The sequence below is a fragment of the Vreelandella hamiltonii genome, assembly GCF_014651775.1.
In the GTDB taxonomy this organism is placed as follows: domain Bacteria; phylum Pseudomonadota; class Gammaproteobacteria; order Pseudomonadales; family Halomonadaceae; genus Vreelandella; species Vreelandella hamiltonii.
Map to the genome: position 1 here is coordinate 1 of NZ_BMXN01000019.1, position 56,842 is coordinate 56,842.

A 56,842-nucleotide genomic window follows, 5' to 3' on the forward strand; every position below is an offset into this window, starting at 1 on the left:
ATGTTGGGCATGGCACTGTCTGGGTGAATGGCGATAATGGCTATATTGCCATGCAGGTCAGTGGGTTAGAAGTGCTTCCGGGGGCCGGTCTCACGGATTCAGGTAGTATGAAAGCATCAATATCAATATCACGACACTTTATCGACATCACGCAACTTTCAAGGCAACGAACAACACTTTCCAGCAGGGCGCCAACCCACGACTTTCCATTACCGCTTTATATAAAAAACCACATTATCAAAAGCAAAAAAGAAGTACTTGGCGCCCACTACATAACGTAAGTTATCAAATCAGCCTTTCAACTTGGCCGTCATGGTAATATCAGCATTCAATACCTTTGAAACAGGGCAGTTAGCTTTCGCTGTTTCTGCTGCTTCTTTAAAAGCCGCTTCGTCCGCTCCGCTCACCTGGGCTTCTACTTCGAGATGTATTTTCGAAATATCGAAACCGCTTGAGCCCTGTGACAGCGTTACGCGTGCTTGTGTATCGATGGACTCGGCCGTGTAGCCCTTTTCGCCAAGAATCATGGAGAGCGCCATGGAGAAGCATCCGGCATGGGCAGCACCGATCAGCTCTTCTGGATTGGTGCCCGGCGCACCTTCAAAGCGCTGTTTGAACGAGTAGTTGGCGTCCAGCGCTCCACTCTCGGTGGATACATGGCCTTGGCCGTCTTTCAGGCCACCTTCCCAACGTGCGCTTGCTTTACTATCCATTCTGTTCTCCTTTCCCAGGGTAGTTCGCTAATGGCGAACTGAGCGCAAGATAGCGCTCAGCCTTTTCAGGGTAGCTGATTTCTCCGGGGCTTGCCGAATGTCACGGCGTGATATCACCCGAGGACTCGCTGGTCATCGCCGCCAACTCGACAGGCGCACTGGCATCGATGAGCAGTTCCACACGCCGGTTGGCAGCCCGACCATCTACCGTCGTATTACTGGCTACCGGTCGTGTTTCGGCAAACCCCTGGATGATCAGACGCTCAGGCGCCATATTGCCGTCTTCGATCAATACATTGGCCACGGAGGCAGCACGCATGGCGGAAAGATCCCAGTTGCTGCGAAACTGCGCCGTGCGGATAGGCACGTTATCGGTGTGCCCATGAACCGATAGCGTACCGGTCAACCCGCTGATGAGGCTGGCGAGCTCCACCAGGAGGGAAGCAAATGCGGGCGTCACGTTGGCCGTCCCCGAGCCAAAGGTGCCATTTTCGGCGATTCTGACGATGACTCGCGCCTCCTCCACTTCAATCTCCACGACCCCTTCGGGTAGCGCAGTCGCCAGCAGCGCCTCGATGCTGTTGGCGACTTGCAGGCTACGCTGTCGCTGCTGATTTTCCAGCACGGTGCGCATGGTTTCCAACTGGGGCTGCTGCTGTTGGGTGCGCTGGCGCACCTCTTCTATCAAGGTGCGGTCCGGTGTTGCCGGGGAGAAGTGCTGCATGACCGCACTGGTGCCCATGGGCACCTGCATCGCCTCGATATCCCGCTGCACCCCAAACGCCTGTGACAGCGACTCGGCCACGCGCCGAAACTTTTGCGCATCGATTTCAGCAAAGGAGAGCAGCAGCACGAAAAAGCACAACAGTAGCGACATCAAGTCCGCATAGGTCACCATCCAGGCGGGTATGTTGCTCTTTTTTTTAGCCACCGGCCTATCCCCGCTCGCCGGCTGTCTTGCGTTCGTCGGACTCTACACGATGCTCGGGCGGCAAATAGAGGGCCAGCATCTGCTCCAGCACGCGAGGGTTCTTGTCGCCCTTGATGGCCAGCAGCGCGTCGATCCATAGCTCCTGCATCTTGGCTTCCTGATTCATGCGTACCCACAGCTTGTCAGCGATAGGGTTGGCAAACATGGTGGCAATCATCGCGCCATACATGGTGGTCAGTAGCGCCACGGCCATGGCAGGCCCGATCAGTGACGGGTCGCCCATGTTGGAAAGCATCTGCACCAGCCCTACCAGGGTACCAATCATGCCCATGGCCGGAGACACCTCCCCCAGCGCTGAAAACACCTGGCCTCCGGCCTCGTTGCGCTCCAGTGTCAGCAGGCGCTCTTTTTCCATCATCTCCTTGATCATATCGGCGCTGAAGCCATCCGCCAGCATCTGCAAACCCTGTTTGAGAAAAGGCGAGCTGACTTCACGGCTTTCCAGCGCAATCATGCCCTCGCGGCGTGACACTTTGGCCAACTCCACGAGTTCGTCGATGCTGTCCTGAATGTTGGGGAGCTGAAACTTGAACGCCCGAGCCGCCGCCTTGAGCGCGAACTTGAACTCGGTAATGCTGAACTTGGCCAGCACCACGAACAGACTTCCCCCCACGACCAGCAGTAGCCCAGTAGGGTTCATGAATACCTCGGGCGAGGTACCCAGCATCACAGAAGCCCCTACCAGTACAGCAGCACCCACAAGACCAATCAGCGTCGCGAGATCCACGGTGTATCCTCAGTGTGTCAATATTAGCCACCAGCATTCGCTGAGACAGTAGAGTCCAAACTTCTAAGCGTCAACGCCAAAACCATGACGCCGCTGGTATTGACAAACCAGATTGCTAACCCCTAAGGCGTATTCGCATTTACTCATGTTATGGTTATGCTGAGCGGTTGCTCTCCACGCTGGTGCTCATTTCAAGGAACTACCATGTCAACAGCCGACGCGCTGCGCTTAATACTGCTCTCTTCGTTATGGGGGCTTTCATTTATTTTCATGCGCGTGGCGGCACCGGAGTTCGGCTCCGTCCCCTTGGTGTGGATACGCATGACCATTGGTGCCCTGCTGCTCGTGCCGCTGCTGCTGAGCCTGCACTACGCCCGGCTGATCTGGCAGCATAAAGGGCCGCTACTTCTGCTGGGCGTGGTCAGCCATGTGCTGCCCTTTTCCCTGCTGGCACTGGCAACCACGCGCCTGGAAGCAGGGTTCACCTCACTGCTCAACGCCACCACGCCTATTTTTACCGCGCTGCTGGGGGCGGCTTTTTTTGCCACGCCCGTGAAGCGCCAGCAATACCTGGGGCTGACGTTGGCACTGGTGGGAGTTTATGTGCTGTCGGCACATCGTCTGGACTTCAGTTTGGGGGGAGATGGCTGGTTCATCGTGGCCGTGCTGGGTGCCACCTTCTGCTATGGGGTCGCGGGCAATTATTCGAAAACCCGGCTGGGCCATTTGCCCACGCGGGTACTGGCCGCGGGCAGCAGCGCCATGTCGGCGCTCGTGCTGCTGATCCCCGGACTGCTGCTATGGCCCAGCGAGCCCATCAGCACGCTGGCCTGGGGTAACGCCTTGGCCCTGGCGGTGCTGAGCACCGCCGTGGCCTTTCTACTTTATTTCGGACTGCTGGCCAGCGCCGGGGCCACCGCCACGTCCACGGTCACCTTTCTGGTGCCGGTGAGCGCGCTGCTGTGGGGCTATCTGCTGCTGGAAGAAACGCTCTCGCTGCAGGTAGTGCTCGGCATGGTGATTACGTTGATGGGCACCGCCGTGGCCACGGGGCTACTGCGCTTCAAACCTCGCGTGGTAATGCCTCTACGGCGTCCCCCACACGAATAGTGGCGCCCTGCCCCTTGGTCAGCGTGGCATTCTGGCCAAAAAAAGCGCCTTTCAGATGCGGCTGGGTATTGAGTGACAGCAGCGTCTTGAGTGGCTCGCCTTGGGCAGGGACCGCACCGGTCTGCTGATCCACAGTGGTGATCTTGCAGCGCTGGCAAGGCTTGCGCAGGGTGAGTTCGATACCACCAGTGGGTACTCGCAGCCCGGCCCAGCGGTCTTCCGCCCAAGCGGTGGCAAACTCCACCACGATGTTGGGCCGAAACCGGTTCATGGGGATGGGAGATTGCCCAGCAGCCACCAGCGCCTGATTGAGCGCATCCAGCGAGCCGGTGGTGGTAACCAGGAAAGGGTAGCCGTCCGAGAAGAAAGTATCCGCGCTGTCGCCCGCCAGGAAGTCTGCTTCCACGGGCCGTGGAAAGTCGCTGGCAAAGCGCACCAGACTCAAGCCCCGGGCCGTATCCCCCAAGGCAGCCTCCAGCCATCGAGAGACTTCCTCGCCTTCCGGGTGCGCCTTGCAGTGATCGTTCCAGACAGTCACCTGGCGCAGATCACCTTGCGGCTCATCCAGTGAAATGGCGATAGGCGCCATCGAGGGGTGCGATAGCACCAGCGAGCGCTCATCGAGAGCCACGCCTATGGTGGCCAGGGCGGGCAGCTGACGCTGGGTGACGAAACGCTGCTGCGCATCGACCAGCATCCAGCGCCGATCCCAGGCCAACCCGTGGGTGTAGAGCTCGCTCTGTTGCAGGTCGATCCCCTTGAGCGACTTGACCGGATAGACCGTCAGTTGAGTGATGTTCACGGCAGCCTCATTTGAAGGATAAAAAAACAGCGGTGAATGGACACAGCCCACCTCACACAGACTATCTATAGCGTATCGCCTGCTTCGATACGGTAGCCCAAATCAATGACGGGCTGGTCCACTCCTTCGCCACGGATACGTGCCAGCAAGGCCTGAGCCGCCCTTTCGCCGATGGCTTCGCGGGGAGTCACGACGCTGGCCAGACGCGGCGTCATGGCCTGCCCCACATCATGACCGTGAAAACCGGCAATGGCCATCTGTTGGGGGACGGCAACTCCTTGGCGCAGGCATTCGAAGTACGCCCCCACCGCCACGTCATCATTGGTGCAGAACACCCCATCCGCCTGAGGGTAATCCTGCTGAATCTGCTGCATCAATGCAGCGCCCACGGTGTAAGAGGAGCGCTGGCTACGCTGCAAGGTGACGGGTGATAGCCCATGCGCCTGCATGGCCTGTCGATAGCCTTGCTCACGCTGGCGCGTCCGCTCATCGAGACGCACGGCCAGATAGAGAATGTGGCGGCGGCCACGCCGGATCATCTCGCTGACCATTTCGTAGGCGGCACTCACGTTGTCGTACCCGACGGCCTGCTGAAGCGGGGGGCGATGGGTATCCATGATCTCGACGATAGGAATACCCGCGGTTTCCAGCATGCGCAAGCTGCGCGGCGTATGGTCTCGATCCGAGAGAATCACGCCATCGACATTATAAGAGAGCAGCGAGGCCAGGCTACGCTCTTCGAGCTCGGGGCTGTAGCCGTAGTGGGAAAGCATCAGATGATAGCCCGCAGGCTCGGTATACGCTTCGATGCCCACGATCACATCGGCAAATACCTGGTTGGTCAAGGAAGGAACCAGCACGCCAATGGAGTGGCTCGTGGCCCGCGACAGCAGATCCGGCGCCCGGTTGGGAATGTAGCCAATCTGCTCCGCGGCACTGAAGATACGCTCGCGCAGCCCTTCCGAGACCGCTTCCGGGTCGCGCAGGCAGCGGCTCACGGTCATTTTGGTGGCGCCAACGCGGTCGGCGATGTCTTGCAAGGTGGGGCGTTTTTTCTTCAATGGCGTCACTGCCTGATATCGTGGATGGGCACGGGTCTTACCATAACGAATCCTGCGACCCGTCGCCTATCCCTTCCTTTAGCTTGACGAGCGCTGCGGCTGCGAGGATAGCGTGGCACAAAAGCGCTCGACAATCACGCGAGGCGGCAGCTCAATCGACAGCGTGACGGCCTCATCGGCCAGCGGCGGTTCCAGGTCCGCCAGCTGGCTGGCCAGCATGTCATCCCCCTTGAAGAAGTGGTCGGCACGAGTGGCCAGCCGCTCGCGCAGCACATCGGGCGTCCCCTCCAGGTAGAGGATACAGAGGTCATCATCGCCCTGCCGCAAGCGGTCGCGATAACGCCGTTTGAGCCCGGAACAGGCAACCACTACCGAGGCATCCCGGGTGCGATAGCTTTCCAGCAGGGCCGATAGCGTTGCCAGCCACGCCTGGCGGTCGTCGTCGTTGAGCGGCGTACCGCTGGCCATCTTGGCCACGTTCGCGGCACTGTGATGGTCATCTCCATCGATGAACGTGGCCCCCAGCGAAGACGCCAACTGCTGGCCAATATGAGTCTTGCCGGAGCCCGAAACCCCCATGACAAGAATACGCTGTGAAGTGCTCGTCACACTGCTCTCCTGTCAGTTGCCGCGCACGGCGGTCAAGTTGGGTAACCATGTCACGATCCCGGGGAAGGCAATCAACAGCACCAGCACCACCAGCAGCGCCGCGTAATACGGCAACATGGCCTTGACCAGCGATTCCATCGACACCTTGCCCACGCCACACCCCACGTACAGGCAGGTGCCTACCGGCGGTGTCAGCAACCCGATACCCAGAACGAAGGCCATCAGAACGCCAAAGTAAGCCGCGTCCACCCCCACCGAGGTCACGATGGGCGCCAGCATCGGTGCCATGATCACCATGGCGGGCGTGAGATCCATGACGAACCCGACCAGCAACAGCAGCGCCGCCACGATCAGCAGCAGCAGGAAAGGCTCCTGGGTAATCGCTTGAACCTGACGCACCAGCGTCTGGGGCACCATGTTGATGGTCAGGAACCACGCGATCACGGTGGCAAACGCCAGCAACATCATGACCATGCCGGTCAATCGAGCAGTGCGAATCAGCATGCCGCCAAGCGCTGCCAGCTTGAACTCCCGATAGACCAGCAGGGAGATGGCCAGCGAATAGAGCAGCGCCGCCACGGCCGCTTCCGTGGCCGTAAAGACCCCACCAATGATGCCGCCAATCACGATCACCGGCAGTACCAGTGCCAGCCAGGCCGCCTTGAACGCCTGCCACAGCACGTCCCAGCGGAACTGGCGCACGCCACCGCCCTGCCGAGAGGCCAGCAGGAACGTCGTCACCATCAGCGCACCGCCAATCAGCAGCCCCGGGACGATACCGGAAATGAACAGGCGACTGATCGAGGTTTCCGTGACGATACCGTAGAGAATCAAAGGGATGGAGGGCGGGATGATGATCCCGATCACCGACGAGACCGTATTGATCGCCGTGGCATCCGCTGCGCTGTAGCCCTGCTGCTTCATGGAAGGAATCATCATGGAGCCGGTCGCCGCCGTGTCCGCCACCGCCGAGCCACTGATTCCGCCGAAGAACATCGAGCCGGTGATGGCCACCTGGCCCAGCCCACCACGCATGAAGCCGACGAGCGCCCCTGCCAGCTCCATCAGGCGCCGCGCGATGCCTCCCTGGCTCATCACTTCGCCCACCAGAATGAAGAACGGAATGGCCAGCAGGGGAAAGCTGTTCACGCCCCGGATAGACTGCTCGATCATGATCGACAGCGGAATGTCCGACAGTATGGCCATGACCAGTGCCGCCACTCCCAGCCCAAAGGCAATAGGCAGGCCCATCACGATGGATGCGAACAGGATCGCCAGAAAAATCCATAACATAGTGGTTACTCCCCCACAGAATTGGTGGATGGGTCGCGCGGCGCGAGCACCAGGCGCAAACTGACCCATAGCCGCCACAGCGACACCGCGGCAATGAAGATCACGCACAGCACCAGAGACAGGCTGACCCAACTGAGCGGCACGCCCAGAATGGCAGAACGACCACTGGAGCGAGACAGCACCTGATACCCGCCCCACACCATCACCAGCATGAGCCCCGTGATGATCAGGTGCTGAAGCGCATACAGCAGATGCGCCAGGCGCAGCGGCAGGCGGCGCACCAATGCATCCACCGCAATATGCTCATAGCGCGCAAAGGCCGCCGCCGCACCAATGAAGACCAGCCAGATGAACAGCATGCGCGCCAGCTCATCGACCCAGGGAAGCGAGTGATTGAACAGTGAGCGCCCCACCACGTTGCTGGATACCGAGACGATCAGCGCAACCAGAATGGCGCCGATCAGATACTCCATGCCCAGCGTGATCCAGCGAAACAGGGCGGGCCCCTGAGCCGCATCGGTGTCGATTTCCAGGCACCGTCGGTTAGGGTCGTCCAGATAGGTAGAGGGGTCTGTCGGGTCAGGCGTTGCCAGCACAGGCTCGGCTTGGGGAGTATGCGAGGGGGATGTCATAAAAGCTCCTGGGGCACTATCGAATCGGGCAGGCCACTGGCCTGCCCGAAAACCCACGGCAATGGCTTACTGAGACGTATGGTCTGCCACGATCTGCTGAATTTCAGCAATCAGGTCTTCCCCGATACGCGGTGCCCACTGGGTGTAGACGGGCTGAACGGCTTCCTGGAAAGCGGCCAGCTGCTCATCGTCCAACCGAGTGATCTGCATGCCACGCGCTTCCAACTGCTCACGAGACCAGTCGTCGTATTCGGCAGAGAGCTGAATTTCATACTCGGCAGACTGGCGGGCAGCTTCCAGCACCAGTGCCTGATACTCCGGCGCCATGCGGTTCCAGGTGCGCTCGGAGAGCATCATGATGAATGGCGTATAGACGTGGCGCGTTTCCGTGCCGTAATCCTGCACTTCGTTGAAGTTCGAGGTCAGGATGGTGCTCCAGGGGTTCTCCTGGCCATCCACGACGCCCTGCTCCAGCGCCGAGAACAGTTCACCAAAGGCCATGGGCGTCGGGTTGGCGCCCAGCGCTTCCCAGATGGCCAGATGCACCGGGTTCTGCATGGTGCGCACGCTCAAACCGCGCACGTTGAGGCCCGCCACGTCGTCAGGGGTCGCGACCGGGCGGGCGCTGTTCGACAGCTGGCGGTAGCCATTCTCGGAAAACGTCAGCGCTTTCAAGCCAGTGCCTTCAAAAGCATCCAGCATGTTCTGGGCCGCATCGCTCTGCATGACGGCAATGGCGGCTTCACGGCTGGGCAACAGGAACGGCAAATCGAACACCGACAGCGCCTGCACGTAGCCGGTCGTGGCCGAGCTGGAAGGGTAAGTCATGTCCAGCGTTCCGGTCTGCAGCATCTCCATCATCTGCACGTCATCCCCCAATTGGCTATTGGGGAAGACATTGACGGTAATCCGACCATCGGTACGCTGCGCCAGAATCTCGCCGAAATATTGGCTGGACAAGAACTGCGGGGAGGTTTCGGACAACCCGATACCCATGCGCAGCGTATGGCTACCATGGTCTGCCAGAACCTCGCCCTCGATGGCGGGCGGCGCGGAAAGCTCCGGGCCTTGTGCATGCGCCATGCCAAAGGTCAGAGTGGTGGCGCCCAAAAGGGTCAATGTGCTACGCCAAATCGTTGTCATCGTTGTTTCTCCACGCAGAATTGTTGTTAGTGGCCGGGTTGTGCATGGCCAGTTTTTGAAGGACCAGTGCTTGAATGACCAGGCTGCCGAGCGATGCGGTAGCTCGATGGCTTGCCGATAACGTGTGTCAGGCCAGAGGCTGTTTGTTACCGGTAACATCGAGTGTATGAAGGCTAGCGGCGGCCTCTGAGCGTGTCAAAACAAATATGGTGATTTGCGACCAACGTCTAGGGTTTGTCTAAAAAGTCAGATAGTAAGTAGACGCTGGGCGCGATACATTACCTTTCACGTCAACACCTCGGAGAAGACATGACAGAACTTGAGCCCTGCAACGAACTGGAGCTGGACCAGCAGCTCTGCTTCGCGCTGTACTCAACGTCGCTGATGATGACCAAAACCTACAAGCCACTGCTCAAGGAGCTAGGGCTCACTTACCCGCAATACCTGGCCATGCTGGTGCTCTGGGAAAACGATGGGATTACCGTAGGTACATTGAGCAAGCGCTTGCTTACCGATCCGGGTTCGCTCACTCCGCTGCTCAAACGGCTGGAAAACGAGGCGTTGATCAAACGCCAGCGCAGCACCCAGGATGAGCGTGTGGTCGAGCTGTTGCTGACCGACAAGGGCCGCGCGCTACGCGCCCAGGCGCAGCATATTCCGGGCTGCATCATCAAGGCCAGCGAACACTCTGCCGACGCCTTGCGTGAGCTGAAAGACGACTTGATTGCGCTTCGTCAGCGCCTGCAGTCGGACCAGTAAACGCGAATGACACTGTCTTTTGAGTGACTCCATATTTATCTTGTGTGCAAATTAAAATGGCGCTAAATTAAAATCTCTTTTTCCAAACTCGCTCATACCCTTGGAGACGCCCATGTCTATCGAAACCATTGCTTATCGCGCCCATGCCCACGCTACTGGCGGCCGCGAAGGCCACGCCAAATCCTCTGACGGCGCTCTGGATGTCAAGCTGAGCACGCCGAAGGAACTGGGGGGCGCTGGCGGTGCTGGCACCAACCCGGAACAGCTGTTTGCCGCAGGCTACTCCGCCTGCTTCCTGGGTGCCTTGAAGCACGTTGCCAGCCAGGAGAAGGTAAAGCTGCCTGCAGACGCACAGGTCGATGGCAGCGTGGGTATTGGTGCCATTCCTACCGGGTTTGGCATCGAAGTGGAGCTCAAGATCAGCCTGCCGGGCCTGGAAAAAGATGTTGCGCAGTCGCTGGTCGATAAAGCCCACATCGTGTGCCCATACTCCAATGCCACCCGTGGCAACATCGACGTCACTCTGACATTGGTGTAAATGCTTGAAACGCCTCTGGCCTGTCTCTCGCAGGTCAGAGGCAGCCTGCCCCCCTTCTCCCAGCGTTGCCTTTGTTCTGCCCTTGCCATTTAATTAACTCGCTAACGACATACCCTTGTAGCCAGGCTCAAGCGCCCCAATAGATTCACTACGACAACGCATGACCGCTAAACGCGAGGACCTCATGAGCGATCCAACCTATACGCCGCCCAAGGTATGGCAATGGGAACCCGGCAACGGTGGCAAATTTGCCAATATCAACCGCCCCGTCGCAGGTGCCACCCACGATAAACACCTACCCGTCGGCAAGCATCCGCTGCAGCTTTACTCGCTGGCCACGCCTAACGGCGTCAAGGTCACCGTGATGCTCGAAGAGCTGCTGGAAAAAGGCATCACCGACGCCGAATACGATGCCCACCTGATTCAGATCGGTGAAGGCGACCAGTTTGGCAGCGGGTTCGTGGAGGTGAACCCCAACTCCAAAATCCCGGCACTGATGGACCATAGCGTCCAGCCGCCCCAGCGGGTGTTCGAGTCAGGGGCCATCCTGCTCTATCTGGCCGAAAAATTTGGTGCCTTTCTGCCCAGCGACCCAGCCAAGCGTACCGAATGCCTTTCCTGGCTGTTCTGGCAGATGGGCAGCGCCCCGCTGCTGGGCGGCGGCTTTGGGCATTTTTATGCCTATGCGCCGGAAAAGTATCAGTACCCTATCGACCGCTACACCATGGAAGTGAAGCGCCAACTGGACGTACTCGACCGCCACCTGGCAGACAACCGTTATATGGCGGGTGATGAATACACGATTGCCGACATGGCGATCCACCCCTGGTATGGCGCGCTGGTCAAGAATCGCGTGTATGAGGCGGCCGAATTTCTGGAGGCCCACACCTACACCCACGTGCTGCGCTGGACCGAAGAGATCGATGCCCGCCCCGCCGTGCAGCGCGGCCGCATGGTCAACCGCACCTGGGGTGAACCCCATGAGCAGCTTCATGAACGCCACGAGGCCAGCGACTTCACTGACAAAACCGCAGACAAGCGTTAATTCGCGTATCAGGAAAACGTGCGATGTTCGATCCGAAATACGCCCAGCTGCTATTTTCATGCCTGATGGCGCTGTTCATGTCGTGCATCATGTCGCTGGTGATTACGCTGTATAACGTGGGACTCGTTGAGGGGATCGTGATGATTTGGCTCAAAGCGTGGCTGTTTGCCTTTGCCGTCGCGCTGCCGGTGATCAACCTGGTCTCCCCTATCGTAAGGCGGTTGGTGAAGCTGCTGATCAAACAGCCACACTAAGCGTCGACTCACGAAGAGACCCAAGAAGGCAACGGAGCCTGCTCATCGCAGGCCCCGTTGTTCATGTAGCAAGCTCATGTAGCGAGTTCATGTGGCGACATGCCGCCGTACATCACGCAGCGCGTGTATCAAAACTGATAGCGCACGTTGGCCGTGACGCTGCGGCGGTCACCGTAGCCACAGTCGCCTCCGTCATAGCGGCACCAGGAGATGTACTCTTCGTCGGTGGCGTTTTTCAGGTCGACCGAGAAATCCCACTCGCCCAGGGTGTAACCCACCATCGCATCGTACAACGTGCTGGAAGGCACCAGCGGTGCTTCGGCAGCGCCCACGTTATCCCCCACATAGCGCACACCTGCGCCCACGCGCCAGTGATTGCCCAGGTACAAACGATTCCACCAGGAGACCTGCTCTTCAGCCACGTAGGGCAGCCTCGCGCCGGTAGCATCATTAGTGGCATTGAGATTGGTATAAGCCAGCTGCGTCTCGAACTGCTGCCAACGCTTGTTGACCTGCAGCTCCCAGCCATCCACCACGGCCCCCACCTGCTCGACGCCACCGGGCGTGGCGCCATCGCTGATCCGGTTCTGCTGGGTAATGTCGAAATACGCCGCACTGAGCGCCAACGACTGATCAGGCGACACATACTTGAAGCCAATCTCTTCCTGATCACCCGTGGTAGGCTTGAGCGGGCTCGGATTTGCCGTCCCGTCACTGCCCAGATTCATCGAGAACGCTTCAGAGTAGCTGACGTAAGGTGAAAAGCCGTTGTCAAAGCGATACATCAGCCCGATACGCCCGGTCGTCTGCGCTTCGTCGCTGACCGTATCGGGCCCCGAAAGCGCCAGCGTGCGGTTCTCGGCCCAGTCACGACGCAGGCCCGCAGAGATCACCACCGGTCCCACTTCGATGTGATCGGCCAGATAGACCCCGACCTGCTCGATCCGGTTATCGGGCCGATCGGTTGGCGTCAGCGAATCCAATTGCAGATTACCGTAACGTGGCTGGTAGACGTTGAAGCGACCGCCACCCCCCGTCACGGAGCTGTAGTTGTCTTGTGCCCAACGGGCATCCTGACGATCGATCCCTGCCACCAGGGTGTGTTCTGTCGCCCCCAGAGCAAATTCACCGGCAAGCCGAGCGTCCAGGTTCAAAATGCGGGTGTCGGCATCGGCCGTGAAGATCGTCCGGTTGACCTCACCGTTGGCATCCGGAACGCTGGGAATATCGACCCAGTGCTCGCGTGTCTCAGTGCTGGAGTTGGTGTAGCGCGCCGTGGCCGAGAAGGCCCATGCATCGTTGAGCTGCTGATCAACGAACAGCGTGGTCTCGGTTTTTTCGCTATCGTAACGGTCCCAGCCGGGCTCACCCACGAAACGCTCTGAGCCAATGAATCCCAAGGAGCCCGGCTGCAAAGTGCCCACCTGCGGCAGGAACTGCGCAGATACCTGGCTTCTGTCCTCCTGGCGATTCAGCAGCAGCGTCACGCGGGTATCGTCACTGGGGCGCCAGGTAAACGAAGGCGCCAGGACATACCCGTCATCCCTGACGTGGTCGACTTGGGTGTCACTGTCACGCACGAGCGCCACGATCCGGTAGAGAAATACGCCCTCCTCGTCGGCGGCCCCGGTAAAATCAAAGGCCAGCTGCTTGCGATCGAAGGTGCCGTATTGTGCCCATATCTCACCGCTGCGCTCTTCCTGGGGAAGCTTGGAAACACCGTTGATGATGCCACCCAGATCTGCCTGCCCGTACAGCATCGACGAGGGCCCGCGCAGAACCTCGACGCTCTCCAGTGCATAGACATTGGTGCGCACGGTGTTGTATGAACCATAGATCTGGCGTAACCCGTCCAGATAGCGGCCTGCGTCCAACCCTCGCACCTTGGCACTGTCACCACGGGTATCGAAGCCGAAATTCCCCGCATAGACGCCCGGGGTGTAGAGCAGCGTGTCCTGAATATTCTTCGCACCGCTGTCCTGGATGAATTCCTGGTCGATCACCGACATCGAAAAGGGTTGCTCGGCCATCGGCACGTCCAGCTTGCCGACGCCAGGCTGGCGTTCGGCTTCGATATAACCGAAGCGACCCGCCGTCTCTGCGGTGACTTCCACCGTTTCCAGATTCACATTGCCAACGGGGTTCTCTTGCGCCTGCAGCGACGTGGTGACCGCCGCCAGCGCAACGGCCACGCCTAAAGTGCGCAACCGAAAGGTAGGTAGATGGTTCATCTTGGATCCCAGAGCGAATAGTAATATTAATGAGAGTAATTTTTATTCGCGCAAAATATAGAATCCGAACGTTGGGTTGTCAACGTGAACCTGTGAAAGGGGGTGCCCGCTGACAGGCAGCGGGCGGAGGAACCGGCAGAACTACAGCACGCGTGAGTTGTTCAACGCGTAGTTCCAGACGCGGTAAAAGTAGAAGATATAGCCAATCCCCAAGGTGATAAACGAAATCACCATCCACAGGATGATATGGCCGATATTGCTGAAGATATTGATATCGCAGACCATTTTTCGCTCTACCCCACTGGCATGGTCGACCACGCTAGTACGATTGATGACAAAGCGAGCAAAGGAGTACGGAAAGAAAAACAGCGCGATCCCCAGCGTAAAAATCGTCAGTAACAGCCACACCAGCAGGTGGCCCACGATATCCAGAATGGACAGATTGGCTTTGATGGTCACAGGGTGCCTATCGATGCAGTAAGAGTGGTGTGCAGATTACCACACGCCGGGATTCAGGAGCGCGAAGCCCACCAGTCGGCATAGGAGCTGTTGTGGGGAGCGAGACCGCCTTCGTCCGGTGCTCCATCCTGCCACCAGACAGGCCCCCGCTCACCCAGTGCTTCCTTGGCTTCCTGCACGGCCTGACGTGCCTGGCGAAGCGCGTGCTCATCGTCATGCTGTTGGGCACTGCGCACCGCACGCCGCGCCTTCATCAACGCTTTGACATGAAGACGCCGGGTATCTTCCGAGAGACGCGGATCGGTGCAGCGCCACAGCCGGTTCTTGGCAACGAAGTAGCGTCCATCCGGTGTCTGTGGGTATTTGCTGCTCATGCTGCCCCTCTCGGTCGTTTGCGCGTCGGCCTACTGCACTAGAAACGCTTGGTCAGCGTCATGGCGCCAAACACATCCTGCTCATCCTGCCCTTCGAACTCGCGGGTGCGCTGTACGACGGCGTAGGTCACCTGCCAGTCTTCCCAGGCCAGCGCCAAGCCCGTGGAGGCATCGGCGACCCACTCCTTGCGGTCTACCGAATGGCTATCGCGCACGGTATTACCGTCCAGGGTCAGATTATGGGCCATGTAATAGCCTTCGACGCTGGCAAACAGATACCACTGCCAGCCACGGCTCTCGCTCATCAGATGGCGCGTACCGGGGTTGGGGGTCAGGGTAGGAATGCCTTGAGCGTCGTCTCCCCAGCGCACGCTGTAGCCAGCGCTGGCGTAGGTGTACAGGTTGCCTAATGCCGCCCCGACACTGGGGCCGTGAGCAAACTGTTTGCCCGCCAGCGGAGTGTCATGCCACCACTGGCGGCGCAGCGTCAGATTGATCAGCGCTTCGTCACCCAGCTGATTACGCCAGCCCCGCGGGCGGTCGCTATTGGTGACGCGGTGCACCTCACGCTGGATACTGTCAGCCAAGGAAGAGGGCCCCACCAAGCCTACATCCAGGTGCAGATCGGTGGCCCGCTGCCACTGCCCCACCGGCACATCTTCATATAGCGACACACCGCCGTATACCAGCCCTGCATAGGGGCGGTCATCTTCGATCAGGGAGCGCCGTTCGATGTTATCGGGCGTATAAATCTGGTGCACGAAGCGATACGCCACCCGGTCAGCCTGCCCCATCAACCCCGTTGGCAACGCCACGGCAAGCCGCTGCAGCCAGTTCTGTTCGGAGGGCGTCGTCATCCAGTTCAGCTCGAAGCCACTGGTGAAGTGGCCGTCATCACTGCTGGCCAGGCCATCGTTTTCGAGCTTGAGGGTCAAGGCGCTGTCGCTGGCCATGGCTAGCGCCGGCAGCAGGCTAAACGGCAATACCAGGGCACGTAATACAGCAAAGGGTTTCATGGCTCGTTCCTTGAGTAACAAACATTGCTGATTGTATGTAATCTTGCAAAAAGATAGCAAGCTACTTTTATAGTCGCCTATGGCTCGCTCAACGCGGTTTCCACTTGCGCGGAGCCTGGCGGTCATCCCTCATCGCCAGTACCCTCGATCAGCGTTCGCGCAGCAGCCATTCAGGGGTGATTTCGTGCTGGCCGTTCTCATCGGTAATGAACAGCGCACCATCACTGATCATCACGGCCCAGTTGATGGCCCTGGGCAAGTTCGTCGCCACCGTAGACAGCGCCTCGGCGGGTAACCCGGCCACGTGAACGTTCTTCAGCGATGCGACCGCAGGCAGCACTTTGCTCTCCCACAGGTCGACACGGCCATAGGCCAGCAGGGAAACCCGCTCGGCACGCCGAGAACACCAGGTCATGCGTTCGGCATCGGGAAGCCCTACTTCAATCCAGTGTAGCACTCGCCCGTCCAGGCTCTTCTCCCACAAGGCTGGCTCGTCCACGTCCGAGAGCCCGCGTCCAAAGGCCAGCGCTTCGCTGTACCACAGCAGGTAAGCGATCAGCCGTGTGCACAGGCGCTCTTCGGTTTCGGAAGGGTGGCGCGCCACCGTGAACCGCAGCGTTTCGTAGACGTTGCGGTCCAGGTCGGTCAGGTTCACATCCACTTTGTAGGGGGTAGCACTTAGCGCCATCTGATGACTCTCAATCGTGTTGCGAAATATTAGAGGCGTCAGTGTAGCGGATTTACGCCCTCTCCGCGCCGTCCCCCCTCTAGCCCGGAACTTCCTGCACAGTACTTTCTGTACAGTACTTTCTTTAAAGTACTATGCGGTCGCCCGCTCGTCGCTCAGCAGCGTTGCCTGCTTCAGGGTCTCTTGTTCATGCATGGGCTCCCGCCAGGTCTCTTTCAGCGCCGCCGCATACCACGCCTGCATGGCAGGCAGAGCCAACAGGCGCTGCACGTAGGCCAGCGAGGCATCGCCCAGCGGAAGGCCAAAGGTTTGCACGCGAAACGCCACTGGGGCATAAAACGCGTCCACGGCGGTAAAGTGCTCACCCGCCAGAAAAGGGCCACCAAAACGCTCAAGCCCCTCCTGCCATAGCGCATCCAGCCGGGCCAGGTTGCTTTTCAGCCCAAGGGACATCGCGTTCATCGCTACCCGTACACCACAGTTCATCGAACACTCATCGCGCAGCGCTGCAAAGCCGCTATGCATCTCGGCACTGGCGGAGCGTGCCCAGGCCCGTGCGGCAAGCTGCTGTGGCCATACGTCAGGATGCGCTTCGGCCACGTACTCGACAATCGCCAGCGAGTCCCACACGGCCACCTCGTGTTCGCGATCGACCAGGCACGGCACCAGCCCCGAAGGAGAAAAACGCTTGAAGGTCGCGAGGCTCTCGCCAAAGCCCCCTTCGAACGGCATCAGATGCTCGTTGAAGGGGATCTCCAGCGTTTTCAGCAGCACCCAAGGGCGCAGCGACCAGGAAGAGTAGTTCTTGTTGGCGATATACAGATCAAACATGGTGCGCTCCTTGTGGTGAACACGTCATTGATCGCTTTAGCGATTGATAGCCTTGCGAGTGATCGTTTTAGCGTGCCGCCTGAACCAGCGTATTCCCGCCCAGCCCCATCAGTACGCCGCCGCCCATCCGCTGTACCCAACGGGTGGAGCTATTGGACGTTTGCAGCCAAGCGCGCAGCGGGCTGGCCAGCAACACCACGACCACGTCCGCCGACGAAAACAGTACGTTGGTGGCTACCCCCAGCCACAGCAGTTGCCATGCCACCGGCAAAGCGCTGTCGGGCTGCACGAACTGGGGCAGGAACGCCACGAAGAACAGCGCCGTTTTGGGGTTGAGCACTTCTACCAGGAAACTATCGCGCAGCACCCGCCGGGTGGTGGCCAACGGCAGCTCATCGCCAATCGTGCGAATGCCCTGCCGCCACAAGCGCACCCCCATCCAGAGCAGATAGAGCCCACCGATGATCTTCATGGCGAGATACGCAGGCGGAATGGCGGCAAACAGCAGGGCCAGGCCAAGCGCGGCCGCTATTACATGCACGTAGCAGCCTAGATGCACTCCCGCCACCGCCAGCCAGCCTGCGCGTCGGCCACGCCCCAGGGTTTGCGCAGCGGTATACAGCATCGCAGGCCCAGGCAAGTAGGCAAACCCCAGCGCGGCAACCACAAAAGCGGCCCACTGCATCGCGGTGCCTCCTTTCTCTGAAAAATAGAAAATAGTGAGCCTGAGAATAAATTAAGGGGTGACGCATACGCCACCCCTTGAATAAGTAAAACTCGAAAAACAAACCCCTAGAAATTGGGTTTACGCTTCTCGACAAACGCACTCATGCCCTCTTTCTGCTCTTGGCCTGCAAAGCAGAAGGCGAACAGGCTGGTTTCCAGGGCCAAGGCGCTATCGAGGTCCTGATCCATGCCGTCATGCACAGCCTGCTTGGCGCCGCGTACCGACTGCGGCCCGTTACCCTTCAGCTGCTTGGTAAGCTCTTCAACATAGTTCTCAAGCTCGGCCTGGGGCATTACCCGGTTGACGAGACCGATGCGCAGCGCTTCCTGGGCATCGATCTTGCGCCCGGTCGTCACCAGGTCGATGGACATGGCGGGACCGACTCGGCGCGGCAAACGCTGGGTGCCGCCAAAGCCTGGAATGACGCCTAGCAGGACTTCCGGCTGGCCGAAGATGGCGTTGTCGCTGGCGACGGCCCAGTCGCAGGCCAGCGCCAGTTCGCAGCCGCCGCCAAGGCAAAACCCGTTGACCAGCGCGACCACCGGCACGGGCAAGGTTTCCAGGCGTTTGATGGTGCGCAGTGCCTGGCTGGCAAAGGCGCGCGCTTCTTCCGGGGTTTTATCACGCATCTCGGTGATGTCTGCCCCGGCCACGAAAGATTTTTCTCCGGCCCCCGTAATCAATACCGCCCGCAGGCTGGGGTGAGCTTCCAACTCGACCAGGTGCGTTTCCAAAGCGCTGAGCACTTCGCTGTTCAGCGCGTTCAAGGCTTTGGGACGATTAATGGTCAGGCGTACCACGCCATCGTTATCAACCTTCTCGATCACTGCATCGCTCATGGCGGCTCCTTAATTGTTATCGCGCGTAGAAGTGGTTACCACTCAACCCTAGCGAACGCTTGGTTGGGTGGCAATCACTTCTTTTGTCGCCCCTTAAGCTCGCAGCCTGCTATTCGTAGATATAGAACCCACGCCCACTCTTGCGGCCCAGATAGCCTGCGGCCACCATGCGCTTGAGCAGCGGGCAGGGGCGGTACTTGGGATCGCCAAAACCTTCCTGCAGCACTTCCATGATCGCCAAGCACACATCCAGGCCAATCAAATCCGCCAGCGCCAGCGGCCCCATGGGATGGGCGGCACCCAGCTTCATGGCGTCATCGATGGCTTCCGGCGTGGCGGTGCCTTCCTGCACGATAAACGCGGCCTCGTTGATCATCGGCACCAGCAAACGGTTCACGGCAAAGCCTGGCGCATCGCCCACCGGCACTGCGGTTTTGCCCAGCGCCTTGGTCAGCGCTTCGATGCGCTCTACGGTGGCATCCGAGGTCTGCTCGGCGCGGATCACCTCGACCAACTTGAGTACCGGCACCGGGTTGAAGAAGTGCATGCCTACCACCCGCTCAGGGCGCTCGCAGACCGCCGCCAGCCGTGTCAGTGATAGAGACGACGTGTTCGATGCCAGAATAGCGTCGCTGCTCAAATGGCTGAGATCCCGAAACAGCTTCTCTTTCAATGCGGGCTGCTCGGGAGCAGCTTCGATGATCACGCTGCAGTCGCTGAGCGCATCCAGCGCCGTGGTGGTCGAAAGCCGAGCCAGCGCTTCCTGCTTGCCCTCTGCCGTCATCTTCTCTTTGGCAACGAGCTTCTCGAGCCCTTTATCGATTGCATTTTTGGCGCGGGTGAGCTGCTCATCGGCAACATCGTACAGCCGTACATTAAAGCCACTGGCGGCCACCACTTGAGCAATCCCCTGCCCCATGGTGCCTGCGCCTACCACGCCAATCCGCTGTTCGCTCATTGCTGTTCCCCTGACTGGTGCTGTCTGGCTTCTTCACGCAGCACGAATTTTTGAATTTTGCCCGTGGACGTTTTGGGCAGTTCGCTAAAAACCACCGTTTTCGGCACTTTAAAGCTCGCAAGATGATTACGGCAGTGGGCAATGATATCCGCCTCGGTGACTTCGCCGTAGCCTATTTTCAGTTTGACGAACGCGCAGGGCGTTTCGCCCCACTTTTCATCCGGCTTCGCGACCACGGCGGCCTCTTCCACCGCTGGATGGCTGTAAATGGCATCTTCGACTTCAATGGTGGAGATGTTTTCACCGCCCGAGATGATGATATCTTTCGAGCGGTCTTTAATCTCGATATAGCCGTCGGCGTGCCATACCGCCAAGTCGCCCGTGTGGTACCAGCCGCCCTCCAGCGCTTTTTCCGTCGCCTCGGCGTTTTTGAGATATCCCTTCATCACGTTGTTGCCGCGCATCAGGATTTCGCCGATGGTTTGGCCATCCTTGGCAACGGGTTCCAGCGTGACTGGATCGGCGACGCAGAGCGCTTCCAGCATGTGGTAGCGCACGCCTTGGCGTGACTTGAGTTTGGCCCGCGACTCCAGCGGCAGCTCGTTCCACGCCTCGCGCCAAGCACATACCGTGACCGGGCCGTACACCTCGGTAAGCCCGTAAACGTGGGTCACTTCGATGCCCAGCTTTTCCACCCCTGCAATCACCGAGGCAGGCGGCGCGGCACCGGCGGTGGTCACCTTCACCGGATGATCGAACACCCGCTTCTGTTCGGCGGGCAGGTTCACCAGCCCATTGAGCACGATCGGCGCACCGCTAAAGTGAGTGACGCCCTCTTCAGCGATCAGGTCAGTAATGCGTTTGGGATCTACCTTGCGTAAGCAAACGCTGACGCCTGCATTGGCGGCAATGGTCCAGGGGAAGCACCAGCCGTTGCAGTGGAACATCGGTAGCGTCCACAGGTAGACAGGATGGTGCGGCATGGCCCACTCGAGAATGTTGCTCACCGCGTTCAGGTAGGCACCGCGATGGTGATATACCACCCCTTTGGGTTTGCCCGTGGTCCCAGACGTGTAATTCAATGAAATCGCCTGCCACTCGTCGCTGGGCAGTTGATAAGCGTACTCCGGGTCGCCCTCGGCCAGCAGCGCCTCGTACTCCAACTCGCCAATGCCTTGAGTCTCACCCAAAAACTCCGGGTCGGCCACGTCGATGATCAGCGGCTTGCTCTCCAACGTGGCCACCGCCGCTTGAATCACCTCGGCAAACTCAGGATCCACCAGAATCGCCCTGGCTTCGCCATGGGCCAGCATATAGCGGATGGCATCGGCATCGAGGCGGATATTCAGGGTATTCAGCACGCAGCCCGCCAGCGGCACACCGAAGTGGGCCTCGAACATTGCGGGCACATTGGGCAGCATGGCGGCCACCGTTTGCCCTGGCTGAAGGCCACGCTTTTCCAGCGCCGAGGCTAACTGGCGGCAGCGTGCCCAGGTCTCTGCCCAGGTGCGGCGCGTCTGGCCATGCACCACGGCCGGGTAATCGGGATACACCGCCGCCGAACGCTCGATGAACGTTAGAGGGGAAAGCGCCACGTGATTGGCGGCTGTCGGTGGTAGATCTTGTTCAAAGATGGAGGTCATGATCGGTTTTGCACTCTTGGTTTTATTATTGAAGGTTTTATTACTGAGGGTTTTATTGGGCGCGACGCTCGCCATGGGCGATACCTGATGAACACCGCCGCCTGAAAGGCGGCGGCAGTGGGATCAGTAGGCGACGCGGCTGTCAAACTGGCTAAAACACTGCATGCCGGCCTCGATCACCGCGCGCTGGGCACGCCCGACCGGCAGCCACTGGTGGATGACGAACTCGGCGCTGCACAGCTTGGTGCGGTAAAACGGGTCGTCGCTGCCTTGGGTAATGGCTTGCTGGGCATGCAGCGCCGCCTGGCCCATCTGCCAGGCGCACAGCACATGGCCCGCCAGGTTCAAGAGCGGCGTGGCGTAGGCTTGCACGGCATCCGGCCCCTGTTCAGGGTGGCTACCCTGCTCCAGCACGATCTCCATGGCGGCCTGCAGGTCGTCAGCGGCATCGCTCAGCAGCGGCCCCATGGCATTCAGCCGCGTACTCTTGCCCAGGTCGTCAGCGGTGTTGCGTACCTCGGCCAACAGGGCCAGCAAGGCGGCACCACCATCGCGCTGCAGTTTGCGGCCTGCCAGGTCCAGCGCCTGGATGCCGTTGGTGCCTTCATAGATGGGCGCGATGCGGGCATCTCGGAGCAGCTGGGCAGCGCCAGTCTCTTCCACATAGCCCATGCCGCCGTGCACCTGAACCCCCATGGAAGCAATGTCCACGGCCTGGTCGGTAGAGAAACTCTTGACGATAGGAATCAGTACATCTACACAGGCCTGGGCCGACTGGCGCTCGGCGTCATCGGCCGCATGACGGGCAACATCCAGCTGGCCAGCGCAGTAGAGGGCCAGCGCACGCAGCGCATCGGTACGGGCACGCATGGACAGCAGCATACGGCGCACATCGAAGTGGTCGCTGATGGTGCAGTCGCTGCCGCCGCGCTGCTTGGGTGAACGCCCCTGGGTGCGGTCATTGGCGTAGGCAAACGCGTGCTGGCAGGCGCGCTCGGCCACACCAATGCCCTGAATACCGACCTTATGACGCGCCTCGTTCATCATGGTAAACATGTGGTTGAGCCCGCGCCCCTCCTCCCCCACCAGATAGCCTACGGCACCGCCGTTTTCACCAAAGCTGAGAGTACAGGTGGGCGACCCGTGAATGCCGAGCTTGTGCTCGATGGAGGCGCAGGTGACATCGTTACGCTCGCCCAGCGAGCCGTCGTCATTGACCAGGAACTTAGGCACTAAAAAGAGTGAGATACCCTTATTGCCTTCCGGGGCATCGGGCTTACGGGCAAGAACGAGGTGAATGATGTTTTCGGCAGCGTCGTGCTCGCCCCAGGTGATGTAGATCTTTTGACCGCTGATGCGGTAGTGATCGCCTTCTGGAACGGCTTTGGTACGCACCTTGGAAAGGTCCGACCCCGCCTGGGGTTCGGTGAGGTTCATGGTGCCGGTCCAGGAGCCCTCGACCAGTTTGGGCAGGTAGGTCGCTTTCAAGGCATCGCTGCCGTGATGGGCCAGCGCCTCGATGGCACCGGCGGTGAGCATCGGGCACAGCCCTAACGCCATGTTCGCGCCGTGGAGCATCTCCTGCACCGCGCTGGCCACTACTTCGGGCAGGTTCTGACCGCCCAGTGCTTCAGACACGCCAATGCCGTTCCAACCACCCTCCACATACGCCAGGTAAGCCGCCGCGAAGCCTTCGGGGGTGGTGACGCTGCCATCGGTGTGACGCTGGGCTCCCTGACGGTCTCCCGTACTATTGAGCGGCCCCCAGACGTCACCTGCCAGCTTCGCAGCTTCTTCCAGTACGGCTTCAACGAGATCCGGTGTGGCTTCTTCAAACCCAGGCAGCGCCAGGGAGCGGTGCGCCAGCATCTCTTCCAGCACAAAGCGCAGATCGCGGACCGGCGCGGCGTAGTAATTCATGGCAAAACCTCGGGCAAATACGGCGACATAGTAAAAACACTATCGTCGATAGTAGTTTCACTACTTCCAGCGCACCATTAGCCCAAGGTCTCACCTGATAGCCGCTTCAGCGGCTTATTTGCGCACCTCGGTTTCTATGTCGTCGTAATAAGTGATGTGGCTTTCGTCTTCCTGGGGCGGCCCCACTACCGGCTCGGCGACCTCTACTTCCGGTACCACATCGGAAAGGTCTTCCAGATGCTCATGCTCAAGCGCCCCCTGCACCAGCTCTTCGGTCACCACCAGTTCAGCACCGGCAGCGGTCATGGGCGTCGTGGCGGTAAACGGCGCCACGGGGACCGGGGCCGGGCGCACGCTGCGGCGCCACGTGAAGAACAGCACGAAGAACAGGCTGAGCGAGCCAAAGGCCCAGAACAGTCCGGCATCGCCCATGGCGGTCATCACCGGCGAAATCATCAGCGGGCTGATGGTGGCCCCGATGGAGTTGATCAGCAATAGGCCCTGGCTCATGCGCACCAGCGCCCCTGCGGGTGCACGGTCGGCGGCGTGGCTCACGGCCACCGGGTAAAGCGCAAATACGCCCCCACCCAGCAGGAACAGCAGCGCGACCAACAAAGGAGTAGAGAGCGGTAGCCAGAGCATGGCTGCCGAGATCACCACGCAGAACGCGCTGATGCCGATCAGCACCATCTGGCGGTCGTGGCGGTCCGACCAGCGGCCAATGGGGTATTGCAGCAGCATGGCGCCAAGAATCACCACCGCCATCAGTTGCCCCACCTGATTGACACTCATGCCGATACGCTGGAGATAGAGCGGCAGCAGCGTATAAGCCGCCGCCACCACCATGCCCGACCCCAGGCTGCCCATCACACCGGTCGGGGTCATGGTGATCAGCCGGTGCGGGGGTAGCGGCTCGGCGTGTTCGATGAGCGGCGATACGCGGGGAATCATGGCCATCGGCAGTACCGACAGCGACGCCAGCAGGCCGATCACCATGAAGGGCGCGGTGTCACCCATGGCGCTGGTCACGCCCAGCATCAGCTGGCCCAGTACGCCCGCGGCATAGAGCGCGATCATGTACAGTGCCAGCAGGCGGCCACGCACTTTCTGGTCGCCCGCGGTCAACAGCCAGCTCTCGATGACCAGATAGACGCCTACCGTGGCCCAACCGCCCACCAGACGCAGGGCAAACCACGCCCAAGGGTCGAAGAACAACCCTTGCAACAGCACGGTGACGGCCACCAGCGATGCAAAACTGCCGTAAGCACGAATATGGCCAATGCGCAGCAACAGGCGATCATTGAACATGGCCCCCAGGGCCAGGCCAATGAAATAGGCAGACGACACGATACCGATCACCGTGGCCGACTCGCCCGCAGCGTCCAGTCGAATGGTGATCAAGGTGGCGAGAAAACCGTTGCCAATGCCCAGAATGAACAGCCCAAGTAGGGGCGCCAGCGCCATGGCCAGCAGTTGCCGCGACATGCGTACCTCACATTGCATTGAGTATGAATCGATGGCCGTTTGTACGCCTATCGCACCGGCAGGCAGAAAACGGGCGCGCAATTATTGCTGCCAGTGGCATAAAGTCAATGCTTTTTCAGCCCCATGCCCAGCAGTCTGGTGTTTTTGATAACCGAATGCTTCCTTGGCAGGAAATTCATCTACTCCAAGCCATTGAATGACGTTTGGTGCCCTTCCCAAAATAGCTGCCCGGCGCCCATCGCGCGACCCATGTGTCCCTTAAACCCCACATAGCCATGCAACCGTGGCAAACTGATGACATTGTCGATGACCCAGTCATGGCCTTGCGACTGCGCGATGGTCGTTCGACTGCCGCTGACATGGCGGGCAGCGTCGCATCATCGTATTCTCTGGTTTTACGTTCGTATTTAAGGAAAGAGGCATGCTTTCAGGTCTGGACCATCTTGTTGTAACCGTGACCGATATGGGTCGCGCTGTGGATTTTTATTCTCGTGTGCTGGGTCTGGATGTGCGTTATCGGGATGCCCAACGGGTCGACCTGTTGCTGGGTGATACGGCCCTGCGCCTGCATCAAACCGACACTGACATTGCCCCGGTGTCGGCCACCCCAACGCCTGGCAGCCTGGACTTGTGCCTGCGCTGCCAGCTGCCGCTGGATGAGTTCAAGCAGCACCTGGACGCGCTCGAAGTCGATGTGGAGCTGGGTCCGGTGGCCCGCCAGGGAGCCAACGGCCCCATCGAATCCCTCTATCTGCGAGACCCCGACGGCAACCTGCTCGAAATCTGTCGACCAGCAGCACGCCAGCCCTGAGCCAGACCGCCATGCTGGGCGGGTCGACGGGTGATAAGTCGCCCTGCCCACGCTATCATGGCGGGCTAACAGGGTATCCGCTGGATGCTATCGTCGAATCGAAAAGAAGGAACGCCCATGCGTGACGACACCCCCATCGAAGGTGAAGTGGTCAACCGCACCGACACGCCTGAAACGCCCTCACCGGCCCCCGACACCACCATGGCCATGGTGATCTATGCCCTTTATCTGGCCAGCTTCGTGGTGGGCTTCACCTCGGTCATCGGAGTGATCATTGCCTACGTGTATCGTGGCAAGGGCCCTGTCTGGCTGGACGAACACTACCGTTATCAAATTCGTACGTTCTGGATCGGGCTACTGTACGGCAGCATCGCCACGCTGCTGACGCTCATCCTCATCGGCTTCCCGCTGCTGCTGGCCTTTGCCGTGTGGTTTATCGTGCGCTGCGTCAAAGGCTTCAAAGGGCTGCAAGAGAAGCGCGCGCCCTCCAACGTCGACAGTTGGCTGCTGTGATCCATGAGTGAACCGTTACACACCCGCCGGGCGCAGTATCAGGCCCGTGCCATCGCCGGGCTTTGGCGCATGCTCTCCCGCTGGCCCGTCACTCGGCTATGGCGCATTGCAGCCTTCATGGGGCCTCAGATCTATCGCTTCAGCAAGCGTGAGCGACGCGTGACCGAGCTGAACCTGGCGCGGGTTTTTCCAGACCAGTCCGCTCAGCAGCGCAAGGCGTTTGCGATTCAGAGCCTGCAGCACTCCACGGCCACCATGCTGGAGCTGGGCCACGCCTGGATGGCGCCTCCCGAGAAGGTGGAAGCCAGCATTCTGGCCGTGCACGGGCGCGACAAGCTGGACAGCGCACGGGCCGAAGGGCGCGGCGTCATCGTACTGGCGCCCCACTTTGGCAACTGGGAAGTGCTCAACTTCTGGCTCTCCAGCCACTTCCCGTTCACGGCCATGTACGAACCGCCCAAGATCGCTGACCTGGAAGCCATTACGCGCCACGGCCGAGAGCGCATGGGCGCACAGCTGGTGCCGACCAACCCACGTGGCGTCGCCGCCCTGCTGAAAGCCTTGAAGCGCAGCGAAGCCATCGGCATCCTGCCCGACCAGGAACCCGCCTGGGGCAGTGGCGTATTTGCGCCGTTCTACGGGCACGAGGCCTACACGGCCACCTTGCTACCCAAGCTGGTCGCTCGGACCCAGGCTCGCGTGGTCACGGGAGTGGCACGACGTATTCCCGGCAAGGGGTTCGAGATTCACTTTCTGGATGCCGACGAACGGGTCTACAGCGAGGACGACACGCTGTCCGCCACCGGCGTCAACGCCAGCGTGGAAGCTTCGATTGCCCTGGACCCACCCCAGTACCAATGGGAATACAAGCGCTACCGCAAGGTCGTGGAGGAGCAGCAAGGGCTCGCCAACGCCAACGATTTCCGCCTTTATTGAACGAGAGTGGCATGACCGAATCTTCTCCCCACCCGCCTAACCCGCCACAGGATACGCGCCCGCCGCAGATCGTCTATGCGCTGTATCTGGCCGGGCTGTTCACCGCCAACATCACCCTGCTGATAGGTGTGATCGTGGCGTATGTGTACCGTCGCGAGGCAGCGCCCTGGCTGCAGGCCCACTACCGCTACCTGATCCGTACGTTCTGGATCGGCAGCCTCTATTTCCTGGTCACGTTCACCTTGACCCTGCTGTTTCTCGGCGCGCTGCTGTGGCCGCTGCTGGCCCTTTGGCTGGGCGTGCGCTGCACGCTTGGCTGGCTGGCGGTACGCAAGGGCCAGCCCCCGGCAAGGCCTGGCAGCTGGCTGTGGTGAAGAAGCACCTGGCTGTGTTGAAGAAGTAGCGGCGGGTTCAGTCGTCGCTGTGGCGCGCGTAAACATCGTCCAGCCGTTCGATGTCATCTTCGCCCAGGTAGCTGCCGGACTGCACCTCGATCAGCTCCAGCGGAATCTTGCCCGGGTTCTCCAGGCGATGCAGCGCCCCTATCGGGATGTAGGTCGATTGGTTCTCGCTGACCAGAAAGGTGCGCTCCTCCACGGTGACCTTGGCAGTGCCGCTCACCACCACCCAGTGCTCGGCGCGATGATGATGGCGCTGCAACGACAGCCGTGCACCGGGGCGCACGGTAATGTGCTTGACCTGATAGCGCTGGCCGCTGTCCATGGCCTGAAAACTGCCCCAGGGGCGGTGCACCAGCGGTGACGAGCAGGGCTCGCGCCGCCCTGCCGCGCTCAAGGCCGCCACCAGTTGCTTGACCCCCTGCGCATGATCGCGGCGAGCCACCAGCACGCTATCCGACGTTTCCACTACTACCAGGTCTTCGACGCCCAGGGTCGCCACCAGGCGATGATTGGCCACCACCAGCGAGCGCTGGGTATCCCGCAATACGCCGTCACCGGTCACCACGTTGCCCGCCGCATCAGGGGTGTGCGTGGCCATCAGCGCATCGAAGCTACCGATGTCGCTCCATCGCGCGTCCAGCGGCACGACGGCGGCCCTGGCACAGTGCTCCATCACCGCATAGTCGATGGACTCGCTGGGGCAGCGCTTGAAGGAGGCCTCGTGCAAGCGCAGGAAATCGAGATCGTGGTGCGCCTCGTCTACCGCTGCCTGACAGGCCGCCAGCATGTCGGGCTGTAGCCGTGCCAGCTCGGCGAGATAATCCGAGGCCCGCAGCAGGAACATGCCGCTGTTCCACAGCGTATTGCCTTCGGCCAGCAGGGCCTTGGCTTTTTCAAGAGGGGGCTTTTCGATGAAGGCGTCCAGATGGTGGCCATCTCCCAACGCCGCGCCGCAAGCAATGTAACCGTAACCGGTTTCCGGATGAGTCGGCACGACGCCAAAGGTCACCAGATAACCTTGCTCAGCCAACGGCGTGGCCCGCCGCACACTGTCGGTGAACGCGGCCACATCGCCAATCACATGGTCGGCGGGCAGCACCAGCAAAAGCGGGTCGTCCCCCGTCTGGCGTGCCAGCAGCGCGGCACAGGCGATGGCCGGGGCCGTATTGCGCCCTTCCGGTTCCAGCACTACCTGCCCCTGCTGGCCAGCTTCGCGAAGCTGCTCGGCCATCAAAAAGCGATGCGCATGATGGCCCATCAACATGGCGGGCTGTGCGGTGATGTCCGCAAGCCGAGCCAGTGTCTGCTGTAACAGGCTTTGCTCGCCGGTCAGGCGCAAAAACTGCTTGGGCATCTGTTCCCGGGAAAGCGGCCACAGCCGTGTACCGCTACCGCCGCTGAGAATGACGGGTTGAATCATGGTGTCGTCCTTGGTGTCGTCCCCGGTGTCGTACCTGGTAACGGTTCCGCTGCGCCAAAATCTTCTTGCAGCCAGTGGCGTAACTGGCTCATGGGTGGGGCATCGAAGGTGGCTGACAGGTCAGGCAGCATGCCGTTCACGAAGCCACGCGCCATGAAAGGGGCCAACAGTTCAGGGTCGCCGCTGACGATATGCACCGGCACCGCCGCGCTGGCGTTTTCTCCGGTAATCAAAGGCGCCGCCTGGTGGTCGCCCAAGGCAATCAGCAGGGTTTGCTCATCGGCCACCCGCTCTGCCCAGCGCCCGGTGACTTTCACAGCGTAGTCCACAGACCAGGCATAGTGGTCACGAATACGCTCGATATCGCGCCAGATCACCTCGGGCGGGTCGGCCGCGTTCTCCCACGGGGCGAAAATCGACCCATCCCCCACCATCGACCAGTTCTCCAGCACGGGCAGGATGGGCGTCCAGGGGGCATGGCTGGAGATCAACGCAATCTGGGCAAACACCGGGGAGCCCCCCAGCAAGTGGCGCTGGGTATAGTCCAGCGTGAACTGGTCGGGCATGGTGACCCAGTTGAGTGGAGGCCCCGCGTAAGGCATGTCTCTGGCAGCGACGATCTGGTCGAAACCGTAGGCTTCGCCTTCGGGCCAGGCCAGGGTGATGGCAGGCATCACGGTCAGCGTGTGCTGGCCCGTGGCGCGAAAGTCATCGATCAACGTAGGGTGGCCGCTATTGAGCATCAGCCGATACCACAACTGGTTGTCGATCCAGCGGCCGCTGAGCGTGGTGGCGTGGGCCAGCCACGACTGCCCGCCACGAATCGGCGCATCCATCAATCCGGACACCACCGATAACCCGCGTTGTTCCAGGCGCGTTTCGATCTCGGCCAGGGTGGCCAGAATCTGACGGTTGTAGCGCGGGTCATCCAGCGCCGTGACGCCGTAGGACTCGATGAAGGTCAGCAGCACATCGCGCCCTTCCAGCCCAGGCAACGCCTGGGTGGCCATGGGCGAAGCCTGCAGCTGTTCGCTGAAGGCCAACCTTGCCTGATGGGTCGAGACCACCTGCTGCCACTGAAAACGTGCCGTGTGCACTACTGGCAGCGTAGAATGGGGCACCCAGCGGTAGCGGTTTGCCTCCAGCAGCAACAAACCCGCAGCCACCACCAGAACGCCCAGGGCAAGCTTGCCCTGGCCGCGCGCCAGCGAAAGCGGCACTCTGGGCAGCAACAAGCGCAGCAACCCCCACACGCCCACCAATAGCACCACCAATGCCAGTAGCATCAAGCAAATAGCCGCAAGTTGGCCTACATTACCTACAAGCAGGTGGTAAACGGAACGCACCAGCGGCACGTCGAGATACAGGTTCAACGAACGACCAAAAGCGGTGTGGGTAGCAGCATCCCCAAGATTGATGAGCGTGAACAGGGCCAAGGCGCTGACGACCGTCACGCCAGCGGCACGTCGCCAGCGTCGAACAGGAAGCAACCACAGGGCGGGTACCAGCACCCAGGCTTCCCAGGCCAGCAGTGGCGCCGCCCAAGTGCCAAAGCGCCACCACAGTGGCATGACCAGTAATGTATTGACCACGCAGATAGCTAACAGGAGACGCAGCATTGATACCTCATGGCCAGTTTAAAGAAAGGTCGATCAATGGATGGAGGCAGTAGGACTTGGCCCACTCAACGGATTCTCGCACTCCGTCACACCCCATTGCTAAACATGACTTGTTAAGCGTATAGCTTTTGTTTAATTATTTCATACCACATTGTGCTGTCGTCTTTGAGTTGACCACGAAAGGAACTCGATAATGGGCTGTCGTACCGCTGCAAGCTGGATGATGTCGCTGGGCTGGTTGTGTTCTGTCTCTGCCATGGCCAGCCAGGAACAAGTACTTTTCGACTCTATCATAGCGCAGGCCCAGCAGTTGGCCGAAGCGCCCTATCAGGCACCCGAAGCCACCCTGCCGGAGGCGCTGCAATCGCTGGACTATGACGGTTATCGGCAGATTCGCTTCGATCCGGAGCGCGCCTACTGGAAAGACGAAAGCCCGTTCAGCCTGCAGCTTTTTCACAGCGGCTTTCTGTTTCAAACGCCGATCACGCTGAATGTGCTGGATGGCGAGACGTTGTCTCCCTTGGCATTCACCAAACAGGACTTCACCTACGACGGTGCGGCCAGCGAACTGCTGGAGCATGACCTGAGCGGCAGCGGTCATGCCGGCTTCAGGCTCCACTACCCTATCAACGACCCGGACTACGCGGACGAATTTGCGGTGTTTCTGGGCGCCAGCTACTTCAGGCTGGTAGGCCAAGGGCAAGCGTATGGGCTCTCCACACGGGGCCTGGCCATCGATACCGCCTCCGAGCGGGGGGAGGAGTTTCCGGCGTTTCGTGAATTCTGGCTGGTCAAGCCCGAGCAGGATGACGAGAGCGTTACGCTCATGGCGCTACTGGATAGCCCATCGCTGAGCGGCGCCTATCGCATCACGCTGACACCCGGTGAACAGACCGAAGCCGAGGTGGAAGCCGAGCTGTTTGCTCGCAGCGACGTGGCCAAGCTGGGGGTTGCCCCATTGACCAGCATGTTCACCTTTGGGGAGTCAACGGCTCAACGACCCGACGACTTTCGCCCTCAGGTACACGACTCGGATGGGCTGCTGGTTCACACCGGCCAGGATGAGTGGATATGGCGCCCGCTGCAAAACCCCTCGGCCCTGCGTATCTCCGCGTTCATGGACCATGATCCACAAGGGTTTGGCCTGATGCAGCGAGAGCGCCACTTCGATCGTTATCTGGATCTGGAAGCTCACTATCATCGTCGCCCCAGCCAATGGGTCGAACCGATTGGCGACTGGGGGGAGGGCCATGTCGAGCTGGTCGAGATCCCCACGCCGGATGAAACCCACGACAATATCGTTGCCTACTGGGTAGCCGATGCGCCACTGAAGGCGGGTGATTCACGCAGGCTTCACTACCGCACCTATACGCTGAACACTCAGCCCGAGCAGCACGCTCTGGGCCGCGTGATTCGCACGCGCCAAGGCAGTGCTGCCGTCCCTGGAGAAGCCGATTCTGCGTCTGCCGACCAGCGCCAGCTGGTGGTCGACTTCATGGGCGGCCCCCTGGAAACGCTGGCCGAGGAGGTCGTACCGGAGCTGGACATCAGCGTACTGGACGGCGAAGCCCAGCTTCCCCAGGTGAAGCGACTACCCGACCATGGCTGGCGGGCCACCTTCCGTTTGCCCTCCGATCGCCCCAGCGATATACGCCTGCGCCTGACCCACGACGGGGAGCCACTGACCGAGAGCTGGAACTACGTATGGTATCCCGATGCCTAGTTCGACGTCTCTTGGCCCCCTCATTCCCTGGCTGAATGCCCGCCGTACGCTGCTGGCCACGCTGGTCATCGGCACCAGCGTGGTTGGCTGCCTGGTCATGGCCAACGTGGTCGCCAACCTGGCGCTCGGCTGGCGCATCGTCATGCTGGTGCTGTTTGGGCTGACCTTCAGCTGGATCGCCCTGGCCTTCTGGGGAGCGGTATGCGGCTTCATCTTGTGCAGCCTGCGGCTGGACCCTCTGACCTTGAAACGTCAGTCTCATAGGCCAGCCATCGATGCGCTATCCAGCAAAACGGCCTTGATCATGCCGATTTATGCCGAGCCCCCCATCCCCACTCTGGCCGGTCTCGAAGCCACCTGTCGCTCGTTGCTCCAGGAAATGAGCAGCAACCCTCACTATGCAGCCACCCCGTTACAAGCGCATTTCGAGGTGTTCATCCTCAGCGACACGCAGCAGGCTGACCAGGCCGCCGAAGAGGCCGCCCATGTGGCCGCCTTGCAGCAGCGGCTGGCTGGCCAGGTGGCCGTGCACTATCGGCGGCGGCCGGACAATCGCGGCCGCAAGGCGGGCAATATTGCCGAGTTTTGCCGTCGCTGGGGGCGGCGCTACGACTACATGATCGTGCTGGATGCCGACAGCCTGATGAGCGGCACCACCTTGCTGCATCTAGTGCATCAGATGCAGCGCTACGCGGGCGTAGGGCTGATCCAGACCGTCCCCTTGCCGGTAGGTCAGCGCACCCTGTTCGGCCGCTTCATTCAGTTTGCGTCAGCGCTGTACAGCCCCATGCTGGCGGCAGGTCAAAGTTTCTGGCAGGGCGACGCCGCCAACTACTGGGGGCATAACGCCATTATCCGCACCCATGCCTTCATGGCCCATGCCGGGTTGCCGACCCTGCCTGGCAAACCCCCGTTGGGCGGTGAATTATTGAGCCACGACTTTGTCGAGGCCGCCCTGCTCAAGCGGGGCGGCTGGCAAGTGCTGCTGGATACCTCGGCCACGGCCTCCGCCGCCTCGCCCCTGCCCTTGGCAGGCAATCACAGCCTCGAAGCGATGCCCAGCAACCTGCTGGATTTTGCCAAGCGTGATCGGCGCTGGCTGCAGGGCAATCTCCAGCACCTTCGGCTGCTGACCGGTGCCGGGTTTCACCCGATTAGCCGATTGCACTTTCTGTTTGGCGCCTTCGCTTATCTCTCATCGCTGGTATGGCTTGGGCTCTTGCTGTGCACCAGCTTCATGGTGGGTTATCAGGCCATCGACAACGGCGCGCCTCCGCTCTTGCCGCACAGTCTCTCCCTTGGCCTGCTCAGCGTGACGCTCGGCATGCTGCTGGCGCCCAAGGTACTCGGCCTTGTGCTGGCACTGTGGCAAGCCCCCCGCGCCTTCAATGGCCGCCTGGCTCTCATCGCCAGCACGCTGCTGGAAATGCTCTTCGCCGCCCTGATCGCACCGTTGATGATGGCGTGGCATAGCCTGTTCATCATCAATGTGTTGATCGGGCGCGCCATCGATTGGCAGACCCAGCATCGGGGCGAGCGCTCGCTGAGCTGGCGGGAAAGCTGGCGGCACACTGGCTGGATGACGCTGTGCGGCAGCCTCTGGGCAGGCTTGATGATCCTTTTTTCACCCTCGGCCTTTGGCTGGCTGACACCTGCCTGGCTTGGCCTGGTCGCGGCAGCTCCGCTGGTGAAGTACTCCAGCAGCGGCACCTGGGGCGGGGTGGCCAGCCAACGGCTGGGGTTGCTGCATATCCCCACCGGCTGCCCGACCCCACCCCTGCTGCAAGACTTCGCCGACCTGTGCGCACGTCATTCTCAAAGTCTGATCGTCAGCGGCTCGGCCACCCCCAACCAGCCGCCACGGGAGCAGTTCGGTGACATGCCCAGCCAACCGTTGAAGGCCTTGTCCTCGCGCCGAAACGCCGCTTCCCGTGCCAAGGAGCCTCATTAAATGCCTTCATTGACCCTGGCACCGCTGCGCCGTGCAGGCGGCATGGCTCGCTCGCTGTTCATTTACTGGCGGCCGGGGCGGCAGCGCAGCCTGCAACGCCTTTATCGCCCCTTCATCGCGCCTGGCGACATTGCCTTCGATGTGGGTGCACATCTGGGAGATCGCAGCGCGGCATTTCAAGCCCTGGGGGCCAGGGTCATTGCTCTGGAACCCCAGCCAGCGCTAGCCAAGTGGTTTCAGCGCTTGCTGAAACGCCCTGACATCACCCTGCTGCCGCTGGCCGTGGGGCCTCAGCTCGGCGTCGCCGAGATCGCCATCAGCGAAGGCAACCCCACCCTGTCCACGCTGGCCAACGACTGGCGCCATCAGGTAGGCGAGCGCAACCCCGGCTTTCATCACGTGCGCTGGGAGCAGACTCTCCAGGTCGACATGACCACTCTGGACGCACTGATCGAACGTTATGGCACCCCGCGCTTTATCAAGATCGACGTGGAAGGCTTCGAGGCCGAGGTACTGCAGGGGCTCCATCACCCCGTTGCGGCCCTCTCCGTGGAGTTCGTGGCGGGCATGCTGGAGGTCAGCCACGCCTGCCTGGAAGAGATACAGCGGCTGGGGGAGTATCGCTTCAACGCCATTGCAGGCGAGCGCCGCCGATTCCTCTTCGAGCAGTGGTTAACCCCAGAGGCCATGCAACAATGGCTCGCCCAGGGAGCGGGACAGTTGGCGTCGGGGGATATCTACGCCTGCCGCCACGACCATCCGATACTCACCGACGCCTAGCACTCAGCCGTACCGATCACCCTTGAAGAGACTGTTATGGTTCATGAATGGCAACACCTGACCGCGCCCAAACTTCAGGCCCTGGCCCAGCGCCAGCCCATCGCCCTCATCACGCTGGGCGCCATCGAGCAGCACGGCACCCACCTGCCCCTGGGCACCGACCTGATAATCGGCGAGGGCCTGCAGGCGGCCATGCTGGCGCAGCTCCCCGACGACATCGAGGTGCTTTGTCTGCCCCCCATGGCCATCGGAGCCAGCGATGAGCACGCCAGCTTTTCAGGCACCCTGAGCCTGCCCGCCAGGCTGGCCATCGAGACGTTGGAAGCCTACGGCGACAGCATTGCCCGGGCGGGCATCCATAAGCTAGTGATGATCAACAGCCATGGCGGCAACAAGGCCGTGATGGACCTGGCGGCCCTGACTCTGCGCCAGCGCCACGCCATGCGCGTGGTCAAGGCGACCTATACTCGGCTGCCGCCGCTGGAAGGTGCCCTGGCCGCCGATGAGCTGCGCCATGGGCTGCACGGAGGGCTGCTGGAGACCTCGATGATGCTGCACCTGGCACCCCAATGGGTAGACACCGAAGGGTATACGCCCACGCCCCCCGCCACGCCTCCCGAAGGTGGCCTGCTGGGCGCCGAAGGCAGCGCAGCCTATGCCTGGTTGGCAGAAGACCTGAGCCCCCACGGAGTGGCGGGCGATGCCCGTGGCGCCAGCGCCGACCTGGGCGAACGATTGGTGCGCCACTATGCGGGCCTGCTGGCCCGCGTGGTGGAAGAAACCGCTCGACTGCCCGCCCTGAACTGACTCTCTTGACCATAAAATGCCGCTGGCCGGGTGCTGGCTCAGCGGCAACGATTAAGTGTTCAGCGGTTGACGCCTGATGCTTCAGTGGCCACGGCTCTCCAGCACGTCGTCCAGAAAATGTCCGGCCCGGTTGGCCTTGGCACTCAGGTAGCGATGGTTGTGATCGGTCACGCTGCCATACAGGGCCTGACGCGAGACTACCTCGATCCCCCCTTCCCGCAAGGCCGCCATTTTCAGCGGGTTGTTGGTCAATAGCTGTACCTGATGAATCGACAACGCATTGAGCATATCCACCGCCACCGCGTATTGCCGCTCATCATCGCCAAATCCCAACACCTGGTCGGCGTCCACGGTATCCAGGCCACTGTCTTGCAGGGTATAGGCGCGCAGCTTGTTGGCCAGGCCGATACCCCGCCCTTCCTGGGCCAGATACAGCAGCACGCCACCGCCCATCCCCTGGATATCGGCCACGGCATTACGCAACTGCTCACCGCAGTCACAGCGCAAGCTACCGAACAGGTCACCGGTCAAACAGGCAGAGTGCATGCGTAGCGGCACGGGGCCTTGCTGGGCTTCGGGCTGGCCGATCACCACTGCCACGTGCTCGCGCAGGCCATCGGGCTCGCGAAACAGCACGAAGCGGCTATGCGGCGCGTCTTCCAGCGGTATGCTGGCTTCACTGACCCGCTTGAGCATGCCGGGCGCACCGGCTAGGCACTGCAGGGCTTCTTCGGCACTGACTTCCAGCAGCTGCCCCTGGCGCACCTGCTCGGCCACGGCATGGCTGGCCTGCTCGCTCACGTCAGCGGTGAGGGCTGCAGGCACCAGCAGCGCCCGGCGCATCAGGGTGACGGCACCGCGCTCGGCCGCGCCTGCGGGTTTCAAGCCGCTCAGCAGCGCGCTCGAACGCGCCTGACCAGGCGCCAGGGCCAGCTGGTGCAGCTCATGCTCGCCGATCTGTTCGGCCAGTGGCAGGCAGGCAGCGTCGGCCTTGAGCGACAACCCCATGGCCTCCAGCCGATGGCGGGTCAACACCATGGCCGGACGTGAGCCCGATAGCGCCGCCAGCGCCGCCACCGAGCGGCTACCCTCCAGCGCTTGCACCAGCAAGCGCTGCTCACCACTGCGAATCACGACAGGTAAACCACGGCGAATATCAAAAATGGCGCGTTCAATGTGATACATGTAGGCCTCCGGATTGCCTAGTCGTCTGAACAAAGGTCACTTGCGTTGCGCTACCTGGCCCCGCATGATCAATGGGTGTATCCAATAGGGAAGTGTTATGCCCGACTCCAGTTCTTCTGCTCGATACTCCCCGGCCCTCGATGATGAGGCGGCCTGGGAATGGTTGATCGCGTTGAGTGCCACGGCACGGCGCATGACCGAGGCGTCTACTCTTCCCCCTGAGGCCCAGACGCCACAGGCCGCTGGGCCGGACGTTCAGCAGTGGCTCGATTGCCTGACCCCGCTGGCCGCCAGCCCACAATGGGTGGTCGCGCAGCTGGGCCAGAGCCTGGATGGGCGTATCGCCACGGAAAGCGGCCATTCCCATTACATCAACGGCCCTGAAAGCCTGGTGCACCTGCACCGGCTGCGCGCCCTGGCCGATGCCGTGGTGGTGGGCGCCGGCACCGCTGCGGCCGACAACCCCCAGCTCACCGTGCGCCATGTCGATGGGCCCAACCCGGTTCGCGTGGTGCTGGACCCGCGCGGTCGCGTGCCCACCACCTTGGCGCTGTTTCAACCTGGCGACGTGGCGACGCTGCACATCACCGGGCCTCAGGTAGCCCCGCTGAATAGCGCTGCCGAGCAGTGCTGCCTGCCGCTGAATGCCCATGGTCAATTTCAGCCCCACGATGTCATTGCGCTGCTGGCAGAGCGCGGATTGCACCGCGTTCTGGTGGAAGGTGGCGGCATCACCATTTCCCAGTTCATCGAAGCCCAGGCCGTGGATCGCCTGCACCTGCTGGTGGCCCCGCTGTTGATTGGTTCGGGGCGGCCCGGGCTGGTGATGACCCCCATCGACACCCTGGAGCAGGCGCTGCGCCCCACGATGCGCTCGTTCCGATGCGGCGCCGACACGCTGTTCGACGTCGAGCTGCGCCGCTCCTGACGCGGCAGCCCCCATGGCCCCTTCACTCGAAGAGGCCGGGGAGCTTGCCGGGCTCGCTTGGCCGCGCCGAGCCAGTGCCACGGGAATACCCGGCAGGCTGGACAGCAGCACCAGCACGCCATACGCCAGCGAAATGGCCACGCCCTGCGCAGGCGGCATGCCCACCAGCATCCATAAACCTGCTGCGGCGCCTTCGCGTACGCCCCACCCGGCTACCGAGAGCGGCACCAGCATGGAAAGCAGCAGCACCGGTGCCAACGCCAGCAGTTCAAAGGCAGGTATCGGACTGCCAATGGCCCTGGCCGCGCACAGCATGACCACGCCATAGCTGATCACGATGGTCAGCGACGAGCTCAGTTGCAGGGGCCATACGCGACGCTGAAACAGCCCACGACGCAGGTCGCGCCCCAGGCTTTGGCACCAGCGCGGTAGCGCCAGCCGTTGGCGACGCACCCAATGTATCAATAGCGCAAGCCCCGCCATGCCCAGCAGGGCACCAGCCGCCAATGACATCAACACCACAGGCCCCAGCGCAGCGTGCCACATTGGCGATGCCAGCAGTGCTGCCAGCGTGAGCAGCGCCACGGCCACCTGACCAGACGCGCGCTCGATCACCACCGCTCGCCAGGCGCTGCCACGGGAAGTGGCCTGGCCCGCATGGCGATGCGCGCGCCCGGCATCTCCCAGCACCCCGCCTGGCAGCAGCTGATTGACCAACAACGCCAGGTAGTATTCACGCAGGGCGTAGCCAAAACGCAGCGGCACGCCGATCAGCCCCGCCGTAAGCTGCCAGCGCCACGCACTGAGCATGACCTGCAGCACGCTGATGGCCAGCGCCAGAACCATCCAGCCCAGCGAGAAGCGCTGCACTTCGGCCATGATATCGGCAGGTTCCACCCACAAGGCGACCGCCAGCAGCAGCATGCCACTGACCAGGCAACGTCGTACCCAGGGCGCACGCCAGCCGCGCGCGAACACCTTGCTACCCCGCCACCGCTGGCAGTGCCAGCAGATCGTGATGGCCTACCCACACGCCCCATTGGCCACGCTCCACGGCGTCCAGCCTGGCCGTGCGCCATTCGGCAATACGCGTGGCCGCTTCCGGCGCCTGCTCCGTGGCGGCGGCGGCCCAGCCCTCTATGAGCGAGCGAATCAGCGGCTCATGGGTGGTGTCTCCTGCGGCCAGTTGCCAGGGCGTGGCAGCCTCTTCAAGGCTATACCCCCGGCGCTTGAGCGCCTCCGCGAGCGCAGCATGGGCGTGGCCTCCCAGCGCCTCGCCCAGCCCCTTGTCACGCTGCTGGTGGGCATTGAACAGGCCGCGTACGAAGCGATCTTCGGGGTGATCGAGTGGCTGGTGCTCCGCATCGATGAAGCGCCACTCCCCCGTCACGCTGAGACTGACCAGCAGCGCCTGCCGCTGCTCGGCGCACTGGGCGGCCAGCGCACCGATCCACGGCTGGGAGACCAGATCGATGAGCGCCGAGGCACTGACCACATTGGCTTCCAGCAAGGCAGGGTGCGCCAGCGTCGCCAGCGAGGTGCAGTGGGTTGCCACCTGGACGGGCTGGCCACGGGCATCGTGGAGCTGCATGGCACGGCCACGGGCTTCCTCGAGCAATTCAGGGTCGTGGTCGAACAATGCCCAGCGCTGAGGAACGCTCAGCCGGGGCACCAAAAACTGTACGTTGCTGCCCCGCCCACAGCCCAAATCTGCCAGGGTGACGCTGTCACGGTTGGCCAGCCAGGCATTCAAACCTGCCACCAGCGCGCTGCTGCGCGACTGGCTATCCACACGCTCGCGCTGGCTGAGCCAACTGGATGCAAACTGGCTGCCTGCGGGCATGTTCGGCGCGGCCCCCATATTCAGCGCGCTGGCAAACTGGGCACCCGCCGCCTGCCAGTCATTGAGTTCTCCGCGTGCGACCGCAGCGCCTGCCCGCAGCGCCGTGCGTAGGGCCTGGTCACTGCAGAACTGCTCCAGCGCCGCCTGCAATGCGGGCACGTCGCCAGGCGCAACGCTCAAGCCAGCGCCTTCGGGTAGCGTATCGCTCAGGGCGCCACCGGTGGTGGTGATCACGGGAAGGCCATGGGCCAAAGCTTCGGTCACCACCATGCCGTAACCTTCGTACCAGGAAGGCAGTACCAGCGCGTGAGCCCGGTGATAGGCAGCCTCCAGGGTGGCGGCATCACACTCACCGTGCAGCGCGATGCGCTCGCCCAGGTGGTGCTCTTCCACGCGCTGGCGAACGCTGGCGCTGAACTCGGCGTCTCGCTCGGCACCATAGCAGTCACACTGCCAGGGCAGATGGGTCAGCCCTGCCAGCGCCTTCACCAGCACGTCTTGCCCCTTGCGTGGCGTCAGGGTGGCAACGCATAGCAAGCGCAGGGGTTCACCCTCACGCGGCGCCGGGCTGATAGGGGCATGCGCCACGCCAGGCTCCACCACGCTGATCGGCGCAGTGAGCGGCACGGCGTACTGCTCGGCCAGCGCCTTCAAGCGCCGCGCGGTGAAACGGCTGGTCACGATGATACGCGCCACGCAGCCAAGTCCCGTCAGCTCACTGCGGTGCAGATGCTGCTGCTCATCGCTGGACAGCCCCTGCTCATCCCCCAGCGGGTGATGCAGCAACGCGGTCAGGTCCAGCCTGTCGGCATGTCGTGCGACCACGTCGGGCAGCGCGCCTACGGCCAGGCCATCGAGTATCACTCGGGCGCCTGACGCCTGCTGCTCCAGCGCGTGGGCCAGGGCGCTCGCTGCGACCTCATCGGCCAGCGGGAAGCGCCCTTCCAGGCCCACCACCGTCACCTGGTGGCCCTGCTCGCGCAGCGCCTCCACAATGCGGGCATCATAAAGATAGCCGCCGGTACGCTGGCCAGGGTCGCCGGCCACGATCAGGGTAAATCGTTGGCTCATAGCTCGCCTTCGTAGCTTGCCCAGGCCACATGGGATTCATGCAGCTTGATTTCCATGCGGGTCAGCCCCTTGGCAGTCTCTCCCATCCTGCCGCCACGAATCGCTTCGGCCAGCTGATCGAAAATCACCTTGGCCATGAATTCGGTGGTGGTGTTCTGGCCGGTAAACTCGCTCACCTCGTCCAGGTTGCGGTAGTTGTATCCCGCCAACACTTCCTTGACGGTTTCACTGGCCAGCCCGATATCGATGACCAGCCCATCCTCATCCAGCGCAGGGCGCTGAAAGATGACATCCACCACATACGTTGCCCCATGGGTACGCTGCGCAGGGCCGAAGATCTCCCCTTTGAAGCTATGGGCAATCATGAAATGGTCGCGAACACATAAACGGTACATGGCAACTCCTTGGGTTATTCAGGTTCATCCTGAACGGGGTAACGAATGCGATGGCACAATGCCTTGCTGCCCGGGCCAAACAACGCCGGCGCCAAGGCAGGCAAGTCCATGAAATTGCTCTCACCGCTGATCAAGACATCCAGCGTCGGATCGGCCAGCAGGCGCAACGCCAGGGCCAGGCGACGCTGGTAGTTCCAGCGAGGTTGCAGCTTGGCAGGCAGCTGGCCCACCTGGCTGGCGCGCAGGGTCAAACGTTGGGAATGAAACGCGCCGCCCAGGGGCAGCGCCACGTCACCCTCCCCGAACCAGCTCATTTCGATCACGCGCCCTTCCTGGCCCACCAATGACATGGCCAGGCGAAGGCCCTCAGGATGACCGCTGGCATGAATCACGCAATCCTGATCCGCAGGGGCCTGCTCTGGCAGGGCAAACGGCACCCCCAGGGCATCGGCCAACGCCTCACGCTCGCCATTGATATCAATGAGCTGCACCTGCACCCCAGCAATACGCGCGCACAGGTAAGCCACCAGCGCACCCACGACGCCGCCGCCCACGACACATACCCGCTCACCCAGCATGGGGTTGGCATCCCACACGCCGTTGATGGCGGTTTCCATGTTGGCGGCCAGCACCGCCCGGTAAGCCGGTACGTCAGCGGGCACCGGCACCACCATGGTGGCCGGGACGATATAGCGGTCCTGATGGGGGTGAAGACAAAATACGGTCTGGTCGACCAGCGCCTGAGGGCCATGGGTCACTCGGCCTACGCTGCAATACCCGTATTTGACAGGGCCAGGGAACTCCCCCACCTGAAAGGGCGCGCGCATACGCTGGGTCTCGCTGCTCGGCACACGGCCATGAAACACCAGCGACTCGGTGCCTCGACTGACGCCGCTGTAAAGCGCACGCACACGCACATCGTTCTGGCCCATGGCAGGGAGAGATTCGGACTGGATTGCACCGTGGCCTGGGCGGGTGACCCAAAAGGCCTGAGCGGTATCAGGCACTGACATGACATTTCCTTATCGTTGAAGCGCAAGTTCCCTGCGTTGACCCAAGCCTTTGCAAGAGTTGGCGACTTTTCAAGGGCTAACCTATAGCTTAGCTTAGAAAAGAAAACGGTCTATTAACGTTTATTAACCTTCGTGACGCGGCTCGACAGCTGACCAACAAAGCACAAGAAGCGCGCCATATCTATACAACAATGATACATTGATAAATTATTGCACCACTAATTTCAACTGCGGATGACGATGCCGCTTCGAGAGCCTTCATGCCCCCAGCCTCACACACTTCGGAATCGCCACGCTTCAATCGGCTTCATAGCGGCCTGGAGCTGCTGCTGGGGGGCTTGTTACTGGGCGGTTTGGGATGGCTCATGGGTCCGCTCATGGCGAGTGCCGCCAACTGGTGGTCAGCCGTCGGCTTATATGCCGTGATGAGCGCGCTAGTGCTGTTGTTTTGGCCCTACGGTGCGCTGGGCTGGGCGAATAGAGTCACCCTCGGGCGTGGTGTACTGGTGGCACTGGTGGCTGGCGCCCTGGTGGGCGGCGCCTTTCAACAGGCCATTGGGCTATGGCTGGGTGTCGCCGTGATTGCCCTGCTGCTGGACGGCGTGGACGGCTGGATTGCCCGCCGCACACACAGTCACTCGCCCTTTGGCGCACGCTTTGACATGGAGCTGGATGCCCTGCTGATCCTGCTATTATGCTTGGCCCTGATGCGCGCAGAAGCCCTGGGCCCTTGGGTATTGCTGATTGGCGCAATGCGCTATGGCTTCGTGGTGGCAGGATGGCTGCTGCCCTGGCTAGAGGCGCCGTTGTACGACAGCTTCCGCCGTAAACTGATCTGTGTCTGGCAGGTCACGGCACTCCTGTTGGCACTAACCCCCTTCACTTCCCCCCTTTACGCCAGCCTGCTGGCCCTGGGAGCCCTGCTCAGCCTGGCTTACTCCTTTGGGGTAGACGTATGGTGGCTGTATCAACGGCGCCGCACGACGGCGGGCTAATTGCCCTGCGGCGCCATTCCGCTGCAAGCGATAAAGATATCGCAAAATATAATTATGGAATAAGAGCATTGGTTTAATATTCTTTTCACGAATATTAAATCACATATGGACTGGGTAACGCTCGCTATGAACTTACAGCAACTGCGCATCGTGCGTGAGACGGTACGCCAGCATTTCAACCTGACCGAGGCTTCCAACGCCCTTTTCACCTCGCAATCTGGTGCCAGTAAACATATTCGGGATCTGGAAGAAGAGCTCGGCGTCGAGCTTTTCGAGCGCCGTGGCAAACGCATTCTTGGGCTTACCATTGCCGGCAGTACGCTGATGGACTTCATCGAGCGTATCCTGCTCGATGTCGAAAACCTCAAGCGCTCGGCCCATCAGCTCACCCACGAAGACCAGGGCAGCCTGGCCATTGCCACGACCCACACCCAGGCACGCTATGCGTTGCCACCGATCATTGCCCGTTTCAAACAGGCCTTTCCCAAAGTGCATCTCGAGCTTCATCAGTGCAGTCCGGAAGAGATCGTCTCGCTGCTCAAAGCGGGCAAGGTGGATATCGGTATCGCCACAGAGGCACTGCACGAGGAAGGGCAGCTGTTTGCCTGTTTCCCGTTCTACCACTGGTACCATGGAGTCGTGGTGCCTGAGGAGCACCCCCTCAACGATGGCCTGCCGCTCACCCTGGCACGCATTACCGAGCACCCGATCGTGACCTACCATGAAGGCTTCACTGGCCGAGCACGCATTGATACCGCCTTTTCTGCAGCGGATGTGTACCCGGACATCGTGCTTACCGCGCTGGATGCAGACGTCATCAAAACTTACGTAGAGCTGGGAATGGGCGTTGGGCTCATTGCCTCCATGGCGTACCACGAGCAGCGCGATCAAGGATTGAAACTCCTGGATGCAAGCGCCCTCTTCCCTCGCAACACCACCTACCTTGCCCTGCGCCGTGGCCACTTCCTGCGTGGATATGCCTATCAGTTCTTGAAACTCTGCCGCGAAAACCTGGACGAAGAGACGGTTCAGCGCGTGTTGGCAGGGCGGCCCCTTTAATCACAAAAGAATATAAGCAATCCTTTTTTTATTGGTTAATTTGCATAACGACTCTCCCTTACGCTGTGTTCATCAACACCATTGATCGACACAACAAACGATCATCATGATCATCCTGGGAGCCGCAAACATGCCAACCTTGTCATTCCGTCAAACGCTTTCCAACGCCCACCCGCTGACCAAACTGGCCGCCGCTGTACTGTTCAGCAGTGCATTGGTCGCCGGCGTGATGGTCAGCAGCCCCAGCCATGCGCAAAGCGACCGCGTCGAGCTGCTCAACGTCTCTTATGACCCTACCCGCGAGTTCTATCGCGAGTACAACGATTTATTCAATACGTATTGGCAAACCGAGCACGACCAGACTGTCACGGTTCGCCAATCCCACGGCGGCTCAGGCTCACAAGGCCGTGCCATTATTGATGGTATTGATGCAGATGTTGCAACACTTGCCCTTGCCTACGATATCGATGCACTTCATGAGCGCGGAAATCTGATACCGCAGGATTGGCAGTCGCGCCTACCCAATAACAGCTCGCCCTACACCTCCACCATTGTGTTGCTGGTTCGTGATGGCAACCCAAAGAACATCCAAGATTGGGATGACCTAGCACGTGAAGACGTAGAGGTCATTACCCCTAATCCAAAAACATCAGGTGGTGCACGGTGGAACTTCCTGGCGCTATGGGGTTATGGATTAGCGCAGTTCGATGGTGATGAAGAGCAGACTTACGAGTTCGTTCGTCAAGTTTACGAAAACGTTCCCGTGCTGGATCCTGGTGCCCGTGGCGCAACTAACACCTTCGTACAACGTCGTTTGGGGGACGTTTTCATCGCTTGGGAAAACGAGGCCATCCTATCTGTAGAGCAGTTGGGCGCAGGTGATTACGAAATTATCGTGCCATCCTTAAGTATTTTGGCAGAACCACCTGTCACCATCATTGACACCAATGTGGACCGAAAGGGCACACGAGAAGTCGCTGAGGCCTATTTGGAACATCTCTATTCTGATGAAGCGCAGCACCTAGCGGCTAAACATTATTATCGCCCTAGCAATCAGGAAATTTTGGCCGAGTACAGCGAAGAATTCCCAGGGTTGGAGCTTTTCACGATTGATGACGTCTTTGGTGGCTGGCAAGAAGCCCAACCACGCTTCTTTAACGATGGCGGTGTCTTCGACGACATTCTTGAAGCGATCAACACCCAATAATCGCGTTTGACCAATCTGCCAGGGGGTTTATGCCTCCTGGCATTTTAGTGGGAAGCCTATATGTCGATCACCGTAGTTAAACGCCGAGTCATTCCCGGGTTCGGTATTACCATGGGGTTCACCCTGCTCTATATGGGCCTGGTGTTTCTGATCCCCGTAGGTGCCTTTTTGTTATACACCACGACCATGAGCTGGGACACCTTCTGGAGCGCCATTACCCAGCGCCAGGTCGTGGCCTCCTACAAACTTTCGTTTGGTGGATCACTCATTGCCGCGACCATCAATCTGGTCTTCGGGGCGCTTCTTGCCTGGGTATTGGTACGCTACCGCTTTCCAGGCAAACGGCTCATCGATGCCCTGGTCGACCTGCCTTTCGCTCTGCCGACGGCGGTTGCAGGCATCGCACTCGTCACCCTCTATGCCAGTACCGGCTGGGTGGGCCAATACCTGGACGTGTTCGGTATTCGCGTTGCCTACACGCAGCTGGGGGTCATCATTGCATTGACCTATATCGGCTTGCCCTTCGTGGTGCGTACGGTGCAGCCCGTGCTGGAGGACCTGGAAGCCGAGTTGGAAGAAGCATCAGCGAGCCTGGGGGCCGACCGGCTCACCACGATTCGTCGCGTGATCTTCCCCGCGCTGTTTCCAGCCCTGTTGACCGGCTACGCGCTGGCGTTTGCACGCGCCTTGGGAGAGTACGGTTCCGTCGTGTTCATTTCGGGGAACATCCCCTTTCGCACTGAAATCACACCGCTTCTCATCGTCGCGAAAACCGAACAGTACGACTACCACGGCGCTGCTGCCATCGGCACGGTAATGCTGGTGGCCGCTTTTCTGATGCTGCTGGTCATCAACGGCCTGCAGTGGTGGACAAGCCGACGCCATGGATAAAGGAGCCTACGACGTGGCCACATCAAGCACTGTAATAGATACCAACGACACCATAGCCAAACGCTGGCGCAGAGCCACCGAAGAGCCTGCCTGGATACGTGTCACCTTGATCACGATCTCGCTGATCTTCGTGGCGCTATTTCTGTTGCTGCCTCTCTCGGTCGTGCTTTATGGCGCCTTCGAGCGAGGCATCAGCGTGTGGTACGACGCCATTCGCGATCCCGATGCCATGTCAGCCATCCGCCTGACCCTGTTGATCGTCGCGATCGTGGTGCCCCTCAATACGCTGTTTGGCGTGGCGGCCGCTTGGGCCATTGCCAAATTCGAGTTCAGAGGCAAGCCCATCCTGATCTCGCTGATCGATATGCCTTTTGCCATTTCACCCGTGGTGGTCGGGTTGATCTTCGTCATCCTGTTTGGTTCACAGGGCTGGCTGGGGCCGTGGCTGTCAGCCCATGACCTGCGCATCATCTTTGCCGTCCCCGGCATCGTGATCGTGATTGCCTTTGGCACCCTGCCCTTCATCGCACGCGAGCTGATTCCGCTCATGCAACAGCAGGGAAAAGAGGAAGAAGAAGCCTCCCTGACGCTGGGAGCCAACGGTTGGCAAACCTTCTGGCACGTGACACTGCCCAATATCAAATGGGGCCTTATTTATGGCGTGATTCTGTGTAATGCACGCGCCATGGGCGAATTTGGCGCTGTCGCGGTGGTGTCGGGACGCATCCGTGGTGAAACCAACACCATGCCGCTGCATATCGAAGTGCTTTACAACGAATACATGTTCACCGCGGCCTTTGCCGTCTCTTCTCTGCTCACGGGCCTGGCCCTGGTCACCATTGCGATCAAGAGCGTGGTGGAGTGGCAAGAAGAACGTCGGCAGCGGCTTGCCGCCGCCTGAACCACGAACGCTTACGTTACAAGAGACGACACATGAGCATAGAGATCGATCACGTCAACAAGCACTTTCGCGACTTCGTGGCCGTAGACAACGTCAGCCTGACCTTTCGCGATGGTGAGCTGACCGCCCTGCTGGGCCCTTCGGGTTCGGGCAAGACCACCCTGCTGCGGATCATTGCAGGACTGGAGCAGCCAGACACCGGCAGAATCCGCTTTCACGGCGAAGACACCACAGACCTGCACGTCAGTGAACGAGGCGTAGGCTTTGTTTTCCAGCACTACGCCCTGTTCAAGCACATGACCGTGTTTCAAAACGTTGCCTATGGCTTGACGGTACGCCCTCGGAAAACGCGACCCAACAAAGCCGAGATCAAACAGAAAGTCATGCGGTTGCTTGAGCTGGTACAGCTCGATTGGACGGCACACCGCTATCCTCATCAGCTCTCGGGTGGCCAGCGCCAGCGGATTGCACTGGCGCGTGCTCTGGCGGTAGAGCCTAAAGTACTGCTACTCGATGAACCGTTTGGCGCCCTGGATGCCAAAGTGCGTGCCGAGCTGCGCCGCTGGCTGCGTCGATTACACGACGATATCCACGTGACCAGCGTGTTCGTGACCCATGACCAGGAAGAGGCGCTCGAAGTCTCAGACCGGGTTGTTGTAATGAACAAAGGCCGCGTAGAACAGGATGGTTCACCAGAAGACGTGTACGACCACCCGGCCAATCCGTTCGTCTATCAGTTCCTGGGCAACGTCAACTTGTTCCATGCACGTGTGCATGATGGCATCGCCAAGATCGGGGAGGTACACCTGCCCGCTCCAGAGTTCGAAGGGTACAAAAACGAGCAGGGGCAAGCCTACGTTCGGCCACACGAAATCGAGGTGTTCGCGGGATCGGAACATGCAGACGCCCTGCATGCCAAGATAGAACTGGTATCGGTCGTGGGGCCCACCGTGCGGCTTGAACTACGCACGGATAACAGCGAAACCCTCGTACATGCCGAACTCAGCAAACACCGCTACCGCTCGCTGGGCCTTCAGCAGGGGGGCGATGCCTGGATCCGTCCTACTTACAGCCGCGTGTTCCTGCCTGATGAACGTGTTTCAAACGGTTAAGCGCCTGGCACATCAGTGCGTTCGCGGGTGGCTCAAGCCCCCGCGAACGACACTTCGCGTGTCAGCCCACTCGCGGCCTCCCAAGCCACCGCGTGCATCATGGTTCGGTCCACGGGACATCATGGACTGGATCGATGGGCCATAACGGCGTCAGGCTGTGCGTTCGCTCAAGCGACGAAGCACCATTTTGCGCCCCCACTCCGTCACTCCCCCCGCAAGCAGCCCCCAGAAAGGATTGACCCACACCGTCAGTGCAGCCGTCACCACGATGACCGGCACACACGACGCTCTACAGTCAAACAAACGCTTTGTGATGGCCAACTGCCAGGCAGTCACCAGCAGCAATGCCCCCAAACCTGCCATCGGTATGGAAGACAGTAATGTCAGGCCCACATTGCCCGGCAGCACCACCAACCCCAACAGCAGCAAACCAAGCATCAATGGCGCTCCCCCACTGCGCGCCCCAAAACGGTAATGTGCAGTTACGCCGCCGGCACCGTGGCACATGGGAAAAGCACCCAGTGGCGTCAACAGTGTATTGGCCAACCCACTGGTCACCGACAAACGTGCAGGGGTCACATGAGCAGCACGATCACCAAAATGATCGCTAGCCAACAAGGCCGTCAACAGAATGGCATTTGTAAACGTCAGGGATAGCTGCGGCAGTACGAGGCTAAAGAGCGCTTCGTGCAACTCCGATATGGAAGGCAGTGAAGGTACAGCCACCCAGCCCATGCCACCAGGCTCGATCATGACTCCCGATTCCCCCAGCAGGTATGCCAACCCCGTAGCGGCCAAAAGCGCGATGAACACGGCTGGCCAACGGGTGAACGTCATCAGCCCGACGAGTAACACTAGCGTGGCCCCAGCCACCCAGGGTGCTGACGCCATCAAGCCCAGACTCATCGTGCCCAACATGATCCCAAGGCCCAGCTGCAAACCCGCCAAAACAGATTGAGGCACCAGGCGAGCCACTTTGCTGATCCAGCCCGTCAACCCTAACACCAATAGCGTGATGCCCATGATGACACCGGCAGCCGCCAGGCTGGACGGCGCCAAGCCTGCCGTCAACAGGGCCGCCGCCACTGCTTTCATGGGCTGAACAGGGATAGGAAGCCGATAATAACCGGCAGTGAACAGGTAAAAGAGAGCAAAGCCCAGCAGCACTGGCCCAGGGGCCATGCCCGCAATCGCAATCGCACCCAACATCAGCGGCAGCAGCGTCCCCATATCCCCCAAGGAGCCACTGAACTCGCGAAGCGTCAATACGACGTTCTCACCGCGCGATGTCATGCTGTTGCTGCTGTCTTTCATATCTGTCGCCTGATGGAAATGGCCAAACATACAATAGCTCAAGGCAGCCGTTGAAGGGACATGGAAAGCCAACAGCTCGCTAGATAGACATGTCAGCGCACCATGCCCCAGCGCTTCACCGTCAGGCGCTCGACGTTATCGAAGAAGATGTTTTCCACCAGCAGGCCAATCACAATGACGGCCACCAAGCCTGCGAAGACGTTATCGGTGTAAAGCTCGTTACGGTTCTGGAAAATGTACCAGCCAAGGCCACCTTTGCCTGACGACGCACCAAACACCAGCTCGGCGGCGATCAGGGTACGCCAGGCAAACGCCCAGCCAATTTTCAACCCCGCCAGCAAGGCAGGCAGCGCCGCGGGAATCAGAATGAACGCCACATAGCGCAACCCCTTGAGACCATAATTGCGCCCAGCCATGCGTAGCGTTTCTGACACACCTTGAAAGCCTGCGTGAATATTGATCGCCATGGCCCACAGCACCGAGTGCACCAACACGAAAATCAAGCTGGCCTCGCCCAGGCCGAACCAGAGCAGCGCCAGCGGCAACAGGGCAATGGCGGGCAGCGGGCTAAACATGGACGTCAAGGTGGTCAGCAAGTCGCGACCAATACGGGTGGACACCGCCAATGTCGTCAACGCCAAGGCCAGAAATGCGCCTAGCGCAAAGCCTTTGAGCAGTACGCTCAGCGATGCCCCCACCCTTGCCAGCAACACGCCTGATGCCAATCCATGCCAAAGGGCACTCGCGGTTTCCATGGCACTGGGAAGCATCAGCGGATTGTTCTGCACCCTGGCCACCACCTCCCAAGCGGCCACCAATAACAGCAGAATGACGGTTTTACGCACCACGCTCTGATCCCATAGTCGTTGACCAGCGCTGCGCGTGACTTTCAAATCGCGTTCATCGACAGGCGGCAAGTCAAAGAAGCGATCAGCACGTGGGTCGATGGAACCACGCAGGTCATGTACGCTCATATGAATCTCCTGAGGCCGTCGTCTCTCCCAGAACGGGAATAGCACTTTCTTTACCCAGTACGTCGACTTGAAACGATTGGCTATCGGGGTATTTGATGCCCGCGCCCGTATTCAGCGCCACCACGCGTTCATGAGTGCCGATCTCGCCGAGCGTGCTCAACTCCCTGGCAGCGGCAAGCACAGCAGCGCCCTCGGGACATACGAAGGTGCCCTCCAATTGGGCTGCTCGGGTTTGCTCCCAGCGAATGGCCGTTTCACTCACCGCAATGGCACGCCCACCAGTGGCATACAGGGCATCCAACACCAGAAAATCCCCCAACGCCTTCGGTACGTTGATACCAAACGCATGGGTATGGCTGCGCTCCCAAAACTCGGATACCCGAGCGCCTTCTTGCCACGCCTTGACGATGGGCGCACAGCCACTGGCTTGCACGGCAATCAAGCGCGGCAGCTTGCCGGTCACCCAACCCAGTGCTTGAAGCTCCTGCAAGGCTTTATAGATACCGATGAGCCCAACGCCACCGCCCGTGGGGTACAGAATCACATCGGGCAGTTGCCAACCGAGCTGCTCGGCCAACTCCAGGCCCATGGTCTTCTTGCCCTCGATGCGATACGGCTCTTTGAGAGTGGAAGCATCGTAATGACCGGTGGCGTTTACCCACTCCGCAATTTGTTTGCCCGAATCACTTATCACGCCATCGACCAGCGTCAGACGGGCGCCTGCTGCAGCGCACTCCTGGCGCGTAATAAAGGGGGCATCCAGCGGCATGCTGATGGTGGCCTTGATGCCTGCTCGAGCGGCATATAACGACCACGCGGCACCCGCATTGCCATTGGTTGGCATGGCCAGGTGCGTCACCCCCAATTCTTTGGCGCGGGAAATGCCCACCGCCGCCCCTCGCGCCTTGAACGATCCCGTGGGTAACAGGCCTTCGTCTTTCATGACCAGATTATTCAGGCGCATGTCGGCACCCAGTGAAGGCAACTCGATCAGCGGTGTGACCACTTCCCCCAAACTGACGATGGCACTTGGTGTCGTCACGGGCAGCAGCTCGTGATAACGCCACAGGTTCCAGGGGCGCAGGGCAAGCGCCTCCTTCGACCATGAACGCCCAAGCGCCTCGAGGTCATAGCGCACCAGTAGCGGCGAGCCACACTGGCAAAGCTGTTGAACGTGCTGATAGGCGTACTCGGCCGCGCAGCGCGGGCAGTAAAGCCCTTCCACATAGCTGTAACGCACGGTCGTGGAAGACGTGACCTGGGTCTCTTCCACAGGATTGGCTAACACACTCATGGCGCCACCTCATGTTCGAATAGCAGCCGATGAATGGTTTGCGTGCGCGCTTTCGTGGCTTCGCTGCCCAGGCTGTGCAAGCTATCGTCAGCGCAGCCCAGCTCGGCGCGCACTCGTCCGGGATGGGGCGACAACAGCAACACTCGGTTGCCAATGACCTGTGCCTCTTCGATGGAGTGGGTCACGAACAGCAGCGTAAAGCCCTCTTGCTCCCACAGGGCCAGCAACTCCTCCTGCATCTTGCGCCGAGTGAGCGCATCGAGCGCTGCAAAGGGTTCATCCATCAGCAATATCCGTGGCCGCATGGCCAGCGCTCGGGCAATGGCCACGCGCTGTTTCATGCCACCGGAAAGCGTGTGCGGGTAGGCATCGGCAAACTGCCTCAGTCCGACTTTATCCAGTGTTTCCAGCGCACGTGACTCCGCCGCCTTGCGGCCCAACGTGCGAGAGGCCAGCAGTGGGAACATGACGTTCTGTTTGACGGTCTTCCAGGGCGGTAGCTGATCAAACTCCTGAAACACCACGATGCGGTCGGGGCCAGAGCCATGCAAGGTATGACCATCCAGGCGAATACTGCCCTCCACAGGGGTAAGAAAGCCCGCGATGGCCTTGAGCAGCGTAGACTTGCCACAGCCCGAAGGCCCCAGCAGTACGAACCGGTCACCTTCCTGCACGTTGAAGCTCACCTGCTGTGTGGCTTTCACGACATGCTGACGCGTGCGGTATTCCAAAGTGACGTTGTCGACTTCGAGCCTGGGGGCTGCAGCGGCAATGGGTGTTTTCGTTGGGGAGTAAGCCTCACGATCCAGCGAGGCCTCCCCCAGCACATGGCGTTTACGCAGTGCAATCGACATCAGCTCCCCTCCCAAGCGTGGATATCATCGAAGAAGTAGTCCTGCCATGAGGTGGGCTCATTACGTATCGCGCCGACCTCAAACAGAAACTCTGCCAGAGGGAAGGTGTTGTGGGGCACCAGCGAGAAACTCACTTGCTCATCGGTAATGATCGATTCCAGAAAGTCGATATCCAGCTGCGTGCCGCTCAAGCGCTGATAGATGTGAGCCGCTTCGCGAGGGTCTTCTTCTATGAAGGTTCTGGCCTCTTCCAGGGCCTCCAGAAACGCTGCGTAGACCTCAGGGTTGTCAGCGCGAAATGCCTCTGTGGCATACAGAACGGTAGGTGAAATCGGCCCGCCCATGATCTCGTACGAATCGGTGATCTTGTGCACGCCTTCATGTTCGAGCGCTTGATACTGGAAAGGGATCGCTGAGAAGTGGGTGTTGATTTCAGTGCCACCGCTAATCAAGGCAGCCGTGGCATCGGGATTGGGTAACGCCACGGTGTTGCCTTCCAACCGATCGAACTGATCATTGCCGAAGGCATCCGCCACCGCCTTTTGCAAAAAACGTGACTGCACCGATACGCCAACGGCAGGCACGGCAATACGGTCTCGCTCGCTGATGTCGGCCAGCGTGCGTATCTCAGGGTTGTTGGTGATCAGGAAATTGGGAAACTCGCCCAGCGACGCCACGCCTTTGACATTCTGATTGCCATGGGTCCGGTCCCACACGGTCAACAGCGGCCCAACGCCCGCCCCGGCAATATCGATACTGCCCGACAACAGCGCATCGTTGACCGCTGCACCCCCTGACAGCTGCAGCCACTCAACGTCTACGTCTACCCCTCGCTCGGCAGCGTATTTTTCGATCAGCGACTGGTCACGGGCAACATGCAGCAAGAGGTAGGTAATGCCGAACTGCTCGGCAATACGCAGCGGTTCGGCGGCAAACACCGGAGACGCCGTTGCCAAGGAGGCGGCCAATAGGGTGCCTGATACGCCAACGGCAGAAAACAGTCGTTGTTTCATGAAAGTGCTCCAAGCCAAGTGATGGATGGCACCACCTTAACGAGCGGCTGGCATCATCAGAAATGACTCTTTTAAGCACGCTTATCACTCCCTGGCTGAAAACGTTATTCAAAAAAACGCCATGTGCATCGTATAAAAACGTTAGCCGATTTTGTTATTTGGAGATCTCTTCAAGGGTCTTCAATAGTGTCACGACAGCAACGCAACTCTTTTCAAAACGACGCTTTTCAAAATGACGCTTTTCAAAACGATGCTTTTCAAAAAAAGACTCGGCCACCTACGCCAGGAGACTAACCACATGCTGACTAATCGAAATAAAAACACTGGCCTGTCGGTACGCCCACTCAGTGGTCATATTGGCGCAGAAGTCGAAGGGCTCGACGCAGCACACCTCGACCAAGAGGGATTTTCCACACTCAAAGCGCTGTTTCTGGAGTACCAGGTCTTGATACTGCGCAATCAAGTGCTTACCCGAGACCAGCATATTGCCTTGGGCAAGCACTTTGGCGAGTTGCATATTCACCCCATGGCCAAGGCTCCCGAGGGATACCCAGAGATATTCCCCATCGAAGCCGATGCCAACTCCTCGAATGACCCCAAAGCCATTCGAAGCGGCAAGCGTGCTGTCAACGGCGGGCACTGGCACTCGGATGTTTCCTGCGACGAAGAGCCGCCGCTGGGCAGTTTGTTATACCTGCGCGAAGTTCCCGCACGAGGTGGAGACACTCTGTTCAGCAGTGGCTATGCTGCTTACGAAGCGCTTTCTCCCGCCCTGCAGCGTTTTCTGGAGGGCCTCACCGCTGTTCACTCAGGAGAGGCAACCTACCGCCTGCACTATGGCAATCAAGCGGCCAAAGACCGCAGTCAGTTTGGCTTCAACAATGGGGCCACCTACCCGGAGGCCATTCACCCCGTGGTACGCACACACCCGGAAACAGGCCGCAAAAGCCTGTTCGTCAACCGTGGCTTCACCCGGGAAATCGTGGAGCTTGGCCATGCCGAAAGCCAAGCCTTGCTGGCGTTTCTCTACCAGCATCAAGAGGCCCCCGAATGGACCGTGCGTTTGAACTGGACACCCAACAGCCTGGCCATCTGGGATAATCGTTGCACTCAGCACCGCGCTATTTTCGACTACGCTGGGCAAGCACGTCGCGGTGAGCGAGTGACGATAAAAGGTGATCGCCCCTTCTTTGCCTCTGCACTTCCCACCATTGAGTGGGGGTTAGCGGGCTAATCTGACACGCTCAGCCCTGAACCAAGCACGATGAGAGCGGACTGTTCATCGTGCTTGGCCTTTTCTTCGTTTCACCCTGCCTGCAAGATTAATAAACACCAACAAAATAAGCTGACATTCATATTCTTAGCCAAGGCTATATTTATTACTTAACGCAAACTTTATTTTTTAATCACGCGCTTGTTATCACTCTAAAACCTGATAGGATTCCGTCCATTCAAATACCCGACCCACATACTCGGGTATAGGTATTCACTGGTTCTTCAGATAACGTGAGCCGTTTGCGATGACACCTGTAGCCCTGCTCTTTTTAGCGGTTTCCATGTCGGCGGATGCCTTTGCTGCGTCACTCAGCAAAGGGGCCGAACTGACCAAACCACGCTGGCGACATGCCCTGGGCATTGGCCTGATATTCGGCACCATCGAAGCGATCACCCCAGTGCTGGGCTGGGTAGCAGGCAAGGCTTCTCAACAGTACGTGGAAGCCTGGGACCACTGGGTCGCGTTTGTACTGCTGACCGCCATTGGCCTGCACATGATGTACGAAGGGCTAAAAAAAGAAGAGCAGGTAGCCCACCGCAAGCAAACGCTCTGGCTACTGGTACTGACCGCCATTGCCACCAGCCTGGATGCCATGGCCGTCGGCGCCAGCCTGGCGTTTATCGACGTGGATATCATTACCACCAGCTTGGCCATCGGCCTGGCGACCACCGTCATGGCCTCGATGGGCACCTTGCTCGGCCACAAATTGGGGCGCTACGTGGGCCACTGGGCAGAGCTGATGGGCGGGGTGGTATTGATCGGGATTGGGGTGATGGTACTGATAGAGCATACCGGCGGTGGCGTTACCAGTATGCTACAGGCACTGTAACCTGCGTAGCCTCATGTACATCACCCGCAGGGTAGCCATGAGCCACCCTGCGGGTGCTCAGGAGCGATGTTCAGCGCTCATCCAGATACGCTTGCACCACTTCCCCCAACGACGCAATGGCTTCGTTGCGCGCTTCGAACGTTGCGTCTGTTTCGGTGAGGAAGAACACGGCCACGGTGGGCGCCTGCTCAGGAGGCCAGATGATGGCCGTGATGGAACGAGAGCCATAGCCACCTGCACCGGTTCTATCGGCGATCACCCAATCGAAAGGCATGGCGGCACGAAACAGCCCATCGGCCACGGCGTTGCCCTTCATCCAGTCTTGCAACTGCTGCCGAGATTCCGGGGTGAGCACATCGCCCAGCACCAGCGTTTCCAGCGTGGCCAACATCGCATTGGGCGTGGTGGTGTCGCGCTCGTCCCCAGGCGTAGCTTCGTTCAGCTCGGTCTCGAAACGGTCGAGCCGCGTAACGGAATCGTCCAGGCGGCGCGCAAAAGCCGTGATGGCTTCCGGCCCGCCCAGGGCTTCCAGTATCAGGTTGGCCGCCGTGTTATCGCTGGTGGTCATGGTGGCATCGCACAGCTCGAACAGGGTCATTGGCTGGTGGCCTGCATACTGCTCGGTCACCGGCGAGTAAGTCACCAGCGCCGACTCATCGAAACTGACCTCGGTATCCGGCGCTAGCTGCCCTTCATCCACCTGCTCCAGCAGCGCGCCACACGCCAGCGTTTTGAACGTGCTGGACATGGCAAAGCGCTCATCCGCGTTCACTTCCCAGCGCTGGCCCGTAGCCAGATCGTGCGCCGCAAAGCCAATGCGCGCGTCCAGCGCCTGTTCGATACGCGCCAGCTCGGCGCTGATGGGGTCGTCTTGCGCCA

The 56,842-nt window shown here is 60.4% G+C and carries 56 protein-coding genes and 1 pseudogene (1 of these 57 cut by a window edge); 23 read left to right on the forward strand and 34 right to left on the reverse strand.

All coding sequences use genetic code 11. From position 1 onward, the window contains the following. Positions 1–281 (forward strand): hypothetical protein (locus IE091_RS18450; RefSeq protein WP_229800843.1); only part of this gene is annotated, 281 nt, incomplete at its 5' end. A gap of 9 nt (positions 282–290) precedes the next feature. Here the strand turns inward: IE091_RS18450 and IE091_RS13965 are convergent. The 3 genes from IE091_RS13965 to IE091_RS13975 form a co-directional block, all read right to left on the reverse strand. Continuing rightward, on the reverse strand, positions 291–713 hold the full coding sequence (locus IE091_RS13965; protein ID WP_039176488.1) for an OsmC family protein: 423 nt from the start codon (positions 711–713) through the stop codon (positions 291–293). Between the two features lie 100 nt (positions 714–813). Then, positions 814–1,644 carry a flagellar motor protein MotB gene (locus IE091_RS13970; protein WP_084123741.1) on the reverse strand — a complete coding sequence of 277 codons (831 nt, stop codon included), beginning with the start codon at positions 1,642–1,644 and terminating at the stop codon, positions 814–816. A 4-nt stretch (positions 1,645–1,648) separates the two neighbouring features. Then, complete coding sequence (locus IE091_RS13975) at positions 1,649–2,431, reverse strand: MotA/TolQ/ExbB proton channel family protein (protein ID WP_096922548.1); 783 nt, start codon at positions 2,429–2,431, stop codon at positions 1,649–1,651. Between the two features lie 204 nt (positions 2,432–2,635). Between IE091_RS13975 and IE091_RS13980 the strand changes: the two genes are divergently transcribed. After that, a complete protein-coding gene (locus IE091_RS13980) occupies positions 2,636–3,541 on the forward strand; it encodes a DMT family transporter (protein ID WP_039176491.1) in 906 nt (301 codons plus the stop codon). Here IE091_RS13980 and IE091_RS13985 read toward each other — a convergent pair. The 6 genes from IE091_RS13985 to IE091_RS14010 form a co-directional block, all read right to left on the reverse strand. Next, positions 3,495–4,343: an MOSC domain-containing protein gene (locus tag IE091_RS13985; RefSeq protein WP_189463908.1), complete on the reverse strand. Its 849-nt coding sequence runs from the start codon at positions 4,341–4,343 to the stop codon at positions 3,495–3,497. The two genes, IE091_RS13980 and IE091_RS13985, sit on opposite strands and share 47 nt — an antisense overlap. A gap of 65 nt (positions 4,344–4,408) precedes the next feature. Next, complete coding sequence (gene gntR / locus IE091_RS13990; RefSeq protein ID WP_016914579.1) at positions 4,409–5,404, reverse strand: gluconate operon transcriptional repressor GntR; 996 nt, start codon at positions 5,402–5,404, stop codon at positions 4,409–4,411. Positions 5,405–5,482: 78 nt separating this feature from the next. After that, entirely contained in the window at positions 5,483–6,013 is a 531-nt protein-coding gene (locus tag IE091_RS13995) for a gluconokinase (protein ID WP_189463909.1), read from the reverse strand. Between the two features lie 12 nt (positions 6,014–6,025). Further along, positions 6,026–7,306 (reverse strand): TRAP transporter large permease, encoded by a 1,281-nt coding sequence (locus IE091_RS14000; RefSeq protein WP_039176503.1) that lies wholly within the window; start codon positions 7,304–7,306, stop codon positions 6,026–6,028. Between the two features lie 5 nt (positions 7,307–7,311). Then, entirely contained in the window at positions 7,312–7,938 is a 627-nt protein-coding gene (locus IE091_RS14005; RefSeq protein WP_039176506.1) for a TRAP transporter small permease, read from the reverse strand. A gap of 66 nt (positions 7,939–8,004) precedes the next feature. Beyond that, the gene (locus IE091_RS14010; RefSeq protein WP_081139102.1) at positions 8,005–9,081 is read right to left on the reverse strand and encodes a TRAP transporter substrate-binding protein; all 1,077 of its coding nucleotides are present in this window, start codon (positions 9,079–9,081) and stop codon (positions 8,005–8,007) included. Positions 9,082–9,390: 309 nt separating this feature from the next. Between IE091_RS14010 and IE091_RS14015 the strand changes: the two genes are divergently transcribed. The 4 genes from IE091_RS14015 (at position 9,391) to IE091_RS14030 (ending at position 11,677) form a co-directional block, all read left to right on the forward strand. Beyond that, positions 9,391–9,840, forward strand: coding sequence for a MarR family winged helix-turn-helix transcriptional regulator (locus tag IE091_RS14015; protein WP_039176513.1), 450 nt, complete (start codon positions 9,391–9,393; stop codon positions 9,838–9,840). Between the two features lie 112 nt (positions 9,841–9,952). Then, positions 9,953–10,378 (forward strand): organic hydroperoxide resistance protein, encoded by a 426-nt coding sequence (locus tag IE091_RS14020; protein ID WP_189463910.1) that lies wholly within the window; start codon positions 9,953–9,955, stop codon positions 10,376–10,378. Between the two features lie 184 nt (positions 10,379–10,562). Then, complete coding sequence (gene yghU, locus IE091_RS14025) at positions 10,563–11,423, forward strand: glutathione-dependent disulfide-bond oxidoreductase (protein WP_189463911.1); 861 nt, start codon at positions 10,563–10,565, stop codon at positions 11,421–11,423. Positions 11,424–11,446: 23 nt separating this feature from the next. Next, positions 11,447–11,677 (forward strand): DUF2798 domain-containing protein, encoded by a 231-nt coding sequence (locus IE091_RS14030; RefSeq protein WP_189463912.1) that lies wholly within the window; start codon positions 11,447–11,449, stop codon positions 11,675–11,677. A gap of 128 nt (positions 11,678–11,805) precedes the next feature. Here IE091_RS14030 and IE091_RS14035 read toward each other — a convergent pair whose 3' ends face one another. From IE091_RS14035 to IE091_RS14090, 12 genes are all read right to left on the reverse strand, one after another. Then, positions 11,806–13,908, reverse strand: a complete 2,103-nt coding sequence (locus tag IE091_RS14035) for a TonB-dependent siderophore receptor (RefSeq protein ID WP_189463913.1) — start codon at positions 13,906–13,908, stop codon at positions 11,806–11,808. A gap of 141 nt (positions 13,909–14,049) precedes the next feature. Then, positions 14,050–14,367, reverse strand: coding sequence for a DUF6693 family protein (locus tag IE091_RS14040; protein WP_039176527.1), 318 nt, complete (start codon positions 14,365–14,367; stop codon positions 14,050–14,052). A 53-nt stretch (positions 14,368–14,420) separates the two neighbouring features. Next, positions 14,421–14,741: a hypothetical protein gene (locus IE091_RS14045; RefSeq protein ID WP_039176530.1), complete on the reverse strand. Its 321-nt coding sequence runs from the start codon at positions 14,739–14,741 to the stop codon at positions 14,421–14,423. A 38-nt stretch (positions 14,742–14,779) separates the two neighbouring features. Continuing rightward, entirely contained in the window at positions 14,780–15,757 is a 978-nt protein-coding gene (locus tag IE091_RS14050; protein ID WP_144981748.1) for a lipid A deacylase LpxR family protein, read from the reverse strand. Positions 15,758–15,905: 148 nt separating this feature from the next. After that, positions 15,906–16,445 (reverse strand): YaeQ family protein, encoded by a 540-nt coding sequence (locus IE091_RS14055; protein WP_189463914.1) that lies wholly within the window; start codon positions 16,443–16,445, stop codon positions 15,906–15,908. A 132-nt stretch (positions 16,446–16,577) separates the two neighbouring features. Further along, the gene (locus IE091_RS14060; RefSeq protein WP_189463915.1) at positions 16,578–17,276 is read right to left on the reverse strand and encodes a glutathione S-transferase family protein; all 699 of its coding nucleotides are present in this window, start codon (positions 17,274–17,276) and stop codon (positions 16,578–16,580) included. 67 nt (positions 17,277–17,343) lie between these two features. Further along, entirely contained in the window at positions 17,344–17,961 is a 618-nt protein-coding gene (locus IE091_RS14065) for a LysE family translocator (RefSeq protein WP_189463916.1), read from the reverse strand. Between the two features lie 107 nt (positions 17,962–18,068). Continuing rightward, the gene (locus IE091_RS14070) at positions 18,069–18,842 is read right to left on the reverse strand and encodes an enoyl-CoA hydratase-related protein (RefSeq protein ID WP_189463917.1); all 774 of its coding nucleotides are present in this window, start codon (positions 18,840–18,842) and stop codon (positions 18,069–18,071) included. Between the two features lie 109 nt (positions 18,843–18,951). Continuing rightward, positions 18,952–19,800 carry a 3-hydroxybutyryl-CoA dehydrogenase gene (locus IE091_RS14075; protein WP_039176547.1) on the reverse strand — a complete coding sequence of 283 codons (849 nt, stop codon included), beginning with the start codon at positions 19,798–19,800 and terminating at the stop codon, positions 18,952–18,954. Further along, positions 19,797–21,443, reverse strand: a complete 1,647-nt coding sequence (locus IE091_RS14080) for an acyl-CoA synthetase (protein WP_189463918.1) — start codon at positions 21,441–21,443, stop codon at positions 19,797–19,799. The genes IE091_RS14075 and IE091_RS14080 overlap by 4 nt, the downstream gene beginning before the upstream one ends. 123 nt (positions 21,444–21,566) lie before the next feature. Continuing rightward, positions 21,567–23,363: an acyl-CoA dehydrogenase gene (locus tag IE091_RS14085; RefSeq protein WP_189463919.1), complete on the reverse strand. Its 1,797-nt coding sequence runs from the start codon at positions 23,361–23,363 to the stop codon at positions 21,567–21,569. Positions 23,364–23,477: 114 nt separating this feature from the next. Further along, positions 23,478–24,848 carry an MFS transporter gene (locus IE091_RS14090; protein ID WP_039176554.1) on the reverse strand — a complete coding sequence of 457 codons (1,371 nt, stop codon included), beginning with the start codon at positions 24,846–24,848 and terminating at the stop codon, positions 23,478–23,480. Between the two features lie 421 nt (positions 24,849–25,269). Between IE091_RS14090 and IE091_RS14095 the strand changes: the two genes are divergently transcribed. The 4 genes from IE091_RS14095 (at position 25,270) to IE091_RS14110 (ending at position 27,482) form a co-directional block, all read left to right on the forward strand. Then, positions 25,270–25,659 carry a VOC family protein gene (locus IE091_RS14095; RefSeq protein WP_016914602.1) on the forward strand — a complete coding sequence of 130 codons (390 nt, stop codon included), beginning with the start codon at positions 25,270–25,272 and terminating at the stop codon, positions 25,657–25,659. A gap of 117 nt (positions 25,660–25,776) precedes the next feature. Further along, positions 25,777–26,172: a DUF4870 family protein gene (locus IE091_RS14100; RefSeq protein ID WP_081139079.1), complete on the forward strand. Its 396-nt coding sequence runs from the start codon at positions 25,777–25,779 to the stop codon at positions 26,170–26,172. Positions 26,173–26,175: 3 nt separating this feature from the next. Next, entirely contained in the window at positions 26,176–27,108 is a 933-nt protein-coding gene (locus IE091_RS14105) for a lysophospholipid acyltransferase family protein (RefSeq protein ID WP_039176560.1), read from the forward strand. An 11-nt stretch (positions 27,109–27,119) separates the two neighbouring features. Beyond that, on the forward strand, positions 27,120–27,482 hold the full coding sequence (locus IE091_RS14110) for a DUF4870 family protein (protein ID WP_189463920.1): 363 nt from the start codon (positions 27,120–27,122) through the stop codon (positions 27,480–27,482). Between the two features lie 37 nt (positions 27,483–27,519). Here IE091_RS14110 and IE091_RS14115 read toward each other — a convergent pair whose 3' ends face one another. Continuing rightward, the gene (locus IE091_RS14115) at positions 27,520–28,929 is read right to left on the reverse strand and encodes a mannose-1-phosphate guanylyltransferase/mannose-6-phosphate isomerase (protein WP_039176567.1); all 1,410 of its coding nucleotides are present in this window, start codon (positions 28,927–28,929) and stop codon (positions 27,520–27,522) included. Continuing rightward, the gene (locus tag IE091_RS14120; protein ID WP_189463921.1) at positions 28,926–30,548 is read right to left on the reverse strand and encodes an alkaline phosphatase family protein; all 1,623 of its coding nucleotides are present in this window, start codon (positions 30,546–30,548) and stop codon (positions 28,926–28,928) included. Before IE091_RS14120 ends, IE091_RS14115 begins: the two co-directional genes overlap by 4 nt. Positions 30,549–30,741: 193 nt before the next feature. On the opposite strand from IE091_RS14120, the gene IE091_RS14125 reads away from it, so the two are divergent. Genes IE091_RS14125 through IE091_RS14140 form a run of 4 tightly spaced genes read left to right on the forward strand, consistent with a single transcriptional unit; the run spans position 30,742 to position 35,809 of the window. Beyond that, positions 30,742–32,271, forward strand: a complete 1,530-nt coding sequence (locus tag IE091_RS14125) for an OpgD/OpgG family glucan biosynthesis protein (protein ID WP_189463922.1) — start codon at positions 30,742–30,744, stop codon at positions 32,269–32,271. Further along, entirely contained in the window at positions 32,264–34,222 is a 1,959-nt protein-coding gene (gene mdoH, locus IE091_RS14130; protein ID WP_189463923.1) for a glucans biosynthesis glucosyltransferase MdoH, read from the forward strand. Before IE091_RS14125 ends, mdoH begins: the two co-directional genes overlap by 8 nt. Beyond that, on the forward strand, positions 34,223–35,002 hold the full coding sequence (locus tag IE091_RS14135; RefSeq protein WP_039176583.1) for an FkbM family methyltransferase: 780 nt from the start codon (positions 34,223–34,225) through the stop codon (positions 35,000–35,002). Between the two features lie 36 nt (positions 35,003–35,038). After that, positions 35,039–35,809 carry a creatininase family protein gene (locus IE091_RS14140; protein ID WP_189463924.1) on the forward strand — a complete coding sequence of 257 codons (771 nt, stop codon included), beginning with the start codon at positions 35,039–35,041 and terminating at the stop codon, positions 35,807–35,809. An 81-nt stretch (positions 35,810–35,890) separates the two neighbouring features. On the opposite strand, the gene ribA is transcribed toward IE091_RS14140, so the two are convergent. Further along, positions 35,891–36,994, reverse strand: coding sequence for a GTP cyclohydrolase II RibA (ribA, locus tag IE091_RS14145; protein WP_039176589.1), 1,104 nt, complete (start codon positions 36,992–36,994; stop codon positions 35,891–35,893). Between the two features lie 193 nt (positions 36,995–37,187). On the opposite strand from ribA, the gene IE091_RS14150 reads away from it, so the two are divergent. Next, the gene (locus IE091_RS14150; protein ID WP_229800847.1) at positions 37,188–37,922 is read left to right on the forward strand and encodes a RibD family protein; all 735 of its coding nucleotides are present in this window, start codon (positions 37,188–37,190) and stop codon (positions 37,920–37,922) included. 114 nt (positions 37,923–38,036) lie between these two features. Here the strand turns inward: IE091_RS14150 and IE091_RS14155 are convergent. The 4 genes and pseudogenes from IE091_RS14155 to IE091_RS14170 form a co-directional block, all read right to left on the reverse strand. Then, positions 38,037–38,846: pseudogene (locus tag IE091_RS14155) on the reverse strand (lysylphosphatidylglycerol synthase transmembrane domain-containing protein); the annotation flags it as partial. Positions 38,847–38,904: 58 nt separating this feature from the next. Continuing rightward, the gene (locus IE091_RS14160; RefSeq protein ID WP_189463925.1) at positions 38,905–40,836 is read right to left on the reverse strand and encodes a glycosyltransferase family 4 protein; all 1,932 of its coding nucleotides are present in this window, start codon (positions 40,834–40,836) and stop codon (positions 38,905–38,907) included. Further along, positions 40,833–41,231 carry a 6-pyruvoyl trahydropterin synthase family protein gene (locus tag IE091_RS14165; RefSeq protein ID WP_016914615.1) on the reverse strand — a complete coding sequence of 133 codons (399 nt, stop codon included), beginning with the start codon at positions 41,229–41,231 and terminating at the stop codon, positions 40,833–40,835. The genes IE091_RS14160 and IE091_RS14165 overlap by 4 nt, the downstream gene beginning before the upstream one ends. A 14-nt stretch (positions 41,232–41,245) precedes the next feature. Continuing rightward, on the reverse strand, positions 41,246–42,244 hold the full coding sequence (locus IE091_RS14170) for a zinc-dependent alcohol dehydrogenase (protein WP_144981788.1): 999 nt from the start codon (positions 42,242–42,244) through the stop codon (positions 41,246–41,248). 260 nt (positions 42,245–42,504) lie between these two features. On the opposite strand from IE091_RS14170, the gene IE091_RS14175 reads away from it, so the two are divergent. The 6 genes from IE091_RS14175 to IE091_RS14200 all read left to right on the forward strand — a co-directional run bounded on the left by IE091_RS14175 (position 42,505) and on the right by IE091_RS14200 (position 48,409). After that, positions 42,505–43,239, forward strand: coding sequence for a CDP-alcohol phosphatidyltransferase family protein (locus IE091_RS14175; protein WP_189463926.1), 735 nt, complete (start codon positions 42,505–42,507; stop codon positions 43,237–43,239). Between the two features lie 126 nt (positions 43,240–43,365). Continuing rightward, on the forward strand, positions 43,366–44,298 hold the full coding sequence (locus IE091_RS14180) for a CysB family HTH-type transcriptional regulator (RefSeq protein WP_016914618.1): 933 nt from the start codon (positions 43,366–43,368) through the stop codon (positions 44,296–44,298). Positions 44,299–44,428: 130 nt separating this feature from the next. Then, positions 44,429–45,505: a sulfate ABC transporter substrate-binding protein gene (locus tag IE091_RS14185; protein ID WP_229800844.1), complete on the forward strand. Its 1,077-nt coding sequence runs from the start codon at positions 44,429–44,431 to the stop codon at positions 45,503–45,505. A 60-nt stretch (positions 45,506–45,565) separates the two neighbouring features. Further along, positions 45,566–46,396, forward strand: coding sequence for a sulfate ABC transporter permease subunit CysT (gene cysT, locus IE091_RS14190; protein ID WP_039176611.1), 831 nt, complete (start codon positions 45,566–45,568; stop codon positions 46,394–46,396). Between the two features lie 13 nt (positions 46,397–46,409). Continuing rightward, complete coding sequence (cysW, locus tag IE091_RS14195; RefSeq protein ID WP_016914621.1) at positions 46,410–47,297, forward strand: sulfate ABC transporter permease subunit CysW; 888 nt, start codon at positions 46,410–46,412, stop codon at positions 47,295–47,297. Positions 47,298–47,329: 32 nt separating this feature from the next. After that, positions 47,330–48,409 (forward strand): sulfate/molybdate ABC transporter ATP-binding protein, encoded by a 1,080-nt coding sequence (locus tag IE091_RS14200; protein WP_039176615.1) that lies wholly within the window; start codon positions 47,330–47,332, stop codon positions 48,407–48,409. 150 nt (positions 48,410–48,559) lie between these two features. Here IE091_RS14200 and IE091_RS14205 read toward each other — a convergent pair whose 3' ends face one another. The 5 genes from IE091_RS14205 to IE091_RS14225 form a co-directional block, all read right to left on the reverse strand. Next, complete coding sequence (locus IE091_RS14205; protein WP_189463928.1) at positions 48,560–49,702, reverse strand: molybdate transporter family protein; 1,143 nt, start codon at positions 49,700–49,702, stop codon at positions 48,560–48,562. Between the two features lie 113 nt (positions 49,703–49,815). Then, positions 49,816–50,697, reverse strand: coding sequence for an ABC transporter permease (locus tag IE091_RS14210; protein ID WP_189463929.1), 882 nt, complete (start codon positions 50,695–50,697; stop codon positions 49,816–49,818). Further along, positions 50,684–51,991 (reverse strand): threonine synthase, encoded by a 1,308-nt coding sequence (locus tag IE091_RS14215; RefSeq protein WP_229800845.1) that lies wholly within the window; start codon positions 51,989–51,991, stop codon positions 50,684–50,686. Before IE091_RS14215 ends, IE091_RS14210 begins: the two co-directional genes overlap by 14 nt. Next, entirely contained in the window at positions 51,988–52,845 is an 858-nt protein-coding gene (locus IE091_RS14220) for an ABC transporter ATP-binding protein (protein WP_189463930.1), read from the reverse strand. Before IE091_RS14220 ends, IE091_RS14215 begins: the two co-directional genes overlap by 4 nt. After that, a complete protein-coding gene (locus tag IE091_RS14225) occupies positions 52,845–53,858 on the reverse strand; it encodes an ABC transporter substrate-binding protein (RefSeq protein ID WP_039176618.1) in 1,014 nt (337 codons plus the stop codon). Before IE091_RS14225 ends, IE091_RS14220 begins: the two co-directional genes overlap by 1 nt. Positions 53,859–54,156: 298 nt before the next feature. On the opposite strand from IE091_RS14225, the gene IE091_RS14230 reads away from it, so the two are divergent. Together IE091_RS14230 and IE091_RS14235 are read left to right on the forward strand one after the other, a co-directional pair. Continuing rightward, positions 54,157–55,092 (forward strand): TauD/TfdA dioxygenase family protein, encoded by a 936-nt coding sequence (locus tag IE091_RS14230; protein ID WP_052196344.1) that lies wholly within the window; start codon positions 54,157–54,159, stop codon positions 55,090–55,092. Between the two features lie 286 nt (positions 55,093–55,378). Further along, positions 55,379–55,963: a manganese efflux pump MntP gene (locus IE091_RS14235; protein WP_039176623.1), complete on the forward strand. Its 585-nt coding sequence runs from the start codon at positions 55,379–55,381 to the stop codon at positions 55,961–55,963. A gap of 70 nt (positions 55,964–56,033) precedes the next feature. Here IE091_RS14235 and bla read toward each other — a convergent pair whose 3' ends face one another. Further along, positions 56,034–56,842, reverse strand: the 3' portion of a protein-coding gene (bla, locus tag IE091_RS14240; RefSeq protein WP_422822531.1) for a class A beta-lactamase. Its footprint extends 112 nt past the window's final position; only the last 809 of its 921 coding nucleotides appear in the window; its start codon lies beyond the right edge, outside the window; its stop codon occupies positions 56,034–56,036.

Coding starts and splice junctions, on each gene's coding strand:
- IE091_RS13965 (WP_039176488.1), bottom strand. CDS start 713: ATGGATAGTAAAGCAAGCGCACGTTGGGAAGGTGGCCTGAAAGACGGC.
- IE091_RS13980 (WP_039176491.1), top strand. CDS start 2,636: ATGTCAACAGCCGACGCGCTGCGCTTAATACTGCTCTCTTCGTTATGG.
- IE091_RS14000 (WP_039176503.1), bottom strand. CDS start 7,306: ATGTTATGGATTTTTCTGGCGATCCTGTTCGCATCCATCGTGATGGGC.
- IE091_RS14005 (WP_039176506.1), bottom strand. CDS start 7,938: ATGACATCCCCCTCGCATACTCCCCAAGCCGAGCCTGTGCTGGCAACG.
- IE091_RS14010 (WP_081139102.1), bottom strand. CDS start 9,081: ATGACAACGATTTGGCGTAGCACATTGACCCTTTTGGGCGCCACCACT.
- IE091_RS14015 (WP_039176513.1), top strand. CDS start 9,391: ATGACAGAACTTGAGCCCTGCAACGAACTGGAGCTGGACCAGCAGCTC.
- IE091_RS14020 (WP_189463910.1), top strand. CDS start 9,953: ATGTCTATCGAAACCATTGCTTATCGCGCCCATGCCCACGCTACTGGC.
- yghU (WP_189463911.1), top strand. CDS start 10,563: ATGAGCGATCCAACCTATACGCCGCCCAAGGTATGGCAATGGGAACCC.
- IE091_RS14030 (WP_189463912.1), top strand. CDS start 11,447: ATGTTCGATCCGAAATACGCCCAGCTGCTATTTTCATGCCTGATGGCG.
- IE091_RS14035 (WP_189463913.1), bottom strand. CDS start 13,908: ATGAACCATCTACCTACCTTTCGGTTGCGCACTTTAGGCGTGGCCGTT.
- IE091_RS14045 (WP_039176530.1), bottom strand. CDS start 14,741: ATGAGCAGCAAATACCCACAGACACCGGATGGACGCTACTTCGTTGCC.
- IE091_RS14050 (WP_144981748.1), bottom strand. CDS start 15,757: ATGAAACCCTTTGCTGTATTACGTGCCCTGGTATTGCCGTTTAGCCTG.
- IE091_RS14055 (WP_189463914.1), bottom strand. CDS start 16,445: ATGGCGCTAAGTGCTACCCCCTACAAAGTGGATGTGAACCTGACCGAC.
- IE091_RS14060 (WP_189463915.1), bottom strand. CDS start 17,276: ATGTTTGATCTGTATATCGCCAACAAGAACTACTCTTCCTGGTCGCTG.
- IE091_RS14065 (WP_189463916.1), bottom strand. CDS start 17,961: ATGCAGTGGGCCGCTTTTGTGGTTGCCGCGCTGGGGTTTGCCTACTTG.
- IE091_RS14070 (WP_189463917.1), bottom strand. CDS start 18,842: ATGAGCGATGCAGTGATCGAGAAGGTTGATAACGATGGCGTGGTACGC.
- IE091_RS14075 (WP_039176547.1), bottom strand. CDS start 19,800: ATGAGCGAACAGCGGATTGGCGTGGTAGGCGCAGGCACCATGGGGCAG.
- IE091_RS14080 (WP_189463918.1), bottom strand. CDS start 21,443: ATGACCTCCATCTTTGAACAAGATCTACCACCGACAGCCGCCAATCAC.
- IE091_RS14085 (WP_189463919.1), bottom strand. CDS start 23,363: ATGAATTACTACGCCGCGCCGGTCCGCGATCTGCGCTTTGTGCTGGAA.
- IE091_RS14090 (WP_039176554.1), bottom strand. CDS start 24,848: ATGTCGCGGCAACTGCTGGCCATGGCGCTGGCGCCCCTACTTGGGCTG.
- IE091_RS14095 (WP_016914602.1), top strand. CDS start 25,270: ATGCTTTCAGGTCTGGACCATCTTGTTGTAACCGTGACCGATATGGGT.
- IE091_RS14100 (WP_081139079.1), top strand. CDS start 25,777: ATGCGTGACGACACCCCCATCGAAGGTGAAGTGGTCAACCGCACCGAC.
- IE091_RS14105 (WP_039176560.1), top strand. CDS start 26,176: ATGAGTGAACCGTTACACACCCGCCGGGCGCAGTATCAGGCCCGTGCC.
- IE091_RS14110 (WP_189463920.1), top strand. CDS start 27,120: ATGACCGAATCTTCTCCCCACCCGCCTAACCCGCCACAGGATACGCGC.
- IE091_RS14115 (WP_039176567.1), bottom strand. CDS start 28,929: ATGATTCAACCCGTCATTCTCAGCGGCGGTAGCGGTACACGGCTGTGG.
- IE091_RS14120 (WP_189463921.1), bottom strand. CDS start 30,548: ATGCTGCGTCTCCTGTTAGCTATCTGCGTGGTCAATACATTACTGGTC.
- IE091_RS14125 (WP_189463922.1), top strand. CDS start 30,742: ATGGGCTGTCGTACCGCTGCAAGCTGGATGATGTCGCTGGGCTGGTTG.
- mdoH (WP_189463923.1), top strand. CDS start 32,264: ATGCCTAGTTCGACGTCTCTTGGCCCCCTCATTCCCTGGCTGAATGCC.
- IE091_RS14135 (WP_039176583.1), top strand. CDS start 34,223: ATGCCTTCATTGACCCTGGCACCGCTGCGCCGTGCAGGCGGCATGGCT.
- IE091_RS14140 (WP_189463924.1), top strand. CDS start 35,039: ATGGTTCATGAATGGCAACACCTGACCGCGCCCAAACTTCAGGCCCTG.
- ribA (WP_039176589.1), bottom strand. CDS start 36,994: ATGTATCACATTGAACGCGCCATTTTTGATATTCGCCGTGGTTTACCT.
- IE091_RS14150 (WP_229800847.1), top strand. CDS start 37,188: ATGACCGAGGCGTCTACTCTTCCCCCTGAGGCCCAGACGCCACAGGCC.
- IE091_RS14160 (WP_189463925.1), bottom strand. CDS start 40,836: ATGAGCCAACGATTTACCCTGATCGTGGCCGGCGACCCTGGCCAGCGT.
- IE091_RS14165 (WP_016914615.1), bottom strand. CDS start 41,231: ATGTACCGTTTATGTGTTCGCGACCATTTCATGATTGCCCATAGCTTC.
- IE091_RS14170 (WP_144981788.1), bottom strand. CDS start 42,244: ATGTCAGTGCCTGATACCGCTCAGGCCTTTTGGGTCACCCGCCCAGGC.
- IE091_RS14175 (WP_189463926.1), top strand. CDS start 42,505: ATGCCCCCAGCCTCACACACTTCGGAATCGCCACGCTTCAATCGGCTT.
- IE091_RS14180 (WP_016914618.1), top strand. CDS start 43,366: ATGAACTTACAGCAACTGCGCATCGTGCGTGAGACGGTACGCCAGCAT.
- IE091_RS14185 (WP_229800844.1), top strand. CDS start 44,429: ATGCCAACCTTGTCATTCCGTCAAACGCTTTCCAACGCCCACCCGCTG.
- cysT (WP_039176611.1), top strand. CDS start 45,566: ATGTCGATCACCGTAGTTAAACGCCGAGTCATTCCCGGGTTCGGTATT.
- IE091_RS14200 (WP_039176615.1), top strand. CDS start 47,330: ATGAGCATAGAGATCGATCACGTCAACAAGCACTTTCGCGACTTCGTG.
- IE091_RS14205 (WP_189463928.1), bottom strand. CDS start 49,702: ATGACATCGCGCGGTGAGAACGTCGTATTGACGCTTCGCGAGTTCAGT.
- IE091_RS14210 (WP_189463929.1), bottom strand. CDS start 50,697: ATGAGCGTACATGACCTGCGTGGTTCCATCGACCCACGTGCTGATCGC.
- IE091_RS14215 (WP_229800845.1), bottom strand. CDS start 51,991: ATGAGTGTGTTAGCCAATCCTGTGGAAGAGACCCAGGTCACGTCTTCC.
- IE091_RS14220 (WP_189463930.1), bottom strand. CDS start 52,845: ATGTCGATTGCACTGCGTAAACGCCATGTGCTGGGGGAGGCCTCGCTG.
- IE091_RS14225 (WP_039176618.1), bottom strand. CDS start 53,858: ATGAAACAACGACTGTTTTCTGCCGTTGGCGTATCAGGCACCCTATTG.
- IE091_RS14230 (WP_052196344.1), top strand. CDS start 54,157: ATGCTGACTAATCGAAATAAAAACACTGGCCTGTCGGTACGCCCACTC.
- IE091_RS14235 (WP_039176623.1), top strand. CDS start 55,379: ATGACACCTGTAGCCCTGCTCTTTTTAGCGGTTTCCATGTCGGCGGAT.